The sequence below is a fragment of the uncultured Nostoc sp. genome (assembly GCF_964245575.1).
In the GTDB taxonomy this organism is placed as follows: Bacteria; Cyanobacteriota; Cyanobacteriia; order Cyanobacteriales; family Nostocaceae; genus Nostoc.
In genome coordinates this window covers 1-46,298 of sequence record NZ_CAXTNP010000004.1, presented here as the reverse complement: position 1 = coordinate 46,298, position 46,298 = coordinate 1, and the positions used below count along the sequence as shown (strand labels likewise).

The 46,298-nt window shown below is 42.2% G+C and carries 40 protein-coding genes and 1 pseudogene; 10 read left to right on the top strand and 31 right to left on the bottom strand.

All coding sequences use genetic code 11. The features are described from left to right. Nucleotides 1–127: 127 nt before the first annotated feature. The 3 genes from ACFFAP_RS01270 to ACFFAP_RS01260 are packed head-to-tail and all read right to left on the bottom strand — an operon-like array spanning nucleotide 128 to nucleotide 2,417. Nucleotides 128–1,030 (bottom strand): glycine betaine ABC transporter substrate-binding protein, encoded by a 903-nt coding sequence (locus ACFFAP_RS01270; protein WP_375509515.1) that lies wholly within the window; start codon nucleotides 1,028–1,030, stop codon nucleotides 128–130. After that, nucleotides 1,030–1,662: an ABC transporter permease gene (locus ACFFAP_RS01265; protein WP_375509514.1), complete on the bottom strand. Its 633-nt coding sequence runs from the start codon at nucleotides 1,660–1,662 to the stop codon at nucleotides 1,030–1,032. The genes ACFFAP_RS01270 and ACFFAP_RS01265 overlap by 1 nt, the downstream gene beginning before the upstream one ends. Before the next feature lie 8 nt (nucleotides 1,663–1,670). Further along, nucleotides 1,671–2,417, bottom strand: a complete 747-nt coding sequence (locus ACFFAP_RS01260; RefSeq protein WP_375509535.1) for an ATP-binding cassette domain-containing protein — start codon at nucleotides 2,415–2,417, stop codon at nucleotides 1,671–1,673. 301 nt (nucleotides 2,418–2,718) lie between these two features. Here ACFFAP_RS01260 and ACFFAP_RS01255 point away from each other — a divergent pair, with 301 nt between their 5' ends. Then, nucleotides 2,719–2,937, top strand: coding sequence for a hypothetical protein (locus tag ACFFAP_RS01255; protein WP_375509513.1), 219 nt, complete (start codon nucleotides 2,719–2,721; stop codon nucleotides 2,935–2,937). A gap of 83 nt (nucleotides 2,938–3,020) precedes the next feature. Here ACFFAP_RS01255 and ACFFAP_RS01250 read toward each other — a convergent pair whose 3' ends face one another. The 10 genes and pseudogenes from ACFFAP_RS01250 to ACFFAP_RS01205 all read right to left on the bottom strand — a co-directional run bounded on the left by ACFFAP_RS01250 (nucleotide 3,021) and on the right by ACFFAP_RS01205 (nucleotide 13,280). Next, a complete protein-coding gene (locus ACFFAP_RS01250) occupies nucleotides 3,021–3,416 on the bottom strand; it encodes a hypothetical protein (RefSeq protein WP_375509512.1) in 396 nt (131 codons plus the stop codon). A 477-nt stretch (nucleotides 3,417–3,893) separates the two neighbouring features. Further along, nucleotides 3,894–5,996: a catalase gene (locus tag ACFFAP_RS01245; RefSeq protein ID WP_375509511.1), complete on the bottom strand. Its 2,103-nt coding sequence runs from the start codon at nucleotides 5,994–5,996 to the stop codon at nucleotides 3,894–3,896. Nucleotides 5,997–6,259: 263 nt separating this feature from the next. Continuing rightward, a complete protein-coding gene (locus ACFFAP_RS01240) occupies nucleotides 6,260–6,685 on the bottom strand; it encodes a hypothetical protein (RefSeq protein WP_375509510.1) in 426 nt (141 codons plus the stop codon). Between the two features lie 94 nt (nucleotides 6,686–6,779). Beyond that, nucleotides 6,780–7,985, bottom strand: a complete 1,206-nt coding sequence (locus tag ACFFAP_RS01235) for a zinc-dependent alcohol dehydrogenase (RefSeq protein ID WP_375509509.1) — start codon at nucleotides 7,983–7,985, stop codon at nucleotides 6,780–6,782. Nucleotides 7,986–8,136: 151 nt separating this feature from the next. Further along, a pseudogene (locus tag ACFFAP_RS01230) lies at nucleotides 8,137–8,331 on the bottom strand (cyclase); the annotation flags it as partial. Between the two features lie 27 nt (nucleotides 8,332–8,358). Next, nucleotides 8,359–9,156, bottom strand: a complete 798-nt coding sequence (locus tag ACFFAP_RS01225) for an SDR family NAD(P)-dependent oxidoreductase (RefSeq protein WP_375509508.1) — start codon at nucleotides 9,154–9,156, stop codon at nucleotides 8,359–8,361. A 143-nt stretch (nucleotides 9,157–9,299) separates the two neighbouring features. Next, nucleotides 9,300–9,431: a hypothetical protein gene (locus ACFFAP_RS01220; protein WP_375509507.1), complete on the bottom strand. Its 132-nt coding sequence runs from the start codon at nucleotides 9,429–9,431 to the stop codon at nucleotides 9,300–9,302. 367 nt (nucleotides 9,432–9,798) lie between these two features. Continuing rightward, nucleotides 9,799–11,727, bottom strand: a complete 1,929-nt coding sequence (locus tag ACFFAP_RS01215; RefSeq protein ID WP_375509506.1) for an ABC-F family ATP-binding cassette domain-containing protein — start codon at nucleotides 11,725–11,727, stop codon at nucleotides 9,799–9,801. A gap of 71 nt (nucleotides 11,728–11,798) precedes the next feature. Then, entirely contained in the window at nucleotides 11,799–12,215 is a 417-nt protein-coding gene (locus ACFFAP_RS01210) for a DUF1824 family protein (protein WP_375509505.1), read from the bottom strand. 216 nt (nucleotides 12,216–12,431) lie between these two features. Continuing rightward, a complete protein-coding gene (locus ACFFAP_RS01205) occupies nucleotides 12,432–13,280 on the bottom strand; it encodes a prohibitin family protein (protein ID WP_375509504.1) in 849 nt (282 codons plus the stop codon). A 324-nt stretch (nucleotides 13,281–13,604) separates the two neighbouring features. On the opposite strand from ACFFAP_RS01205, the gene ACFFAP_RS01200 reads away from it, so the two are divergent. After that, nucleotides 13,605–15,146, top strand: coding sequence for a phytoene desaturase family protein (locus ACFFAP_RS01200; RefSeq protein ID WP_375509503.1), 1,542 nt, complete (start codon nucleotides 13,605–13,607; stop codon nucleotides 15,144–15,146). On the opposite strand, the gene ACFFAP_RS01195 is transcribed toward ACFFAP_RS01200, so the two are convergent. The 6 genes from ACFFAP_RS01195 to ACFFAP_RS01170 all read right to left on the bottom strand — a co-directional run bounded on the left by ACFFAP_RS01195 (nucleotide 15,133) and on the right by ACFFAP_RS01170 (nucleotide 23,338). Then, nucleotides 15,133–15,807: a hypothetical protein gene (locus ACFFAP_RS01195; protein WP_375509502.1), complete on the bottom strand. Its 675-nt coding sequence runs from the start codon at nucleotides 15,805–15,807 to the stop codon at nucleotides 15,133–15,135. The genes ACFFAP_RS01200 and ACFFAP_RS01195 overlap by 14 nt on opposite strands. 626 nt (nucleotides 15,808–16,433) lie before the next feature. Then, nucleotides 16,434–16,895 carry a hypothetical protein gene (locus tag ACFFAP_RS01190; protein WP_375509501.1) on the bottom strand — a complete coding sequence of 154 codons (462 nt, stop codon included), beginning with the start codon at nucleotides 16,893–16,895 and terminating at the stop codon, nucleotides 16,434–16,436. A gap of 27 nt (nucleotides 16,896–16,922) precedes the next feature. Continuing rightward, nucleotides 16,923–18,761 (bottom strand): SUMF1/EgtB/PvdO family nonheme iron enzyme, encoded by a 1,839-nt coding sequence (locus tag ACFFAP_RS01185; protein ID WP_375509500.1) that lies wholly within the window; start codon nucleotides 18,759–18,761, stop codon nucleotides 16,923–16,925. 390 nt (nucleotides 18,762–19,151) lie between these two features. Then, entirely contained in the window at nucleotides 19,152–19,286 is a 135-nt protein-coding gene (locus ACFFAP_RS01180) for a hypothetical protein (RefSeq protein ID WP_375509499.1), read from the bottom strand. A 122-nt stretch (nucleotides 19,287–19,408) separates the two neighbouring features. Next, nucleotides 19,409–21,808, bottom strand: coding sequence for a beta strand repeat-containing protein (locus ACFFAP_RS01175; RefSeq protein ID WP_375509498.1), 2,400 nt, complete (start codon nucleotides 21,806–21,808; stop codon nucleotides 19,409–19,411). Between the two features lie 720 nt (nucleotides 21,809–22,528). Beyond that, nucleotides 22,529–23,338, bottom strand: coding sequence for an ABC transporter permease (locus ACFFAP_RS01170; RefSeq protein WP_375509497.1), 810 nt, complete (start codon nucleotides 23,336–23,338; stop codon nucleotides 22,529–22,531). Nucleotides 23,339–24,097: 759 nt separating this feature from the next. Here ACFFAP_RS01170 and ACFFAP_RS01165 point away from each other — a divergent pair. Next, nucleotides 24,098–25,183 (top strand): glycosyltransferase family 4 protein, encoded by a 1,086-nt coding sequence (locus ACFFAP_RS01165; RefSeq protein WP_375509496.1) that lies wholly within the window; start codon nucleotides 24,098–24,100, stop codon nucleotides 25,181–25,183. Nucleotides 25,184–25,236: 53 nt separating this feature from the next. Here ACFFAP_RS01165 and ACFFAP_RS01160 read toward each other — a convergent pair whose 3' ends face one another. Further along, nucleotides 25,237–26,868: a phospholipase D-like domain-containing protein gene (locus ACFFAP_RS01160; protein WP_375509495.1), complete on the bottom strand. Its 1,632-nt coding sequence runs from the start codon at nucleotides 26,866–26,868 to the stop codon at nucleotides 25,237–25,239. Nucleotides 26,869–27,085: 217 nt separating this feature from the next. On the opposite strand from ACFFAP_RS01160, the gene ACFFAP_RS01155 reads away from it, so the two are divergent. After that, complete coding sequence (locus ACFFAP_RS01155; RefSeq protein ID WP_375509534.1) at nucleotides 27,086–28,270, top strand: cysteine desulfurase family protein; 1,185 nt, start codon at nucleotides 27,086–27,088, stop codon at nucleotides 28,268–28,270. 29 nt (nucleotides 28,271–28,299) lie between these two features. Here ACFFAP_RS01155 and ACFFAP_RS01150 read toward each other — a convergent pair whose 3' ends face one another. Beyond that, nucleotides 28,300–29,046, bottom strand: a complete 747-nt coding sequence (locus ACFFAP_RS01150) for a hypothetical protein (RefSeq protein WP_375509494.1) — start codon at nucleotides 29,044–29,046, stop codon at nucleotides 28,300–28,302. Nucleotides 29,047–29,916: 870 nt separating this feature from the next. Further along, nucleotides 29,917–30,591, bottom strand: coding sequence for a DUF1294 domain-containing protein (locus ACFFAP_RS01145; RefSeq protein ID WP_375509493.1), 675 nt, complete (start codon nucleotides 30,589–30,591; stop codon nucleotides 29,917–29,919). A 512-nt stretch (nucleotides 30,592–31,103) separates the two neighbouring features. Between ACFFAP_RS01145 and ACFFAP_RS01140 the strand changes: the two genes are divergently transcribed. Beyond that, on the top strand, nucleotides 31,104–31,838 hold the full coding sequence (locus ACFFAP_RS01140; protein ID WP_375509492.1) for a DUF1995 family protein: 735 nt from the start codon (nucleotides 31,104–31,106) through the stop codon (nucleotides 31,836–31,838). Nucleotides 31,839–31,991: 153 nt separating this feature from the next. On the opposite strand, the gene ACFFAP_RS01135 is transcribed toward ACFFAP_RS01140, so the two are convergent. From ACFFAP_RS01135 to ACFFAP_RS01115, 5 genes are all read right to left on the bottom strand, one after another. Next, entirely contained in the window at nucleotides 31,992–32,408 is a 417-nt protein-coding gene (locus tag ACFFAP_RS01135) for a type II toxin-antitoxin system VapC family toxin (RefSeq protein ID WP_375509491.1), read from the bottom strand. After that, a complete protein-coding gene (locus ACFFAP_RS01130; RefSeq protein WP_375509490.1) occupies nucleotides 32,408–32,629 on the bottom strand; it encodes a hypothetical protein in 222 nt (73 codons plus the stop codon). Before ACFFAP_RS01130 ends, ACFFAP_RS01135 begins: the two co-directional genes overlap by 1 nt. Before the next feature lie 67 nt (nucleotides 32,630–32,696). Then, nucleotides 32,697–32,825, bottom strand: a complete 129-nt coding sequence (locus ACFFAP_RS01125) for an element excision factor XisI family protein (protein WP_375509533.1) — start codon at nucleotides 32,823–32,825, stop codon at nucleotides 32,697–32,699. A gap of 72 nt (nucleotides 32,826–32,897) precedes the next feature. After that, nucleotides 32,898–33,482 carry a hypothetical protein gene (locus ACFFAP_RS01120; protein ID WP_375509489.1) on the bottom strand — a complete coding sequence of 195 codons (585 nt, stop codon included), beginning with the start codon at nucleotides 33,480–33,482 and terminating at the stop codon, nucleotides 32,898–32,900. Nucleotides 33,483–33,706: 224 nt separating this feature from the next. Continuing rightward, nucleotides 33,707–36,703, bottom strand: a complete 2,997-nt coding sequence (locus ACFFAP_RS01115) for a zinc-dependent metalloprotease (RefSeq protein ID WP_375509488.1) — start codon at nucleotides 36,701–36,703, stop codon at nucleotides 33,707–33,709. Nucleotides 36,704–37,236: 533 nt separating this feature from the next. On the opposite strand from ACFFAP_RS01115, the gene ACFFAP_RS01110 reads away from it, so the two are divergent. From ACFFAP_RS01110 to ACFFAP_RS01090, 5 genes are all read left to right on the top strand, one after another. Next, nucleotides 37,237–39,006 carry a pentapeptide repeat-containing protein gene (locus ACFFAP_RS01110; RefSeq protein ID WP_375509487.1) on the top strand — a complete coding sequence of 590 codons (1,770 nt, stop codon included), beginning with the start codon at nucleotides 37,237–37,239 and terminating at the stop codon, nucleotides 39,004–39,006. 45 nt (nucleotides 39,007–39,051) lie between these two features. Further along, nucleotides 39,052–39,381 (top strand): hypothetical protein, encoded by a 330-nt coding sequence (locus ACFFAP_RS01105; RefSeq protein ID WP_375509486.1) that lies wholly within the window; start codon nucleotides 39,052–39,054, stop codon nucleotides 39,379–39,381. Between the two features lie 99 nt (nucleotides 39,382–39,480). After that, the gene (locus tag ACFFAP_RS01100; protein WP_375509485.1) at nucleotides 39,481–40,551 is read left to right on the top strand and encodes an LOG family protein; all 1,071 of its coding nucleotides are present in this window, start codon (nucleotides 39,481–39,483) and stop codon (nucleotides 40,549–40,551) included. A 170-nt stretch (nucleotides 40,552–40,721) separates the two neighbouring features. Next, complete coding sequence (locus tag ACFFAP_RS01095; protein WP_375509484.1) at nucleotides 40,722–42,044, top strand: D-alanyl-D-alanine carboxypeptidase; 1,323 nt, start codon at nucleotides 40,722–40,724, stop codon at nucleotides 42,042–42,044. A 267-nt stretch (nucleotides 42,045–42,311) separates the two neighbouring features. Beyond that, a complete protein-coding gene (locus tag ACFFAP_RS01090) occupies nucleotides 42,312–43,529 on the top strand; it encodes an HhoA/HhoB/HtrA family serine endopeptidase (RefSeq protein WP_375509483.1) in 1,218 nt (405 codons plus the stop codon). Between the two features lie 119 nt (nucleotides 43,530–43,648). Here the strand turns inward: ACFFAP_RS01090 and ACFFAP_RS01085 are convergent, their stop codons facing one another. The 4 genes from ACFFAP_RS01085 to ACFFAP_RS01070 form a co-directional block, all read right to left on the bottom strand. Then, nucleotides 43,649–43,909: a hypothetical protein gene (locus tag ACFFAP_RS01085; protein ID WP_375509482.1), complete on the bottom strand. Its 261-nt coding sequence runs from the start codon at nucleotides 43,907–43,909 to the stop codon at nucleotides 43,649–43,651. A gap of 178 nt (nucleotides 43,910–44,087) precedes the next feature. Beyond that, nucleotides 44,088–44,990, bottom strand: coding sequence for an MBL fold metallo-hydrolase (locus ACFFAP_RS01080; RefSeq protein WP_375509481.1), 903 nt, complete (start codon nucleotides 44,988–44,990; stop codon nucleotides 44,088–44,090). 11 nt (nucleotides 44,991–45,001) lie between these two features. Next, complete coding sequence (gene panD, locus ACFFAP_RS01075; protein ID WP_375509480.1) at nucleotides 45,002–45,385, bottom strand: aspartate 1-decarboxylase; 384 nt, start codon at nucleotides 45,383–45,385, stop codon at nucleotides 45,002–45,004. A 155-nt stretch (nucleotides 45,386–45,540) separates the two neighbouring features. Further along, the gene (locus tag ACFFAP_RS01070) at nucleotides 45,541–46,053 is read right to left on the bottom strand and encodes an inorganic diphosphatase (RefSeq protein WP_100901064.1); all 513 of its coding nucleotides are present in this window, start codon (nucleotides 46,051–46,053) and stop codon (nucleotides 45,541–45,543) included. Nucleotides 46,054–46,298: the final 245 nt, after the last annotated feature.

Genomic DNA, 46,298 nt, shown 5'->3' with positions numbered 1-46,298 from the left:
GTGAAGGACATGCAGCAGGGCTTAACAATTCTTATGCAGAACGCTTCCGCATAAGATCCCGCAGCAGGTAGATAGGCCGAATGATTCTGTATAACACCATAACACCTTAATGTGGCTATCCTTGAAATTAACCTAATCCCTTCGATTTGCGAAACTCCTGGACAACATCTTTAATATCACGTAATTCCCCCTCAACTAAATAATTTAACTGTCGCATTTCATCTGCCGAAATCTTTCCAGCAAGTGAAGCGATCGCTGTTCTTAATTCGGGATATTTTTTTAATGTTTCTTGGCGGACAATTGGTACAGTTTCGTAAGGAGGAAAATAATGTTTATCATCTTTTAAGACAACTAAACCTAAGCGAGAAATCTGTCCGTCAGTGGAATTACCCGCCACCATATCTACTTGTTTTTGAATCAAAGCACGATATATCAAACCCAAGTCCATGATTTGAGGAGATTTAGCAAAACGCAAATCGTAAGCTTTCGCTAATCCTGGAAAACCATCTTCCCGTTCTAAAAACTCATAGCCGAAACCGCCGCGCCACTGCGGTGTATATTGAGTAGCTTGGGAGAGAGTTTGAATATTGTAGCGCTTGGCATCATCACCCCGGACAATCATCGCAAAAGTGTTTTCAAAACCTAAGCTTGGCATCACTTCCAGATTGAATTGCTGGGAGTATGCTTGTTTTAATTTTTCATAAACTTCTTTGGGATCATTAACTGCTTTTTGCTTTAAGATTCCAGTAAAAGCTGTGCCTGTATACTCAATATATGCATCAATTTTGCCAGCAGTAATCGCATTATGACAAACAAAAGAACCACCCAGGCGGGGACGACGATCTACTTTTAAATTAGTTGTCGCCTCAATTTGCTGTGCTAACAGTTCACCTAAAATATCTTGTTCGGTAAAATCTTTGGAAGCAACGATAATATTACCACCGCTACTATTATTTGAATTCGGCGTGCAGCCAGCGATTAAGAGTAAGACAGCAAAAGTTAAAAAGCAAAATGTCAAAAATCTTTTCATTAACTTTTAATTTTTAATTTATTTTCCATCCAGCCAATTGCAAAATCAGCCAGTAATGCAATTGCCGCAGCCGGAACTGCACCAGCTAAAATTAACTGATCGTTCACTACTGATATGCCGCGAAAAATAAACACTCCTAAACCACCAGCCCCAATTGCTGCTGCAATAGTTGCAATACCAATGGCAATTACCGTTGCGACTCGCACTCCTGCTAAAATTACTCCCATTGCTAAGGGAATCTCAACTTGTAATAATAATTGTCTATCTGTCATCCCCATACCTCTCCCAGCTTCTCGAATCGCTGGATCTACGCTAGTAATACCTGTGTAAGTGTTACGAATTATCGGCAGCAAAGAATATACAATCAGGGCAAAAATTGCTGGTACTGCGCCAATTCCACCAATTATCGGAACAGGAATGAGTAAGCCAAACAGCGCCAAACTAGGAATAGTTTGCAAAATATTCGCTATGCCGAGAATTGGTTGGCGGAGATAGGTTTTACGTGTAATTAAAATACCTAATGGAATGCCTATAAGTATGGCAATTGCGATCGCAATGCCTACCAAAAATAAGTGTTCTAAAGTATGCTGAAGAATTTCTGGAGCATACTTAACCAGGAAGAAATTTTTCATAAAGTATTTTACAAAGAACGCAGACATTGGAGAAAGGCAAGGCTTTCTGGGTGTTGCGATCGCATAAATTCATCTGTCGTCCCCAATACTACCAATTCTCCGCCATACATTAAACCAATTCTCGATGCTAAGACAAAGGCTTCTTGAATATCGTGGGTGACGAAAACAACTGTTTTGCCTAACTCTTGCTGCAAATGCCGAAACTCTTGTTGTAGTTCTAAGCGCGTAATTGGATCGAGTGCGCCAAAGGGTTCATCCATCAACAACACAGGCGGATCTGCCGCTAACGCCCTGGCTACACCGACTCTTTGCCTTTGTCCTCCCGAAAGTTCATGCGGGTAACGCCCAGCGAATTGTGCTGGTTCTAAGCCTACTAATTGCAACAACTCATGAACCCGCGTTTTTATTTGTTTAGGTTGCCAACCTTCTAAAGACGGGACTAAACCCACATTGCGTTCAACAGTGAAATGGGGAAATAAACCAATTTCTTGAATGACGTAACCAATTTTTCGCCGCAGTTTAATTTCATCCCATTGAGTTGTGGGAATACCATCAAATAAAACTTCGCCTTGTGTAGGTGTAAATAGGCGATTAATTAACTTCATTGTTGTAGTTTTGCCGCTACCACTGCGCCCAAGTAATACCAGTGCTTCTCCTTGGTGAATGGTGAAATTGAGATTTGACACCAATGGGCGATGATTGCGGCTAAAAGTGACATCGCGGAATTCGACGGCGGTTTGGTTATTTTGCGGCATGAATAGCTTTTGATGGATGCTAGCTATTGTATTATGTGCTGATTTTGCTAGCGTGCTAACGCCCAATTTGCCTTTCCTAATTGCCTTACCAGTCGTGATGCTTGACATATTTATCTAATGCTTGTTCTCTAGATTGTGAACACTCTTGAGCGTTCATTCCAACACAACAGGCGAGGGCATCAAGGGCTAATATCAAGCTTTTTGATGTTTGTCAACCAACTATGGTTAGTTGTCACTGATTTTTTCAAAGCTATAAACTTTACTAAGTGAACACTAATTTTAATTACTTGATAAGGTATTTATGATTACAAAAATTGCTGATTTGCAAGACGATTTGTTTGAAGAACTGAGTGATGCTGATTCAATGGCAGTGGTCGGCGGAACTGGTAGTGTAAATGAGTTCCTGGAGTCAACATATGGCAATGTTGCGACTACAGTAGCAAAGGTGGGTGACACACAAGGTGATGCGCGAGACCAACTGCTGAAAGACACAGGCAAATTATTATTTGGTGGTAAATAATATTACAACGCAGTAATAGATCATAAAAACGGTGTGTTAGCCTAACAGCATAACACACCCTACTATCCCACTTTTAAGACCTTCTATGCAGTTTTAACATTCTCATCTAATGCTTGTTCTGCAACATTTTTCAAACGGCTAGACCTAATTTTGCGGATGCGATCGCTATTGCGAACACCACCCGCCATCTCATACTCACTGCTATCTTTGCCGTACTTGATTGCAACTACCATCAGCATCTTCTCAGAAAGCTGACTCAAGTTTTTTTCCATTTCTTCAATTTCAGTTTTAGAAGAGTCAACTACAGACAGAGCAGTATTATAAACATCAAGTTTGTTACGTAACTGCTCAATTAACTCAATCAGTTTTTCCAGACTATAATTTTCATCAAATTTGATGCTTGGAACAATCGATTTCAGTCCGGCTGATCTTAACTGAGCTTTTTCTAAAATGCGAGATGTACGTTTTTGACGAGACATAAAATTACTCCTTTGAGATGCTGCTATAGCTAGCTTGCCTCAATTAAACTGCGTTTCGGTTCAGCATAACTAGCAATTTTGTCTCCTAAATTTTTCAGGTTATATCGGTAATTTTTCGGTATCTAATTAATAATGCAACATGAGTTCAACGACTCATATCATGTTCGCCTAGTTAGTCGAATCAAAAAACCTCTCCCTGGTTTTACTACGCAAAACCTGTCCCTCTCCGACTCAAAGAGGGACAGACTTGAACTTTAGTTCAAGACAGGGAGAGATTTGTGTTAATGCAAGAAGGCAGGAGTTAGACCGCTCCCATCACCAGAGAAACCGCTTCAGTTAATTGGGGAGTGTGTAGACGCATAAAGCACTCAAAGCATTAACGCGATACTCCTGAGACTGAATTTCTCTAGCAATCTTCTAAACTCTATGGAGGAGCTAATCTCCTCCACAGATTGACCGATCGAGTTTAGCGGCTAATTATGCTGGAACTTGATCTTTTTGTTCCCGCATCCAGAAACGATGTTGGGCGATCGCTTCAATAAATGATTTGGCGAACTCGTTGAGGTCAGATGCAGTTTTCGCTGTTACAACTCCTTTGTCGTTTTGCATGGAGCTATCAGAGATTGTTACTCCTTTAATATTTGAGTTTTTCAACAACTCTACGCCTTCAGCGATCGCAGCAATTGGCTTGCAGTGCTTAAACGCTTCGTTAATAAAGTGAATGGCATCTCCTTGCATCTGCAAAGCTTCGCTACTCCCGGCACCGCCGGCAATGTAGATCGCATCAAACAGCACAGAGGCACTTGTCAAGAAGGTTTTATCAACCATGATTTCTTGACCGTCCGCGCTCTTAATCGTACCCTTGAATTTCGATACAATCTCCGCTTGCGATCCAGCCTCTTTCAATGCAGTTTTAATTGCCATTACCTGCTCGGCATTCACCCCATCAGCCGCTAGAATTGCCACTTTGCGACCTTTAGCTGTTTTGGTAGTGTTTTCCTGACTCAGAGCAGCAGAACTTTTGCCGTGGTTCTCGCTCACCGATTGGGTAGGTGCGGGGATGCCGATACCCATTGCAACTTTTTTGGCTAACTCGTGATCTACATGATTAAACAAATTCACCATGCGCTCGCGCACGCCTTTATCTTCCACTTTGCCAAGCTCAAAATGAGTCGCTTGCACCACGTGTTCTTTCTCTGGCATAGAGAGACTATTCCAGAACAAAGTTGCTTGAGTAAAATGGTCTTTAAAGCTAGGGCTGCGTTCGCGGATTTTGTGTCCTTCTACACGATCTGGATAATGCACGAAACCTTCGCTTTCCGAAGGTGCAGGCTGTCCGCCACCCAGAGAATTGGGATAGTAGTTAACGCGGCTGGTGGGAATCTGCATCTGCATTCTACCGTCACGTTGATTGTTGTGGAACGGACACAGAGATTTATTAATTGGTAACTCTGTAAAATTAGGACTACCCAAGCGATGAAGTTGCGTGTCGTGATAAGACATCAATCGACCTTGCAACAAGGGATCGTTGCTGAAGTCAATACCGGGGACTAGATTGTTCGGTTGGAAAGCTACTTGTTCAGTTTCGGCAAAGAAATTATCGGGGTTGCGGTTGAGAACCATTTTCCCAACTGGACGCACGGGTACGAGTTCTTCAGGGATAACCTTAGTCGGGTCAAGAATATCGAAGTCGAATTTGAACTCGTCTTCTTCGGAAATAATTTGTACGCCCAGCTCGTATTCCGGGTAATCGCCCATCTCGATTGCTGACCACAAATCGCGGCGATTGAAATCTGGGTCTTTACCCCCAATCTTTTGGGTTTCGTCAAATACCATTGAATGCACGCCCAGCAATGGTTTCCAGTGGAATTTTACAAAATGAGATTTTCCTTGCTCGTTGACAAATCGAAAAGTGTGAATGCCAAAACCTTGCATCATCCGAAAGCTGCGAGGCAAAGTGCGATCGCTCAATACCCACATAATCATGTGCATAGCTTCGGAAGTCAGAGATATAAAATCCCAAAAATTATCGTGGGCTGCCGCTGCTTGGGGCATTTCATTGTGCGGTTCTGGTTTAATCGCGTGAACTAGATCGGGAAACTTAATCGCGTCTTGAATAAAGAAAACGGGAATATTGTTGCCGACTAGATCGTAGTTGCCATCTTCTGTGTAGAACTTAACGGCAAAACCTCGCACGTCGCGGACAGTATCAGCCGAACCGCGAAAGCCAACAACTGTAGAAAAGCGCACAAATACAGGCGTTTTTACTGACGGGTCTTGTAAGAATTTTGCTTTTGTATACTCCGCCAATGATTCGTAAGGCTGGAAATAGCCATGCGCTCCAGAGCCTCTTGCATGAACCACCCGCTCTGGTATTCTTTCCCGATCAAAATGGGTAAGCTTTTCTTGGAAATGGAAATCATCACGCAGTGAGGGCCCGCGCGATCCCACTTTTAGGGAATTATCGGTATCGCTAACTTTTACACCTTGGTTTGTCGTAAGAGAGTCACCCGCGCCTTCTCGATATGACGCGAGATCCTCATTTTTGGTATTTTCGTTGACTTGGTTCTGTTCAGGCACGAGATGTTATCTCCTCTGTTTGTAGTGACGATTATTCCAAAAGTATCAAGTATGATTTTTAGCTAGACTGGTTATCACTTCCCAGTACATTTGCTAACTGTTAATAAGGAAAGTTTTGGATGTTTGATTTATCTTTTGTCTGCAAGTTCTCACATTTAAGTGAATACCTACTCATTGTAACCTTCTGCTTTCTTCACTGTCCGTAGAAACTTGCAACTTCATAAACTTCTCTTTGAGAACTTTTCATTGTTCAGACTCCTCCATCAACGATGATCATCGCAGCAGAACAGGTTGAGCATCAATGCTAACACGGAAGAGCGCGTAGGGTTTTTGGCGCAAATCTCTACTTTGTAGGTATTTCGCCTGACGGTGCAACTGGTTCGCTGTGACGTACAAGTATCCGGCCACAGCAAGCGGGGGTCATGCACCACTGTTTCCCACTCTCCTCCAAAGCGGCGACGCAAGATCGCATTGTGTTCGTAATTTGTCGCGTAAATGTATCCTGCTGCGTCTGATTCGAGTCCGTCTGCACCGCCGCCTTTGTCTCCTTCATCAGTTACAGTTGCAGCAACAGCATTATCGTCAAGCGATCGCTCCACGAGGGGATCAATTTTTTTACTAACCGCAGAGGCGCAGAAAAGCCAATGCGCCCTTGCGGTTAAGAGACTTGTACCCCTACGGGGAAGCAAGCTACGCTCTTAGCGTTAAGGCAGGGTAGCAACTGGCGCGACACAGAGAGAAGAAAGAGAAGCAAAAAATTGCTTAACTGAACTGTATTGGATTTTAAGCAGCTTGACCCGGCTTGAGTACGACCTTGATGCAGTTGTCTTTCTTGTGTTTGAAGATTTCGTAGGCGTGTGGGGCTTGCTCTAGCGGCAGACTATGGGTGATTACGAACGAGGGGTCAATATCGCCGTTTTGAACGTGATCAAGTAGCGTCTGCAAATAGCGATGGACGTGCGTCTGTCCTGTTTTCATGGTTAAGCCTTTGTTCATGAAAGCACCCATTGGTATCTTGTCTACAAAGCCCGTGTAAACACCGGGAACCGACACCGTGCCGCCTTTACGACAAGCAACGATCGCTTGACGTAATACATTAGGTCGATCAGTTTCCATTCGTACCGCTTGCTTCGCCTTGTCATAAAAGCCTTCTAAACCCATGCCGTGAGCTTCCATTCCCACCGCATCCATTACCGAATCGGGGCCTAGACCCCCGGTCATTTCTTTAAGAGCTTCACCCACCTCGATTTCTTCATAGTTCAAAACTTCTGCTCCACCGTCTTTTGCCATCTGGAGCCGTTCGGGAACACGATCAATCGCAATAACGCGCCCAGCACCGAGCATGAAGGCACTTCTGATCGCAAACTGCCCAACTGGGCCGCAACCCCAAATCGCAACCGTATCTCCTGGTTGAATGTCACAATTTTCTGCTGCCATATAACCAGTAGGGAAAATATCAGTGAAAAACAGGACTTGTTCATCTGCCAGTCCATCGGGAATCTTGAATAACCCGACATCGGCAAAGGGAACGCGGGCATATTCCGCTTGACCTCCAGCATAGCCGCCAGTCAAATGGGAGTAGCCGTAAAGACCCGATGGGGAATGACCCATCATTTGCTCCGCCATCCAAGCGTTGGGGTTGGAATTATCGCACAGCGACCATAAATCCCGGTTGCAAAAGAAACATGATCCGCAGGAAATCGTAAAGGGGACAACGACGCGATCGCCAATGGCAAGGGCTTTACCTTTGTTATGGATATTTCCATTTTTAAAAGCACTGCCTAGTTCAACGATCTCTCCCATGAATTCATGCCCCAAGATGTCGCCCGGTTTCATGGTGGGGTTGAAGCCGTCGTACAGGTGCAAATCAGAGCCGCAAATCGCTGTTGAGGTGATTTTGATGATCGCATCACGCGGATTAATGATTTTGGGATCGGGTACGGTTTCAACTTCCACCTTGTTTGTACCTTCCCAACAAACTGCTTTCATCGCTTGAGTCTCCAAAGTTAAGTTGTTTGTAAAATCCGAAATCTATCTACTAAGACTGTGTTGATTTTTTGCGTCCTGCTATTTCAGCGAGAATCGGGATATAGCTGTAATCGTTGAAACCATGTAGACAACATGAAATCGGTTTGAATATTTATCCTTTTCCCCTTGGTTGACCTTCTGTTGTCGCAATCTCGCCCGTTTCCATCAGCATCTTGAAGCAGCGTAAGTCCTGATCTCCTAGCTGCTGTTCGGGTGCTTCGCCAAAGAGTTTGGCAATCGCATCTGTGATCAGTCCACCCGGTGGGTTGTATTCCATAACAACTTTCACCTTAGTGCCGCGATCGTTAAGTGTTGGTTGGAAGCGGAACACAGCTTACTTAGCTGATCCGGGTTCATTGAGCTTGCGGTTCATTTCAGCAGTGACTGTATCAGGCAATAATTGGCTGATAGTGCCCTCAATCTTCGTCTTAAGTGATTCTGCAAGTACACTATCCTTACCTGCCATCAAAGCCTCAAAGCCTTGCTTGGCAACTTCGGCGGGATCATCCTTTTTGTCCGAACCCACTTTCGTGTCGTCCAGCCCTGCTCGGTGGAAAAAGTTGGTTTCTGTAGCTCCGGGCATGAGCGCGGTGACAGTAACGCCCGTGTCCTTCAATTCGTTGCGGATTGCCTCTGAGAAGGAGTGTACGAATGCCTTGGATGCCGCATAAACTGCCTGGAATGGACTGGGCATCTGGGAAACGATCGATGAGGTAAAGAGAATTCTGCCCTTCTTGCGATCAACCATGTCTTTCACGACTCGTTTGGCAAGATGAACCGTTGACGCGACGTTTAGCTCAATCAAATTGAGTTCTTCGTGTAAATCGGTCTTGGTAAACTCGCCGCCAACACCAACACCTGCGTTGATGGCGATCGCATCTACGGGTTGCCCGATCGCCTTAATCCTGTCGTAAAGCATCTCAACTCCGTCATAAGTAGCGAGATCGGCTTGCACCGTCTCGACCTGAGCACCCAATTCTTTAAAGGCAACAGCCGCCTCATTGATGCTCGAGCCAGTAGACGTAATTAACAGATCAAAGCCGTTTTGGGCAAATTGTTTGGCAAGTTCGTAACCGATGCCACTGGAGGCACCCGTCACGACAGCTAAGGGACGGATCGATGAACTGTTCATGATTTTTACTCCTTTGCCTTTACTTTTTTTACTCCAAACTACTGATGTAGTTGCCTATGCTGAATAATTGCATCAATCTTTTAAACACATTTGAAATGACCGAAATTCTGCATTTGCTACTGCACAACGGTTACACACTTCATTTACTGTTTGTTCTTATCCATCAAATCTAGGGTGCAGTCCGGCTTGGCTTCTCTACGAGAGGTTGCACTAACGCTAACTGCTTGCTTTGCCTTGTCAACCACGGCTCCCATGCTAAAAAATTTATGTGTCACATTCGGGTAGTTGGTTGTCCAGAAAGCAATAAATAATGGTACTCAAATAAGTAATTTCCAAATTTATATGCAATTTTTAACACACTGGTATTGCTATAGTTATGGATTTACTTAGTTCAGTTTAGCTTTAGGTCATGACATTTATTTCCTAACGATGCTATTTAATTTTAGGAAGATACTTGGTTAATCATATCTAGCGAAAGGATGTTTGTAGCGATCGCCTATCTCTATTAAAGGGCTGATTACTTAAAAGAATGTTAGAGGATGTTTGAAAAGTATTGCTATTAACATCTCTCCCTGTGGGGATAGGTTTGGAGAGGAGTTTTTTGGTAAGATTTGCAACTTTTCAAACAACTTATAAGAATAATTAAGACTCCATCTCTGCCAATTCTAACCAGCGTTCAGTCGCCACATCGATCGCTTGCTTGAGCGATTCGACATGATCATAGAGTTTCTGCACTTGGCTATAATTCCCCGGTGAGACATTTGCTAGTGTTTTCTCGGTTTCTGCTTTCTGGGCCTCTAACTGGGCAATTTTACCTTCTAACTGCTCAAATTCCTTTTTTTCCCAGTTGGATAACCTACGTCGCTTTGTATTCTCTCCATCCTTGGGTGAAGCCGCACCATTTTGGACTTCGGCATTTTTGGGCTTCTCCTTAGTGTTAGCAGCCTGTTGCTGTGCTTCTTCAGCCTTCTTATAATCCAGATAAATCGAGTAATTACCTGGATATTGCCGGAGATTCCCGCCTGACTCAAAAGAAAATACTGTGTCGATGGTGCGATCGAGAAAGTAGCGATCGTGAGAAACTACAATTACACACCCGACAAAATCTTCTAAATAATCCTCTAGTACTGCCAATGTCTGAACATCTAAATCATTTGTCGGTTCATCTAAAATCAAGACATTAGGCGCACTCATCAAAACGCGCAACAGAAATAAACGGCGTTTTTCACCACCAGAAAGTTTATTAATTGGGGCATACTGTTGATTACCAGGAAACAAAAACCGCTCTAACATTTGAGAAGCAGTAATTTGAGTACCATCGGTAATTTTGATAAACTCTCCTTCTTCTTTGATGTAGTCAATCACGCGCTGATTTTCGTTTAAGGCTGTGAGCAATTCTTCCGAATGTTGGTCAAAATAACCGATGTGAATTGTTGTTCCAATTTCTGCAATGCCGGAATCTGGTTTAATCTGACCAGTAATAATATCCATTAAAGTGGATTTACCAGCACCGTTAGCGCCAATAATGCCGATGCGGTCTTCTGGACTAAATTCGTAGGTAAAATTATTGATGAGAGTGCGGCCATTGTATGCCTTAGAAATGTTATCTAATTCAATAACCTTTTTACCAATGCGACGACCAACTGTAGAAATATCAACTTTCCCCTGAACTTGTTTAAATTCAGTATCTCGCAGAGCATGAGCGCGGTCAATTCTAGCTTTTTGCTTGGTACTTCTGGCTTTTGGCCCTTTTTTGAGCCATTCCAACTCGCGGCGCAACAAGCCTTGGTGTTTACGTTGACTACTGACAGCAGATTCTTCAGCTAAGGCTTTCTTTTCCAGGTAATATGAATAGTTACCTGTATAGGTGTAAATGTCGCCTCTGTCAATTTCAACGATCCGATTGGTAACGCGATCCAAAAAGTAGCGATCGTGGGTGATCAGAAAAAGTGCGCCGCGATAGCGATTTAAATAACTTTGTAACCATTCTACAGAAAGAGCATCAAGATGGTTTGTCGGTTCATCCATGAGCAAAACATCTGGTTCTGCTAGCAACGCTGATGCTAAAGCAATACGCTTACGATAGCCTCCAGACAAAGTGCCTATTTTGGCGTCAAAGTCAGAAATTCCTAATTTAGTGAGGATGATTTTAGCATTAGTTTCTAATTCCCAAGCACCAGTCGTATCCATCCGTTGCATCACCACAGAAAGGCGAGACATCAGTTGGCTATCATCTGGATAGTGAGCCAATTTATCCGAGAGTTCTTCATACTCACGCACCAAAGCCATGTGTTCGCCACTGTCGGCGAAAACTTGCTCTAAAACTGTGTGATTCTCATCTAAATCTGGCTGTTGGGGTAAGTAGATAATTTTAGAACCAGAGTTAACTAAAATCTGACCGCTATCAATCGATTCTAACCCGGCAATCATTTTTAATAGGGTTGATTTGCCAGAACCATTAGTACCAATTAAGCCAACTTTATCGGTAGCATCAAGGCTAAAGCTGGCATCTTTTAAAATTTCTTTGATACCAAAGTCTTTTTTGATTGATTGTAGTGTAATAATACTCATAATTTTTAGTAATTTTTCATTGATCGTTAGTTAGTAGGTAAGGCAAATACCCTACCTACATTCGCTGAATTCTATAGAAATAAATCCAAGGGTAGATGTCCATACATTTCGTTGATTCCGTCTTCCTGGTAAGACTGACAAGACACTAATACGCCACGATGATGTCCAGCATAAGAATCAAGATAACATAAGCCATTTTTTCCATTTAATTTGATATAAACTGGGCCAACAGGAGTCAGTAAATTGTCTGGTGGTTCATAACCCAAAGCCAGAGAATAAGTCTTCATGGCAAGTATTCCTTCTTCTGCTGTATCAGCACAGATTCCTAAAATTTGATAATCAGCAAGTTTGGCGATCAAAATTAAGGCACTACGAATTACTGATTTTTCTGATGGCTTGAGGACAGGCGCAATATCTAGACAGTTGAATTTATGCAGTAATTTTTTCGCTTCTTCTGCGGTGAGATTCTGATGATTGGGGGTTGACATAAACTTCGATTATTGTGTTGTTGGTTTTTCTCTTGTATTGAAGTTGGGACTAGTGCCGCAAGGCGGAAGTTAAAAGTTCACACTGAGCGACTTGCCTTGAGCGCAGTCGAAAGGAGTCGAAGTGTTAAAAGTTAACAGACTTGCATTATTTGAAATGGTATGTTTATTTTCGCGCTCCTATACTAGCCCAACTTATCTAAATATTATTTACTCGAATTAAGGTTGATTTTGAACATTTCCAAGGTTAAATATGAAGGGAACACCGCTTTTTGAGTCACTACCCATCACGAGGACTTTAGGCATCTGAGCGCCGCCAGTCTTCCAAGCTTCAATTGCTTCTTTTTGCAGAACTAACTGTCCTCCTTGGGCTTTGAGTGTCTCTGCTAAGAGTCTTTGAGCTTCTGCCCTACCTTTGGCTCGATTCACATCTGCTTGTGCTTCTTGTTCTGCTTCCCGTGCTACATAAACGGCTCTTTGCGCCCGTTGTTCAGCAATTTGTTTTTCTTCCACTGCTCTGGCAAATTCTGGTGAGAATGCTAAATCAACTACGCTAGTATCTAACACAATTATCCCATATTTGTCTAAGCGATCGCCTAACGCTTGATCAAAGTCTTCTTTCAACTCACTTCTTTTGGTAATTGCTTCTTCTACTGTTCTTCTGGCGGCTGCAATTTTAAATGCTTCTTGGGTCTGGGGTGCAATGATTTTCGATACAATATTTTCTAAGGTTCCTTGTTTCCTTCTAACTTCAACTACCTTTATAGGATCGAGGCGAAAGTTGATCGCAAATCTCGCAGATAAATTTTGCAAATCCTTAGTAGAACTCTCTGCTGGCACTTCAAATTTTTGCACCGTCAAATCATACACATCTATCACTGAGATAAAAGGCGGTTTCACATGAATCCCTTCCAATAATGCCCCATCTCTCGCTTTACCCAAGATGCTGATCACTCCTGCTTGTCCTGGGTTAATAATGATAAAGGAATTTAGTCCAAAAATCACTAGTGTTGCTAACACAATTCCTAAAACTGTGCTTTGCCAATTTCCCAATTGCGGATTTTTCAAATTCTTCTCTCCAATATGAGTTAGTTATTAGTCATTAGTCGTTAGTCGTTAGTCATGAAGAGTTATTATTTTTCTCCCTGTCTTTCTTCTCTAGTCTCTAACGCTGAGTAAAAAATTTGACTTTGGCTTGAGTAAACTCAGGTACTAGTTTAAGTTTCTCATTAGTCTGTCTGAATTAAGCCTTTAATCTGAAGAAGGCAGCACTGGTGGTTTAATCTCCATCGTTTATGATGAGATTAACTAATTAGAGCGGTTTATGGATGGAGGAGCGAATGATATTATCCAAGTTTCCCTAACTGTTTTAATTTATTGTTGCAAACATATATGCAAGTTACAGATGTAGTTGTCATTGGTAGCGGTATTGGCGGTTTGAGTTGTGCTGCTGTTTTAGCACGGTATGGCTTTGATGTGATAGTCTGCGAAAGTCACTCCATTGCTGGAGGGGCTGCCCATGCTTTTGAGCGCAATGGTTTCAAATTTGACTCGGGCCCGTCCCTCTACTCTGGACTGTCTTACAGCCCCTCTGCCAACCCTCTGCGGCAAGTATTAGATGCAATTGGTTCGGAATTACCATGTGTAACCTATGATACTTGGGGTTGTTGTCTACCAGAAGGCGATTTTGACACGTCGGTTGGTGCCGAGCAATTTTGTGAAGTGCTGATGAAATTCCGTGGACATGATGCTGTAGCCGAATGGCAGGAACTCCAGCGCGTTATGGAACCATTCGCGAGTGCAGCAACTTCTATACCACCAGCCGCATTACGCTTTGATTTTGGTGCAGCTAGAACTGTCGGCCCCTTTATCCCATCTCTGACAAAACATCTGGCGAATATAATTAAGCTGACGGGCCCCTTCAGCCGGATTATGGATGGGGTTATTAAAGATCCGTTTACCCGAAATTGGCTTAATTTGCTGTGTTTCTTGCTTTCTGGATTGCCAGCAGATGGCACTAGCGCCGCAGAGGTAGGATTTATGTTTGCGGATTGGTATCGACCAGACGCAATACTTGAATATCCCATTGGTGGTAGTGGTGCTTTAGTTGACACCCTTGTACAAGGATTAAAGCGTCACGGCGGGAAGTTGATTCTAGGCGCTCATGTGGAAGAAGTGCTTGTAGAAGGTAATCGCGCGGTGGGTGTGCGTCTGCGCGATCGCCAAGAAATTCGGGCACGCCGGACAGTCATTTCTAATGCATCGGTTTGGGACACACTGAAGCTACTACCAGAAAAGGCAATACCCAAACAGTACCGCGCTAAACGACAGGCAACACCTGAGTGTGATAGCTTTATGCATCTACATTTAGGCATTGATGCTCAAGGATTACAGTCAAATTTGCGGTGTCATTATATTGTGGTTAATAACTGGGAATTGGGCATAACAGCACCTCAGAATGTTGTGGTGATATCAATTCCTTCAATTCTCGATCCATCCTTAGCGCCACCAGGTAAGCACGTAATTCATGTGTATACACCTGGTAATGAGCCATACTCTATCTGGCAGGGAATGGATCGAAGGAACCAAGAATACGCCCAAAAAAAGCGATCGCGTGCAGAAGTAATGTGGCAAGCGCTACAGCGGATCATTCCAGATATTCGCTCTCGTTGCGAAGTCACACTTGTTGGTACACCTCTAACTCACGAACGTTATCTCCGCCGTCATCAAGGTTCCTACGGCCCAGCAATTCCGGCTGGAACTGCTATGTTTCCTGGCCCCAGCACACCATTAACAGGACTGATGTGCTGTGGCGACTCGACATTTCCCGGCATTGGTTTACCAGCAGTCGCCGCGAGTGGGCTAATTGCTGCGAATACCCTTGCACCTGTTAGTAAGCATTTAGCAATGCTTCAAGATATCAAGTGCATTTAATTTTTTGAGTATAAAATCTTGTTGCCAAGAGAGCTGCACCTGCTGCCAAAACTGCTAATACACTGTCAGGTTCGGGTACGGCAGCAACTTCAGCATCAATTCGTGCAGTTCCAGCAAACAAACCTGTCAATTCAGGTTTTTGCAATATATTAGCAAACTCTGGAGAAACCAGCAATTTAACATCAGGGATGGTTAAATTTTGACCATCAAATGCCACAGGTTCTGTAATACTCAAATCAAACAAAATTGTATTTAGAGAAAATGTGTCTCTTAAAACAAATCCGCTGCCACCTGTGACAGTACGTCCCGGAGCCAGACCAATTGATAAGTTACCAACAGTAAGTTGATCATTGAAGGTAACAGTACCAGTACCCTCGATTGTACCTGAGAGCGGAGTAAAACCGCCCTCGTCACTAAACGTGAAGTTAGTATCTGAGTCGATGTTGAAGCCAACTAAGTAATTGCTGGGAATTGGTGCAACTGTATTATTAGTGCCTGTTATGAGCAGCCCGATACTTTTAAGAATCTCCTCATGGTCACGATCAATGCTGGTGACTCCAGATATCACTTTAAAAGTTGCAGCTTCTACCTGTATGGGTGTAATTGACATAAAAGCTGCTGTAGTACAACTAAGAATCCCTGCAAACTGAAAAAAACGCATAGATGCTCCTTATGTTTGTAGTTTATTTTATCTGAAAAAACGCTCTTGATTAATCTAAAACTTTAAGACTTATAGCTACAATACTACCTTTTAAAGTTAAAATAACTCTTTTTTAAAGTTTCTATGAAGTAACGGTAAAGCTAATACCAAAATTTAAATCATACAGTTATAAATACAAAATTAAGTAAGTGGTTAAAAATAAATATCACTGGTCAAGATGGAGCATAAACTCTGAGAAATAAGGCATTAAGCATAGAAAACGATAAAAATATAGTTACGTTTAATCATGTCCACTTCCAATTTTTTAGCCTTCAACCTAACAATTAGGCTTTGGTAAAATATAAGTTTTACCTCTAATATTAATAAGTTATTAATAAGTTTAGGGTAAAAAGTGAAGTACTGTCTTAAAAGCTATTTATCAAGTCAACCTTAAGTAGGGTGGATTAGGCATCCATGTTATATTACTAGTTATAAGCTCTACCAAAATATGCGCCTAACACAATGTTAGTTGCTACAACTTTGGGAGAGTTTGCAACGCAATGCCTCTCCTACATATACTTAGATTTTTTCAAAAATCAAATATGAGTTCTATAGTTTGATTTATTCTCGCCGTTTGACTTCTTGGTTCACAGGCTTGTTCTAATCCACCAACTTATTTTCTCCAAATTAGAATCTATTTCCTGCCAAAAGATTGCTGATGAGTCTGCTTCTCTTGTTGCTGCGAGGATTTTATCTATACTGTCGAAGTTTTTTAGAATCAACTGCTTATCTAGTTTAGGAATATCTAATTTAAGATATTTTAGCCGATTGGGTAATTCTACTTTCTCTTTTGTCGGTAAGTGATAAATCTGAGCAACTAGTTCTATAATTTTGTCTACTGATACAATGACTTCTTCAATACTCGGTTTTTTCGTTTGTAATTGTAAATATTTTTCTTCAAAGGCTTCTTCTTGATTATCTAACTTTACTAGCACTATTTTGACGAAGAAAATATTGTAATCAATCTCACTTACTTCACCTAGTTTATTCTGATATTCTCCACTTTTATTAATAAGTACTATGTCACCTTTCTCAATTTTGTCTTTCATAATTACTACAGCCTTTGAATTAAATTGCTAAATAATCTCCTCTACAGAAAATACTACTCTAAAGCCACAAACCCTCAGTCCACCGTCTGACTCATTCCAGCTACGGCTAGCGCTGCGACACAGTTCTGCATTAAAACTCCAAGAACCACCGCGTAGCACTCGGCGATTAATATCACCGCCAACTTCCCAAGGTGTTCCATCTGAGGGTGCGTCGCTGTAATTGTTGTGCCATGAATCAGCGCACCATTCCCAAACTAGCCCGTGCATATCGTACAATCCAAAGGCGTTGGCGACTTCAAAACTACCGACGTTTGTTGTTTCTTTACGGAATTTGCTTTTTGGTTCGATAGTGCAACTGACTAACTCAGAAGTAATGCTTTCGCCAAAGTGGAAGGAGGTTGTAGTTCCAGCCCGACAAGCATATTCCCATTCAGCTTCACTCGGTAAACGATAGTCGCGTCCAGTTTTTTCTGATAGTCTGAGACAGAATTCTACAGCCTCATACCAAGATACATTTTCCACTGGTCTATCTAAACCTTTGAATTTCGACGGATGGGGATTTAAAGCTTGTTTGACTTTGGGTAAAGCTGCTACTATTCTCCACTGTGCTTGAGTTACGGGAAATTTCCCCATAAAAAATGGTTCAACGGTAACTTTATGTCGAGGACGTTCGTCAGCATCTCCTTCACACTCCGGTGAACCCATCATATAAGTACCGCCAGGAATCGATACCATTTCTAATGTGACAGATTTACCCAATTCTTCGGCAAAGAAGTTTGCATTACAACTTATGCGGTTTACTTCTCTACCACCTGTGTCTACTGTCACTACGTCAAATTCAAAGGATTCTAAGGGGGGTAATGGTACTATTACTTTTTGTGGTAGTGGCGGTAATATGAGTGGAGACATCGAAACAATTTTAAGGGCAACAGGTTCAATGTTCGATGTTGCAAATTTCAAATCGTTGATAACTTCTACTGCTGTTTGATATCTTTCACTAGGTAAATGTTTTAGTAATTTATCTAAAATTTTCCCCAAGTCGTCGCTGATGGTAATAGCTTTTTCTTGTAACCGTTCGCGCCACAACCACTTAGCGTTCATGGCATCATAAATAGGGTCATTAATCTGTCCAGAAGCATCCTGCAAAGGCAAACATCGAGTTAAAAGACGCACGCAAGTTACACCTAAAGCATACAAATCGCTGCCATGGCAAGCAAATCCAGCCATTTGTTCGGTTGGAGCATAACCAAGGGTATAAATTACTGTCGCTTGTCTTCCTAAACTGGTTTGTGTTACCTGTTTAGCACCGCCAAAGTCAATTAATACGGGTTTTTTATCACTTGCACGGCGGATAATATTTTCTGGTTTGATATCCCGATGAATAACATTATGATTATGAATGAATTCCAGTACTGGCAATAAATCAGCTAAAAGTTCCCAAATTTGTGCTTCACCATAGATTTGTTGCTGAACTTCTTGTAATAGAGTCTTTCCTTGAATAAATTCTTGTACGAGATACAAGCTAGCACCTTGTTCAAAGTAAGCTAGTAATCTGGGAATTTGGGTATGATTTTCTCCCAGTTCATACAACCGAAAAGCCTCTTCTTTAAAAAATTCTGCTGCTTTGGTGCGTTGTCCTGTTCCTTGAAATTGTGGGAAAAATTGCTTGATGACGCAAGGCGCGTTTAGTCTGTCTACATCTTCTGTAGCATAGGTTCTGCTAAATCCACCTTCACCTAAAAGTCTCAATACACGGTAACGGTTTCTTAGAAGTTTGCCAAAGTTGCTTTGTCCGCAACTCACGCAAAATCTATTGCTATCAGAGTTGAATGGATTTGAGCAATTGGGATTTTGGCAGATTTGCATAATGAGGGGGAAATAGCATCTTCTCCAAAGTTAGCCCCAATGTTATCTAATTGAAAACAGTTATGTAGAGAAGCGAACACGGAAGTTTAGTCATGTATTTAAAATTGCTCTAATTCCTTCTTTTTTAAGGAGACTTAAGGAGTATCAACTAACCCAAGGGTATTGTGCTTAAAACTATCTTTTACATGAGAATATAAAGATGATTAATAATTAAAAATTAAATAGAGTTAAATTAGGGCATTGAAACTATGAAAAAAACTAATCTCAGTGTTTTAGCTTGCCATAATGCACCCTACATTTTAATATAGCGGTTGTTCACTATCTAAAAAAGTTCGTAAAGAACCAATTAAAGAATTCAAAATTTAAGAGAGTTACATAAGATAATAGAACTTATGCATCAGGTACGAAATGTAGGGGCAATTCATGTAGACGCAAAGCGGTGAGTGGATCGCAGTCTTCTCTACGAGACGCTGCGCGATGGCGGTTCCCGTCGATTGCGATAGCGTAGCGTAAAGCCTGCGGCATGGCTTCGCTTAGAGCGAGTCTTCGAGCGTCACCCCTGAACCCAGAGGGCTTAAGGCAGGGTATTGCCCCTACGGGAAAATAAGGGTTTCTGCTATTGTTTACGTAAGTCCTGATCAAATAACTTAGTTGACCTTACGTTGGAAAGTAAATGTTCCAGACTGTCCAGGTTGAAGTGGCCCAGGAATTGTGTCTAGATAAGTGGTGATATCAACGCCTATCGCATCCGTTACTGCTACTCCCAAATTTAGATAAGTTACAATCCCGGCAGAATCAATTGCAGTACTAAACACGTGGCTGGTATCTACTTTTCCATTGTTATCATTGTCTTTCGCCCAGTTATTATTAGTGGAATTACCATTTTCAGTAATAATGATTCCAGTTGCATTCAGAGTAGCGTTATTTGAGCCGATGGGAACTGATGAAATATTAGTATAAGTAATGCGATACTCAATAATATTGCCTACACCAGGCTTTTTCACTGTTGTACTAAAAGTGCTATCATTCACAGCAACAGCAGAGCCACTTCCTTGTAAAATCCGAGATTCTTTTACAAGTTTCAAGAAACCTGTGTAAACTTGGTCAACTGTATTATTGTAAGATTCTCCAGAGTTAAAGGCTCCATCATTATTACTATCCACAAAAGCTCGAATTGTCACAGGAAAAGCTTTACCCGTATCTGTTGATAGAGGCGTTCCTGCTGGTAAATCTACAGTTACGGTGTAATCAACTGGCAAATTATTGAGGGTTGGTAGGACAATTCCTAAGCCAGAAGTCAAGGTGAACACAGTGCCATTGTATGTGTAAGTGGCAACACTGACTCCAGAGGTCAAGGTTACAGTTGTACCTGATGGTAGGTCACTTGTATTGGTTGGGGTAACTGGTATTAGTAAAACATTACTCAACAGAGTTGGATCGGGGTTTAGTATAGTATTCAAGAAGCCCACAGGAGCAGGATCAATGGTAGATCCTGGCGGCAGATAGAGGGGAACGATCGCTGATTGGTTTGAAAAATCATTATTATTATCAGTTGCTCCCACAGCGTTAGGAAACAGGTGCGGCCCATTCAAAATCGAGGTTTGGGCAGTCATCGTAAAGGTATTAACTTCACCTCCGGGCCCTTGACCTGTGTTGTTATTACTAGTATCTGCCCCTTGAGTAGCAACATTTGCTACCCCATTATTCGGAACATTTGAACCAACAGTACCATCATCATTAAAGTTGCTAGGGCTTTGGTCGCCTGACTCATCATAAACTAGCTGATTGAGTGCATCACCTTGAGTTTGACCAAAGCTTTGAGCAATATTAGAAATTGTAGCGGTAGAAGTTAGAACGCCATTTGTCACTACTTGGAAGGACAACCCATTCACTGTTGTACCTGCGGTGAGAGTGCCAGATTTCACAAATCCAATACGAGTTACCAACGTTAAATCAACGGGGACAATAGTAGTCCAAAGAGCATTATTCGCCGTCACTAGTGTAGGTGTGACAGTGTAAACAACACTCCAACCTGTAGGAGGAGTAACTACGCTTGCTAAGTGAGTATTTACAGGAATAGCATCAGATACCAAAATCTTCGGACCAATCAGCCCATCTACATTGATATTAGTACCTACCAAATTTGCGGGAGTTAATCCTGTACTACCTGTGGGACTTGTGGAATCAATTTTTAGACTCAAATCGTAGGTCAACTTATCATCACTTAGATTGTTGGGTGTACCGGAATCTGAATACCCAGAACGAACTTTTAAAACTTTAGCAAAAGCCTGTGGAGTCGCAGAGATAGTAGTTGTTTGTATAGCACTAGCTTCTCGTTCTCCATTCAACGGTATGCCTGCTGTTTCTCCTGCTGTTCCATCTAAATTATCAACGGTGCGGACTTCCGTAGCGTTTGAGCCATCAGGACTATCAGGTTGATTTTGGGTAGTATTACTGTTATCGTTAGGGCCTGTATCACCTAGTAAGACGGAGATAACAGAACCCGGTGTTGCTAAAAGATTAACTGTGACAGGAACACGTACTTTAACAAATCCACTGACAGGAATGGAACTAGTGGTAAAACCAGTGTTAGGAATAGTAGTTTCAAATGTGCCGTTACCATCTAAATCTGCGGTGATTGCGCCAGCTGTTGCTGACCCTGTAATAGTAGCTTTACCTGGAATAAAGAAACGGGTAGGATCATTGCCCACATTAGTAATCAAAAAATCGTAGTACAGCAAATCGTTAGATACAACACTACCACCTGTTGTATCTGTCATACCTTGAGAAGTCACTGTAATTCCTGCTGTCTCTGCCACAGTTATTGTTACAGTATTGGATGTAGTTTTATTAAGAACATTTACACCCAAATTATTTACGTAATTATATTCAGCAGTTGCAGTGTTGTCGATAGTAGTACCAGCCGTTGTACCATCTGCCAGAGAAGGCATTGCTAGTGTAAATGACCCTCCTAAAGAAATTACTGCTGCTAATAAAAAACGGTATTGATGCAATTTATGAGCGAAAAATTTACGTGATATTTTCATGATTTATGAGGCGATTTTCATTCATTTTATTTTTGTTATCTAACATTTTGCACCCCTTATTTTCTGACTTTTCCCGACGGCGGGAAAAGCTTACTTCTATTTCTCTCTCCTTTTAGGAGAGAGACTTTGAATTACCCCCTTCCCGCCGTCGGGAAGGGGGTTAGGTTTTTGATGACTTTTCACGTTATGTGGAAAAATCAGCTTGTTTTGAAATTATTTTTGGAGAGTAGACACTGCTTAATATTCGCTCAAATACTGATTTTTAAGTTGTAAGGACTGCTCACTCTACGAATATTAAGACTGGCTGATTTGGAACTGAACTTCATACATACCAGTTTGTTTGTAAAACTAATACTTAACAAGCGAGAATTTACTTAATTGAAAGTATTGCCAGATTTTAAATAATGGGTATAAATACAGCGAGAATTTACTTAATTTAAAGTATTGCCAGATTTTAAATAATGGGTATAAATACTAATTATGTACCCTTGAGCCTTAACTTAACTCAGCACTCTCTATGCTGAATGGCATTAAAAAAAGCTGAAAAATTTGTGGTTTAAGCGGTTTGTAATAGCTTATGTAATTCAGATTAAATACAACTTCAAGAATTCTTAGTGTTGTTATCTGTGATTGAATCAGGTACGATACTCAAAGGCTTAGAAACTGCGATTCCATCTGATGCTATTGAACAGGCGAAGATCGTAAAGATTGATTTGACTCTTATTTGAAACTTTTATTCTCTCCAGAAATGCGAATTAATTCAGCTACAAGAGCAGCGATCGCAGATACTGTAATCAACATGACACTCAATGCGTTAATATCAGGCTTGACTCCCGATCTAATGCGGCTAAAAATTTCCATTGGTAGGGTGTTATAACCACTACCAGCAGTAAAACTGGCAATGAGAAAGTCATCTAAGCTGAGGACAAAGGCTAAGAGACAACCAGCTACAATACCAGGCATTAATTGAGGTAACAATACTTTGATGAAAGCTTGCATTGGTGTAGCGCCTAAATCTAGTGCTGCTTCTTCTAAGTGAGGATCTAAATTGGTAAGTCGGGAAGCAACCACAAGTCCGACGTAGGCCAGACAAAACACGATATGGGCTGCAACTATCGTCCATAAACTCAAAGGGATTGCAAAGGCTGCTAGACATACTAGGGTAGCCACTGCGATCGCAATATCGGGAATAATCAATGGTAGGTAAGCAACACCCTGATACAATCTCTTACCAGGAAATTGGTAACGCGCCAACCCAACCGCCATCAAGGTTCCCAGTACTGCTGATATTGCCACGGCACAACCACCAACTATTAAACTATTTTGCAAAGCTGATAAAATGCGATCGTCACTGAATAACTTGCCATACCAATCGAGAGTGAATCCTTGCCAACTTGCACTGTAAGGTGACTGATTGAAGCTATAAAAGCTAAGTACCAGTATGGGCAGGTACATGAACACAAACATCAGCACTGAGAAAACCGCCTGCCATGAGACACGCGGTTTTTTGAGAGAAGGAGAGATATTCACGTTTATATTTGATTTTTATTGATAGAAGTACAAAATATCATATTTTGTGTAATAAGTCAATATTTTGACTAATCAAAAATCTATTTTTGTGCGCGACGAGCTAGGCTTTTGTTACCTGCATAAGATTCGAGATAAAATTCCTGATTTTCTGTTTCAGACAAACTAATGTTAAGAAGTAATTCAGCAAAGTGCCTTGCTCCCAATGGTGTCCCGAAGCCACGTATAACAGAACGAATCTTCTCGGATTGCTATAGAAGCTATCTTGCCAAAAAGTTTCTGTAGTTTGTCCATTCACCATACTTCCTATTTCACGAAAATCTACCCTTTGGGCGGCTACGGGTTATCCTTTAGAGTAGGGAAAGCCGCCCAAAGAGTATCTACGCACTTTATTCTTTAATTAACATTTTAAAATCAGATAAGTGACAAGCAGTAATAGAGCTTTTTCGCCCATTATCAGCATTTAAACGCAGGTTTTGACGATTTTAGCAAGTTACTATTTATCCAAAAATCTATATTTAAAATTGCACCAACTCACCAAATATTAAGAATTTAGAATGTATTTACCTCTTTAAGTAGAGGGTAATTTCCGTACAAAGATAGACAAAAAATATAGAAGTAAAAGCATAATATCTTGATAGAAGTGTTAATAAGCTTAGTATCTCAAGTTACTTTTGGATGCAAAGCCAATCAATTACAAGCACTACAGCAACAGAAAAGAAAAACTTTTAATTCAAGTTTATATTTGTTAGGAGGTTTGTCATGCGAATAGCTCAAATAGCCCCACTGTGGGAGAGAGTTCCACCTCCAGCTTATGGTGGTATAGAGTTAGTAGTCGGGTTATTGACCGATGAATTAGTTCGACGCGGACACGAAGTAACTTTATTTGCATCGGGAGATTCTATCAGTCTGGCAAAACTAGTCTCAGTTCATCCCCGTGCTCTTAGACTTGATCGCACTATTAAAGATTACGGCGTTTACGAAATGCTGAATCTAGCTTCGGTTTATGAACGGGCAGAAGAGTTTGATATTATTCACTCCCATGTGGGGTGTGGGGCGCTATCCTATGCGAATCTCGTCACAACCCCTACGGTTCACACGTTGCACGGGATTTTTACCCCTGATAACGAAAAGATGTTTACTTTTGGTAAAAAGCAACCCTACGTTAGTATTTCCGATGCACAACGAGAACCAAGGTTAGCGTTAAACTGTATAGCAACGGTCTACAACGGAATTGATGTCAGCAGTTATAATTTTCATGCGCAACCAGAAGTTCCGCCCTACCTAGCGTTTTTAGGTCGCATGTCTCCAGAGAAGGGAGCGCACTTAGCAATAAAAATTGCAAAACTTGCTGGTTGGCATTTAAAAATGGCAGGTAAGGTAGATGTCGTTGATGCAGAATACTTTGAGAAGGAAATCAAACCGCACATTGACGGCAAGCAAATTGAGTATCTGGGTGAAGCTAACCATACTCAAAAAAATGCCCTTATGGGAGGTGCAGTCGCAACTCTATTCCCTATCACTTGGCGAGAACCATTTGGATTGGTGATGGTGGAGTCAATGGCTTCGGGTACACCAGTGATTGCGATGAAATTGGGTTCTACTGAGGAGATAATTTCTCACGGCAAGACGGGTTTCCTCTGCAATGATATTCAAGAATGCATCAGTGCTATTGATCGGGTAATAGAATTAGATCGCTATGCCTGTCGCCAGTATGTCGAAGATTGTTTCAGCATGAAGCAGATGACTGATGGCTATGAGGCGGTTTATCAACAAATAATAGCAAAACGATTTTCTCAGAATGGGCGATCGCGCAGTTTGCTTAGTTTAGCTAGCGATCGCATTTAAATATCACATTGGTGTAATTTTACATGTTTTTAGGGACGCACATCTCTGCGTCCCTACCAAATCAAGCGCTCACCCCATTTTTCCAATGTCTTCGCCTTAATCCCTGGAACTCGTTTTAAGTCTTGTAAGGATAGAAATTTTTGCTGTTGACGGCTAATAATTATCCGTTGTGCTAACTTCTTACCCACACCAGGGAGAGTTACTAATTCTTCTTGACTTGCAGTGTTAATATTTATTTGTTTAACTGCTTGTAGTTCACTTGATGAAGAACTTTTTATCTGTGGACACTGTGTTTGTTCTACTTTAATCTTTTCTTGAATTTTTGGTGGTAAGCCGGGTTTAACTTTGGTATAAAGACGAGCAAATTCGCGCACATAATGGGCAGCAACTATGGGACTTTCAATCACTACAAGCGTCTCATCGTTACCATTATTGGCAGCATCTGACCAATTATGAGAACCTGTAATTACTGTTTGACTATCAATAACACCAAATTTATGATGTAATAAATCGCCTTTGGGTAATACAGGTACGCCTACGGTTGTAATTGGATTTTGCCAAGGATGGTTATCAAGTTCATATTTACATTTGTTACTAAGAGCAACCCCCATCATATCCAATGCTTCGCTATAAGGACGATAGGCAAATTGTGGTTCAATTAAAGCGCGAATTTGCACACTTTCTTGATGGCGTTTTTCTAAAATATTGGCAAGACGCTGATCGGAAAGGACAAATAACGCCATATCAACAGATTTTGTTGCTGAATCTAAAGTTTTGCCAATTAAACCATTGCTAGTGTTACTCCAGGGTTGAGTTGGGGAAGTAGGGGAAAATTGCACAGTAAGTTGGGTGTTCCCTAAAGTTATTTGTTGAGGCGATCGCATCGGTTTTTGCAAACCAAATTTACTATCTGGCTTACCTCCTGGGCCATCTCCCCACATAATGTTAAACTCTTCTGTAAATAAAGATGCTAATTCTGGGCTGTCAATTTGCAATAAGTTATTGGCATTGCCTAAACTGCTGGAATTTGTGAAATCACCATAAGTATCACTTAAAGTAAAATTGGCTGAAGTTATAATTACAATGCGATTATCCACAATCACAAATTTGTGGTGCATCAAACTGCTACCTGCTGAACCATCTGCTTGATCGTCTATCCAGGGAATTTTGGCATTTTGCAAAATTATCAAAGCATCTCTTTGATTTATTTCTGGTGGACTGAGTTGATTATCTTGGTTAATATCGATAAATTTGCGAAATTCGTTGTAACGTTCCTGTTCCCTTTTATCTAACTTACCTACTTCAGTAGATGTTAAGCTGCTCCAAGGTCGGCTGTAGGTATTTTCTAAAATTATCCTGACTTTTAGCCCAGCTTTTTGTCTATCAGCCAGTGCTTGGGCAATTTTGGGTAAACGTAATTCTTGTACCGCCACATCTACTGTAGATTTAGCTTGCGTAATAGCATTGACAATCTGTTTTTCTAAATCATCCCCAAGGCGAGTTTGCTGACGGTAAGGTTCTTTGTATTCTGAAGACTCAGAATGGTTAAAGTAAACTTGAATTAACGGATCTTGTGGTAAAGGTGCTGGACGCTGATTGAAAGACTGGACTCGTTGACAAGCAGCAAGGGGAAATATCAGTAAAAAGATATATAAAAAATATCTTCGTCTAGAGATAAGTTGCACTGTAATCTGTTAAAAGTGAATTGGAAGTGGACATATTTATCATTCCCAAAATTTTGTCTTCTGAATTAGGTAGAAAAATAACTTTCCAAGTAAAGGGAAAAATCCACTGCTAGAGGTAGCATTACAGAGATTTTTTTAGAATTTGTCCACTAAAACTGTATATGCTGACAACATCAGCAGCCTACTACCAACGTGTGTTCTCACCATTATCAGTTATATGCAAATTTATCTAGATTACAGTGCCACCACTCCCACTCGAAAAGAAGCGATCGCAGTTATGCAAACAGTCCTCACCCAAGAGTGGGGCAATCCTTCCAGCTTACATGAGTGGGGGCAAAGGGCGGCAACGGTTGTGGAACAAGCCAGAGTCCAAGTTGCTGGATTAATTAACGCTGTCGATCCAGCATCAATAATCTTTACATCTGGTGGTACCGAAGCAAATAATCTGGCGATTATGGGTGTGGCTCGGTTGTATGCTGTTCCTCAACATATAATTATCTCCAGCGTGGAGCATTCCGCAATTTCTGAAACAGTAAGGTTGCTAGAAATGTGGGGTTGGGAAGTTACGCGCTTGTCTGTAGATGTTAAAGGCAAAGTCAACCCCTTGGATTTAAAGGCAGCATTGCGACATAACACAGTTTTGGTTTCTATAATTTACGGTCAAAGTGAAGTTGGGACTGTGCAACCAATTGAGGAACTGGGTAAAATTGTGCGATGCCTGCGGCGGGCAAAGCCATCGCATGGTGCTTTGTTCCATACAGATGCGGTGCAAGCTGCGGGACGCTTACCCATAGATGTGCAACAACTACCCGTAGACTTACTTAGCCTTTCCAGCCATAAAATATATGGGCCGCAAGGTGTAGGAGGGCTGTATGTGCGTCCTGGTGTGGAATTGATGCCCTTACTGTGTGGTGGTGGACAAGAAATGGGACTGCGTTCTGGTACGCAAGCAGTACCGATAATAGCGGGATTTGGTGTAGCAGCAGAATTAGCAGCCGAAGAATTGGTTACAGAAACACCACGGTTAATTGAGTTACGCGATCGCGCTTTTGCCCAATTAGCTGAGATTCCGGGAATAATAGCTACAGGGGATGGCTGCGATCGTTTACCTCACCATATCAGTATGTGCTTAGAAAACGCCGATGGGGAAAAACTTAGCGGTAAAACCTTGGTACGACAGCTAAACCTTGCTGGCATCGGCATCAGTGCTGGTGCTGCCTGTCACAGTGGTAAACTTAGCCCTAGCCCGATATTGTTAGCGATGGGTTATTCAGAAAAAGCCGCCTTGGGGGGAATTCGCATCACATTGGGGCATGATACGACTGAAGCTGATATAGATTGGACGGTAATGGTGTTGAAGCAAGTTTTGCAAAGGCTGACACCGGATTTATCTTTAGTTTAGATACAGTTTTTATGTGCTTTCTATACTGATTAGGAGCCTTTTTGCTTCTTAAGCTTGAGCCACAATCCCATAAAACCAGCAATTAGTATTCCTCCCAGGTTGAAAGGTTCGGGAATAGTGGTAAAAGTGAAGTTGTCAACAGCGAACTGCCCACCATCGCTTCTGTCTCTATTCCCGTCAATAATTACAGATTGGATATCAAATGCGTCACTTTGAAAACCGAAAAATTGTAAACTTTCAGAGTTACTAACTAAAAAATTCTGGACAAAATTTTCTCCAGATGAAAATTTAATTGTTAAGTTAAAATCATTTCCCATAAAGTTGTTTGTATCAAATCCAAATGCCGAAACATTATTGTCAAAATTAATGGTTAGTGTTTTGTTGAAATTGCTGCTGAGAAAGCCATCAAGAAATCCGCCAGTATACCCACCACCAGCATCTATATTAAAGAAGAAGCCACTTCCTCGTGGTGTTGAATATGTAGCCCCAGGCTTAATATCTCCAGGTCGGATAGGAGAGCCATTATTGACGACAAGATTGGTTTGTGAATTGAGGATTCCAGTGGTGATTGGATAGTGAATACTATTAGTAAAATCTTCTATAATCAGAGGTGTAGCACCAATAGTAGTGTTAAAATCATTCCGATTAGTAAATGGTGTAATTGAGGCAGATTCAGCTATTGATGCTGAACCACACACTGATAAGATCGTTCCTAGAAATGCTATGCATTTTGGATACATATCAGTAATAGTCAAAGTTTTACTTATTAAATTCATGTTAATCTTATCCTTAGTGAAGTTAAATTAAAAAATCAATCAAAAGTATTCTAAATTAATACTCCTAGATAAATCAAGGAAATATTGATTTACATTTTGAATATCTCTAATTGCACTACCCTACTATAGGAGTCGTATTTGATTTTTTCAAAAATCATTACACTCCGAAAAGGCTTCTTCCCCACTCCCTACTCCCTGTCTACGCAAATAATTTCAAAAATCAAAGCGGACTGCTACTGCTATCTTGACAATGACCATCTTTACACTTTCACCAACGTCACATTCCTTAGCAGAACTAGGCGATCGCAGCACTCTATGTCACTGCCGCCGAAAGCATCATCCCAAATTTTGAGCGTGTCTCCGATATGATCGCCCATCTCGTGCAAGTTCCTCAGTAAGTGCGATGTATACGACGGGCTACGCCTACGCAGTTCTCTATGTCACGGCTGCCGAAAGGGTTAAATAAATCTTTTCCCAAAAAGTAATATTTTGAGTCATAAAGGAGTTCAAGCATGACTTATTTTGATTACATTTGAGGCTTTTTTTGAATGAATAAATTCATCATTGGAATTGGGATGTTCGTTGGCTCTACGATTGGTAGTTACATCCCTGCATTGTGGGGTGGAAGTGTACTATCATTCACCTCGATTGTCTTCAGCGTCATTGGTGGCCTTGTAGGGATTTGGCTTGGGTATCGTGTATCAAAATATCTAGGTTTTATCTGATCGGCGCGTCGCTCAAAGGCTTAAACAAGTCTTTTACCAACAGGTAAAATTTTGAGCGTGTCTTTTATGCGATCGCACTTCTTCAATAAATGGGCAAGCAGTCAGGGAATCTCGACTGATCAGTTTGTTTTGCAAGGGTTCTCTGCTATCCTCTAAAAACACTGCCCAGAAATAAACTTATTAGTCTTCTACCCAAGAAAAGCCAATCTAACCAAAATACAATGTGAATAGTTACTATTACCCAAAATACAACTTGGTATGAAACCTTGCTACTTTTGTGGCGTAATGTTCGTTGAGCGATGAATGCTCCCAACCATCCACCCATAAATTCACATAAATGTAATCTCTTTTCTGATATTCTCCAACGCCCCTGCTTTGCACGATATTTATCATCCGCATACTGTGCAAAGGTAATAAAACTCATTACAGGATAGAGAATCAGAGGGATTGGATTGAAAGTCGTTAATGCAAAATTTATTGCTCCTAAACCCGGTAATAATGATAAAAGCAACACCTCAAATATTAAAGAAGATTTTACTGTAGATTTGAATGTTGCTTTATCTGTTACAGAAGGTGAAGTTTTCAGTATAGGTTTGGATACAACTCCCTCAATAAAGGCGTTGCAAGCATGAACTCTTCCATCTTTATCAACCGTTAGCTGATAGCAAATCACATCACCAACTTGGGGACGATGATTTGTTTCTTTGAGTGCAGTAATATGAAGAAAAACGTCTTGATTGCCATCACTGGAGCGGATGAAGCCAAAGCCCTTGTCATCTTTCCATGTTGTTAATTGACCTTTACGCAAAACAGGTTTCATAAAAGACGCTGATCTTAATACTTTATTATTAAGGTTCCCATATCAATACCAACAGACAACATCAATCCTCAACCCGTCCATAGATAACCTTCAAATGAACCCCACCCCCAACCCCTAAGAACTTTTCGGGAAAGGAGACAAAGCATAGCTTTGGCTTAGGACTTACGCAAAAATCGCCCAAAAGCTTAATTTGTCGAACCGCCTTCGCGCAGCGTCTCCAAGAGTTGACGCCAACGCGTAGCATCTTGTTAGAGAAGAACGCCTTCGCGCAGCGTCTCCAAGAGTTGAATTCGTAGAGTGTGCGTAAGTCCTATGGCTGTTTGGGGTTCTCCGGGTTTAATAAGTAATCAAGCCGATATCATATCAGAGGCAATGTCTACGACGGGTTACGCCTACGCAAAACCCAACGCCCATTGAGCCTTTATATCCCGGAGTTGATTGTCATCGTCTGCCTACTCAATAAGAGCTAATACTGGAACAATGGGAGTAATGCTAAACCCACATAATAAACTATGAGTGAACTTCCCAATACTCTTGAAGATGCGATCGCTCAATCTCGTGTAGCCGTCCAAGCTGCCCTTGCAGATGGCTGTACTCGCATACAAGTTGAGTTCCTGTTCCCAGAACTCAAGTTTATGCCGGTGGCGGAACAATTTCTGCCGCTATTTACAGAATATGATTCCCGTTTGAAGATTTTCTTTGCTGACGCTGGGGCTGCGGCTTTAGCCCGTCGCAATTGGGCTGATGCACCATTTCAAATTTTGGATATTGGTACGGGAAGGGCTGCTTCTTTGCAGACAAAAATTCAGCCAGAGGATGAAATTTTCTTATTCATCGCCCCCACTTCCGTAGAAGTACCGCAGTTAGAAAAGCTATGTCTAGAAATAGGCGATCGCCCTTTAGTCTTGTTAAATCCCCGTCTTGAAGATTCTGGAACTGTGGGCATTGGTTATACAGCTAGAAAAATCCGCGATCGTTTTATCAGTACCATTGAATCTGCCTATTACCTCCGCCCTATAGACGATGAAAGTGCCCTATGTCGCTGCTACCCAGGACAGTGGGAAGTTTGGCTGGAAACCGACGGCGAATATCAAAGAATTGCCGAATTACCCACAAAACCATCGGGTGATGAGTTGGATCTCATCCTTTTAAAAGGACAACCGGAAACAACAACAGATGCGACACCTGCGAGAAAGCCCAGTGTGTTTAAGAGTTTGCAACGGTTCTTAAAGGCGTTGAGTAGTTAGGAGAAAGCAGAGGTAGCAGAGGTAGGTTTTATTATCTGCTGCCTTCTTTGCTCTACATCAGACAAAGACTTTGTAAATGGAAGCAAGTACTAACTGTTCTTAATTCTAAAGTTATCAAGGGATAGCGGTAACTTCAGCGATATTTCTGCGGATTTATTCACTAGCTAATATCTTATCTAATTCTTTAGGTGACATCACTGGAATCAGAGCATTTACAAAACCAGACACATCACGAGTTATAACTGCATCTACCCCATGCGCTATTCCACAGGCATACTGCACCGCATCCTCAAAATCTCGGAAATTTAATGCGATCGCCTGTTCTAAGATAGTGCGCTCAACGGGACAAATGTGTAAGTCTGTTAAAACTTGAATGATTGCGTCTTGAGCCACCTTCACGCCTGCGGTTCTGCGAAGAATATAATATATATTAGTGATTGTTGTTGCTGCAATAAATCCTTGAACCTCACCAGCATCAATCCTCTGAAACAGTCTTGCTGCATCCTCCACAAAAGGCTCCCGTTCTTGCAAAAAATCAAGAACGACATTCGTATCTATCAAAACTCGCATTACTGGTACTTCTCAGTCAGATAGGTAATATATTCTGCTCCAATATCTTCATTACCTAATGCACCTGAACCTTTTGCAATCCCTCGCAATCGGGACAAGTTCCCTTTATTTTGTAATGGGCGGGTTTCCTGCTGTAAAGATTCCAGCAAGGTTTGGACTAATTGCCAGCGTTCGCTAGTGGATAATTGTAGTACCTGTTTTTGTAAGTTTTGCAATGTCATTAGCTTTTTACTGCCTTTATCTATGCCACCTCAATTGTAAATTTAATAGCACTTAGGCAACAAGCCTTTATCCCACAGCATAATCTGTATACTGCCGGATGTAAGACGGGTGAAATCCAACTACAATATCTTTTTTTGGTACTCTCATCACCACCAATTGCTCATCTACATCCTCAAGAAATACAGCACAATTCAGAAGTAAAACACGCTTTATAGCTAGCTTTGAATTAGCTTATGTACTTACCAACTTGAAATCTGCTGTAATTTTTCACTCTATCCAATTATGAAAAGGTGTAACAAGGGCAAGAGCTATCGACTTTGGCAACTTGGGACACACTGCCAAAAGCTGACTGGCGGTAATTTGTGAAATCTTGATACCTCTTGAGCGAAGCTCCTTAATGGCTATCGGATTAATATATAGCAATTGTGCTGTTAATCTCGCCGCAGCTGCATACTTCGTATCAGAAGTGGTGTAATTAGGGTGAAATTGCTTTACGTACTGGAGCGAGAAATATGTTGCTAGCCCTTGTTCCAAAACAGTTGCAAAACTGGAAGCACCAGGATCAAGAAGGTGAACAGATAGATGGGCTAGCTGAAACTTGGCTTGAACTGGATCTTCTTTTGCCGAGAGTCCAAGCTGAATTATAATCTGCTCAGAGTCTCCTGGGAACCATGTTTGAGGCCCGTTATCACAAAATTCAATTCCTAGAATCGTCCAAGAGCGATCGCGCTTACCAAACTGTACCTCAATGTCGGAAATCATCTCACCCAGCCGAGAGGCAAGAGTCCATGTGTATCCATCACCCGATGGCAACGGATTAGCTATTACCAAAGAATCTTTAACAGTTGCCAAACAATAAACCTCTTGCTTGCAGTTATAACTATTTATTATGTTGCCCTCAGCATTTGACTATCTAACTGCTGGGATAAACTTTTTTTTTAGTCTGTATGGGCATTCTAAATATATTTTGCCAAAGTAATGATGGAAGAAGAGAAAGGAAAGGGAGAAACAATTAAAAATTATTCCCCCACTCCCTAGTACAGACGCGATTAATCGCGTCTCTCCCCACTTCCTTTTTAATTCCCTTGCAACGGCGCATTCAACACTTTCTCAATGCGATCGCGCGTTTCTAATAAGTGCGCTTTAGTATATTCATCATCTGAATTAACCCCCTTGAGTTTCTCATCTAGTTGCTTGAGTTTATACCACGCCAGAGTCCGGGCATCTTCTGGGACATATTCTTTTCGCAATACCATAGCAGTCAAAATGTCCAGGTATTGCCGTTGCAAGCCCCGCCGCAAACTGGCAATCTTCATTGGTTTACCTTTTGGTTTGATTACTTCTGTCCAGATATCTGATTGCAAAGTGTCAAATAGTTCAGGCAGAGACAGTGCATTTTCTGGTTTCGTTTTCAGTTCAATATCCTTGAGGCGAGAGAGGCGATCGCCTGAGAGTAAATCCCGTAACACAGAACCTTGCATGAATAGTACCAAGTCATGAATTGGAAAATCCAAACGACCAACTTGGGGAGAACTACCCCAATGTCGCCAACGGGAAGGTGCTAATTTATTCAGTAGTTCTGGTGAAAAGCTGAGGGCATCTTCTGCAAATACATACTTTTGCAGTGTTTCTAAAGCCTGTCGTTGTTTTTCAACTGGTACTGGTTCAAATGGTAATCGGTGTTGGCTAACTCCAGAGGGTATTTCACTGGGGTGGATGCGATAGAAAGACTGTCCGCCAATGTATTTTGTGGTGTAATATATTTGCTGAAAATAGTTACCTAATACTGTGCTAAAACGTTCGCTCACATCGGTGTAACTATCACCAGCTATTGGGTAACGCTTATCGAGACGTTCCCACATCACCCGCGAATTATTCAATTGCCACTGGGAATAAAGCAAGACATTGCCACTGTTATCCCAAGCATCAGCAGTTGGGTCAAGGTCATACATATCTTCATCTGTGGAATAACTCAACTCTGGCTTATAGGATTGTGCAGCAATTTCTGACAAAATTGGCTTTTCTGCGATCGGAGTTGATGTTTGAATTGGGATGTAGCCATACTTAATCGCCCATTCATCATAAGGCCCCACCATACTAGGAAAATAATCTCCCTGTTTTGTCCCTTGAGGAGCAATATTTGGCGGAATATAATCCATCACCGAAGTTGTCAAACCTTTAGTTTTGGTAATTTCCGTATTATTCATCTCATCTGGTGCTAACAGTGTACTACCACGGAAGTTATGGCGTAAACCAAGAGTATGTCCAACTTCGTGAGCGATAATTAAACGTAAATATTGATTGATATATTCTTTCACCTGGTCTGGAGTGCTCATGGTATCTGGCAGCAGTGACATTGCCAGTGAACCAAAGGCAAACTGATTAGCAGCTTCCATCCCATAGCATAAATCGTACTCGCCTGCCATTTTCGATAAACGATTTAACAACCCTTGTTGTATTTGCGTCTGCTGGGGCTTATCATTGTTTTTTGTATCTAAACCATTGGTGCAAAGTAGACGATTTTGCATCAAAGCTGATAGAGTAGTGCGATTTTCAGTTTGGCTAGGCTGGACGATTTTACGATACTCACTCTTAAGTGCCCGCACAAAGCTAGCATCTACGAGAATATCTGCATCCAAAATTTCCCCAGTCAATGGGTTAACACGAGATGGCCCCATTGCAAAATAACCATCGACTGTATTGATCCAGCGAATCGTGTTGTAACGAATATCTGCTGGATCCCATGTGGCATCATCTGGCATTTGGCGGACTTCAATTGCATCCTTGAATCCAGCTTTGAGAAAGGCTTTGTTCCACATTAAAACGCCATCTTTCATCGCATCGCGGTACTCTACAGGCACAGCGTTATCAATCCAAAAGATAATCGGTTTTTTAGGTGGAGAAATTGCTGCTTTCGGGTCTTGTTTTTCCAAATCCCAGCGATTAATGTAGCGGACAAAAGAATCGCCCTGATCGTCTTTGGATAAATCTTGGTAGGCGGTGATGAAATAGCCGATGCGATCGTCAGCAAGGCGCGGGCGATAATCTTTATCAGGTAGTTGAGAGAGACTGTAATGGACGCGCAAGGTATAACCACGGCTATCAGCTAGCGACGCAAAGCTTGCCGCTTCACTGTCACGATCGCCAGAAAAATTTAAAACTGACTCAATTTCTAAGTTTTGTGGAAAAGCTTTGGCAGTACCAAAATAAGATTGGTCTGTGGTTGCTGGGACTCCTAAACTTGCAGATAATCCACCTAAATCTGTCAGTAACAAATCTCCCAAGTCGATCAGAAGAGTTTTGCGTTCTGGATGAATGCTTTTAATGGAAATGCTGTAGAGAACAGAATCACTAAAAGACCGGGTTAGCGATCGCACCTGCGGATCTCCCTCACGAGTGCGAAAATTAACATTGCGGATGACAAAGTTTAATTTATTATCCACTCGCTGGAAATAAAACAAAAAATCTTGCAGAGGCATACCACTGTAAATACCCCGTTCACCAATGCCCGATTCCAGGGTTGCTGTAGCAAGGTAATTTTTATTAAGTTGCTCTGGCTTAATTTCTAAATAAATTTTATTCTTTTCTTTATTACGATATAGGGTGAACAATCCCCCTGACTTTTGGGTGTTTTTGATAACTTCATCAAATGGCTCTAACTCATCCTTTGTTGTTGGTGTTTTGCTAGGTTTAGGCTTTTCTACGGGTTTTGCAACTTGCAAGAATGGTTGCTGTCCTGCTTTTTTCAGGTCTTTTACTACCCAAATAAACGGTTGAGGCTGTACGTGTTTATTTTGATTAACCACCCAAACTTGCCCTGACGCTAGCCTCTTTTCTTGGGGAAAATTAATATTCTTTGGTGATAATGCTGAAGAAGAAGTTTCTGTCGTTATTAACTGACTATTGGATTTCTCTCCACTTCTGGCTGTAACTACGGCTTCTATAACCCGCACAGCCTTCTGGTTGGCTGACAATGTATCAATCTTAACAGACGGTGACTTGGCGCTAGCCGTTGCTATTCCTAAAAACAAACCATGTAACAAAATCATATAAAAAGTTGATCTGTTCTTCATCCCTTGTATCCCCGATAGTTATTCTGTAGTTAATTTTTAACTTTTGCAAAGCTATATAGCCTGCTTTTTGTCGATTCTCTCAGATGCTTTAGATCAAGCAGCAAACTTTAGACTTCAATTGAAGTTGCCATTTTTGGGCAATATTCACGCTGTTACACAGTAGGATTTTTCCTAACAATTACAACTATCACAAATCGTAAGTATTATTTTTACATCAAACTAGTAAATATCCTGCGAAAAAGGTATAACAGATTAGCCAAAGGCGGAAAATTACTTGATTGTTGAAAGAATTTTTCTGATGACACTTGATTTGCATCAGGAGAAGAAACTTGAGCTGACTACGGGTTAGCGAGAAGCCGCCCTCCAAGAATACCGTTGGTGTAACCCATCGAAGATATCGCCAACGGATGATATTTTTCGTGTAGTATTTATTGATACTATTAATTTTTGGCAATGACAAGCAAACTACCATAAAAAAATTTTTAATTCCGGATTATCAAAACAGTAATTTAAATGTAACAACGGACACAGAAATGTCAACATATTTATCTCAAGTCTGCCAACTGCTGAGAAATTATGTGAGGGATATAAGGTTAGAAGAGATGCCAAAGACCACATCTGTGAAAACCGAAGTAGTTTTACCTCTAGGAAAAAGTATTAAAGAACCATATAAAAGCGTTAAATTTGGTCAAGATAATTTACGGGAAGATTTATGGTCTCAAAGACTTCAAGAAAGCTTAAAAAAATGGGCAATACCAAAGGGCGGTTTGACTTCTAAGATAGGTAATCAGACATCAGGAACACTACCTTCTGGGTTTTACTTTAGAGTGTGCGATCGCCAGATGCATGAAGAGATTTATGATTTACTGGGCAATGGGGCGCTGAAATCAGAAATAGTCAACCAACTAATGGAATTGGTTGTGAATGGTCAAAAAATTCGCCCAGAACTGCTTTTTTGGCGGCTAGAAGATTTTTATCATCGCTGGTGTCAGGGAGAATTTATCGATGGGACACCAGATGATAACCTACCTCAGAGAACAATGTTAAAGCTAGCGGCGCAAAATATTGCGATCGGGCTGAGACAGGTTGACGTATATACAGGGCTAAACGTACTAATTTTACTGTTAGAGTTACACCGCTACGCCCAAAAGCGAGATGAACTCAAACAAAAAATCACCTTCTATCCATCTGCTCAACCAGATACAGACAATTTTTTCACATCCCAACTGCTGCGGATCATCAACTATAGCGATGCCCTGGAAATTGGCAATTTTACCAGTATAGTCGGGCAATTTCTCAGAGGCGGCAACTTTAAGGGTGCTTACCTGGGCGATGCCAACCTCACTGGGGCAGACTTTAGGGGTGCTGACCTGGGCCAAGCTTATCTCGGCGATGCCAACTTAACTGGCGTAAACTTCAGTGGTGCAAACCTTAGCGGTGCCAACCTCGGCGATGCCAACCTCACTGGTGCCAACCTCACTGGTGCCAACCTCACTGGTGCTGACCTCAGTGGTGCTGACCTCAGTGGTGCAAACCTTAGCTGTGCCAACCTTAGCCGCGCCGACCTCAATCGCGCCGACCTTAGCAGCACCAACCTTAGCCGCGCCGACCTCAACCGCGCCGACCTCAACCACGCCGACCTCAGCAGCACTAACTTTAGCCATGCCGACCTAAGTAACGCCATCCTTTTCGGTGCGAATCTGAGTGAAGCTAACCTCCGCAGCACCAACCTTAACCATGCCGACCTCTGTCGTGCCGACCTCAGTGGTGCTGATTTAAGTCACGCCATCCTCAACGGTACTAACCTCAGTGACACAATTCTTTTCAGTACCAACCTTAGTGATGCCATCCTGATCGCTGCTGACCTCAGCTATGCCAAACTTAACGGTGCCAAGCTTAACGACGCCAGACTCAACGGTGCAATGTTCTTAGGCGCAGACCTCACCGGTGTAGACCTGAGTCGGGTAATCCTCAACGAAGCCGACCTCAGTGGGGTGATTCTCAGCGAAGCCGACCTCAGTGATGCCGACCTCACCGACGCGATCCTTTTCGGTACAGACTTCAGCTATGCCAACCTTAACAGTGCTAACCTCAGTGGCAGTAACCTCAGTGGTGCTATTCTCAATGGTGCGGATCTCAGCCACAGTAACCTTAGCTATGCCATTCTCGGTGGTGCTGACCTCAGCGACGCCAATATGGAAAAAATGACCTGGGGTAAAAAGCAGCAGTGGGAAGGTGTGCGGGGATTAGAGACAGCAGTGAATGTCCCAGAGGCGTTGAAGCAAGAACTGGGATTGAATTGAGATGAGGGGGATGAGGGGGATGAGGGGAAAGGTAAAACCCAAGCTTTGAACACCACCTTCCGAGTTCGGAACACCAACTTCCGAGTTCTGAACACCAACTTTCGAGTTCTAAACACCAACTTCCGAGTTCTGAACACCAACTTCCGAGTTCTGAACACCAACTTCCGAGTTCTGAACACCACCTTCCGAGTTCTGAACACCAACTTCCGAGTTCTGAACACCATCGTTCGAGTTCTGAACACCATCTATGGATATCTCAGCTTGAATAATCAACTTAGAAACAGCAAATGTCTAATTATTAGCACGGTGCGATCGCCTTTTCTCTTCCTCCGTGTCCTCTGCGCCTTCTCTGCGAAACGCTGCGTGTTCATGTAGTGTCTCACAGAGAAAGCGGTTCGTCATTCTTCGGTATACCCGCTTGCTACAGTGTGAGTAGTTCACGTAAAATATAGTGCCATTGTTGCGGCAGTTCTCATGACCTCATCTGCGTCGTTTGACACATTAGAGTCTTTACAGGCGGATATCGCTGAATTGATCGCTCAGTTACCGACATTAAAAAATCGGCAATTTATTCAGCAAGCACTTGCTACTATTGTTCGTCTAGCTGATACCGAAATTGAGCGTCTCGATTGGAAAATATTGTCGGCTGCATTAGCAGATATGGAGCGCGGCTTCCAACTCTTTTATAATTACCGACACGTTCGCAAAATCACCGTCTTCGGTTCTGCTCGTCTAGCGCCAGATACACCAGAGTACCAAATGGCCCTTGAGTTTGCTCGCGCTGTTTCTGAATTAGGATTCATGGTGATGACCGGCGGTGGTGGCGGGATCATGCAGGCGGGTCATGAAGGGGCTGGGCGAGAAAATTCCTTTGGATTAAACATTCAGTTACCCTTTGAGCAAAAAGCGAACCCGTTTATAGAGGGTGATCCCAAGCTAATTAACTTCAAATATTTCTTTACCCGCAAGCTGTTTCTCCTCAAAGAAAGTGATGCTATAGCCTTATTTCCGGGAGGTTTTGGCACTCAAGATGAAGCTTTTGAATGCATGACATTAACCCAGAATGGGAAATTTGGGCCAGTACCTCTAGTTTTAATCGATCGCCCTGGTGGTGATTACTGGCGGTCTTGGAGCGAATACATTCATAAGCAACTAGTGCAAAATGGTCTTGTCAGTCCTGAAGACCCTAGCCTTTACACGGTGACAGACAACTTGGATGTGGCTTGTGATGCCATTACTCGTTTTTACCAGGTTTACCACTCCTGTCGCTATGTAAGTAATAAATTAGTCATCCGCCTGAAGACAGATATATCAGACGCTCAGGTAGAGCAACTTAATGTTAATTTTAGCGACATTATTATTCAAGGACGGATTGAAAAAAGTCAGGCATTACCTCAAGAAGCACAAGATGAAACTGTTGAACTACCCCGGCTCATTTTGTACTTCAATCAACGCGACTTGGGGCGCTTGTATCAGATGATTGCCACAATTAACCGGATGGGTACTCCTTCAGCAGAGGATGCAGCGCATCCAGAAAGAAAGTAGGTATTAATTAATTCGTAATTCGTGCGATGTGCGACTTAATATTCTGACCTCTCTCTTAAAAGGAGAGAGGCTTTGATTTTTAGTTATTTTGACTCAATACTGATTCTTGTAAAAAAGCTTGTATATTAGCACAGTAAACACTGTGTCACATCTTAACAGAGGAATAAAACATGCTGGAATTATTGGGTTCAGGTCTGGTATCGCTCTGGTTAGAGATGGCTGGGGTACAAATCAAGCCTCTAGATGCCTTAGATGCTTTGACTTGGCAAAGTAGCCCTGGCTTGGTTCTTGCCCCTGATCCTAATCCAACTGGAGCTACTACGGTGCAGGAATATCTGAAACAGCTAGTAACATCGAAACTGATAGCGCAAAATCTGTCCCAGAGTCAGGGAATTTGGATGCAGTCGGGGCCAATGCTGATGGCAAATCACCAAGGTACAACACCTCTGCCGGCTGCCTCTTTAACCAAAATTGCCACTTCACTAGTTGCTTTGAAAACTTGGGGGCCAGATTACCAATTTGATACTTTAGTAAGTGTCACTGGCCCAGTGGTAAATGGAGTTGTGCAGGGCGATTTGGTGATTACAGGCCGTGGCGATCCTTTGTTTGTTTGGGAAGAAGCGATCGCTCTTGGTAATACTCTCAATAAAATGGGCATCAAGCAGGTAAAGGGAAATTTGATCATTAGTGGCAGTTTTGCCATGAATTTCCAACGTCAGCCAATGCTGGCGGGTCTGATGCTCAAGCAAACACTAAATCGTGCGACTTGGGGCCGCCCCGCTATTTATACACACTCAATCATGCCCAAGGGAACGCCCAAGCCTCAAGTTGTGATTGTAGGTGCGGTGAAAGTTGAGGCGCAACCAAACCCTCGACAAACTTTGTTACTGCGTCATCGCTCATTGCCTTTGAAGCAACTGCTCAAGGAAATGAACGTTTACAGTAACAACGATATGGCACAGATGCTGGCAGACTCAGTGGGAGGAGCAACTGTAGTACAATCAACTGCTGCTAATCTTGCCAGAGTGCCACAAGTGGAAATTCAGTTAATCAATGGTTCGGGATTGGGGCCGGAAAATCGTATTTCTCCTAGAGCCGTCTGTGCTATGTTGATGGCTATTCAAGTTGAGGCATCTGCCCACCAACTGAATCTAGCTGACTTGTTCCCCATGTCTGGATTTGATCACCGGGGGACACTACACACCAGACATATTCCCCTTGCTACTGTGATTAAAACTGGCACTCTCCGCGATGTTAGCGCTTTAGCGGGAGTGATGCCCACACGCGATCGCGGTTTGGTTTGGTTTGCTATTATCAACCGGGGGACAAATGTCTGGGGTTTTCGGACTGGACAAGATCAGCTATTGCAAAAGGTTGTAAAACAATTACAACTACCTCTAACCGTTCCTGTTGCCCTCACTCCCCACTCAGCCATCAACTCTTTACCCCAGCTAGGCGCAGACAGTCGGAATGAAATCTTATACAAAAGTTAGTTCATCCATAGTCTATGGTTAGAACAGAGAGCAAGCTAGTTTTATTAGCAATCCAAAAGTTTTCTTGATGGGTAAAAACCGAACTTGTGAAGGGTAAATGTCCATGATAGCTTTTGGGTTAAATTTTCCATTAACTTGATTACAGGTAAGTCGCAAAATGCCTTAACCCCAGTCTGGGAAAGAGCAGGCGAAACCTGAAGTAAAAATAACTCTAAATAGATTTGTCACGACTAAACAACAATTAGGCTTATAGATTAGGTTGTGATTATGCGATTTTTCAAATTACCCAAGTCTTTACGTCAACTCAGTACTCATGTTTTAGCGATCGCGCTAGGAGTTTTGTTAACCGTTAGCACATTGCAAGTGTTGCCCTCCCAAGCCGAACCAGCACCGACAGGAACTTCTCTTGATACTTCAAACCTAATTTCCCAACGGCAATCACCGGCCACTGCTGTGATCGGTAGCACTAGCTTTGTTACAGCAGCAGTCAATCGTGTTGGTTCAGCAGTTGTCCGCATTGATACTGAGCGGACAATTACTCGTCGCGTTGATCCAACTTTTGACGACCCCTTTTTCCGTCGGTTTTTTGGTGACGGTTTCTCTCAACAGATGCCTCCTGAGCAGCAGTTACGCGGTTTAGGCTCAGGTTTCATTCTTGACAAGAGCGGGTTAGTTATGACTAATGCTCATGTGGTCGATAAAGCTGATAAAGTAACAGTCCGACTCAAAGATGGCCGCACCTTTGAAGGGAAAGTTCAAGGTATTGATGAAGTCACAGATTTGGCAGTAGTCAAGATTAATGCTGGTAGCGATTTACCAGTCGCGCCCTTGGGTTCTTCCAGTAATGTACAAGTAGGAGACTGGGCGATCGCAGTTGGTAATCCTTTGGGATTTGATAACACTGTTACTTTGGGAATTGTCAGTACCCTCAAACGTTCTAGCGCCCAAGTCGGCATTAGCGATAAACGCTTGGATTTCATTCAGACAGACGCTGCTATTAACCCTGGTAACTCTGGCGGGCCGCTATTGAATGGCCAAGGTGAAGTGATTGGCATTAACACAGCCATTCGCCCTGACGCGATGGGTATTGGGTTTGCCATTCCTATTGATAAAGCTAAAGCGATCGCAACGCAACTACAACGTGATGGCAAAGTTGCTCACCCCTATTTGGGCGTGCAAATGCTAACTTTGACACCCGATCTTGCCAAGCAAAATAACACCGATCCCAATTCTCCTATTCAGATACCAGAAATTAATGGTGTTTTTGTAATGCGAGTTGTCCCCAATTCTCCAGCTGCATCTGCGGGTATCCGGCGCGGGGATGTAATTCTTCAAGTTGATGGTAAAGCTATTACTAGTGCGGAACAATTGCAGAACGTTGTGGAAGACAGTCGTCTTGGTCAAGTTTTACAGGTGAAAGTGCAACGAGGTAATCAAACACAGCAGCTTTCAATCCGCACAGCCGAGTTGCAAAATGCTTCGTAGAGGAGCAATATAGCCGATTTTAATAGTGTGGAATAGTAAGGGCACAGCATTGCTGTGCCCTTACTGCGTGTTGTATCAAAATGTGATCTGCTTAGTTATATGACGTTTCTCTGGTTTGTTTAGAGACTGGTGTAATGCTGCAATAAAGATCCCCCGCCTGCGGCGACCCCCTTAAAAAGCATGGCTATTTCATTTCCTAAAAGGCGCTGATTTACAAGCGTTTCAAGCAAAAAAATCAGGTTACTAAAAAATCTGATTGGACAAGAAAATGGCGATGCCTTCGGCAAGGCATCTCTACGAGAGGCTACGCCAACGCCAACGTACTTAAATTTATCCGTTGAAGTAGTAGCTTTTCGATTACCAATTTCCCGAAATTTCACAGCGAGTACTGTTGACAAAATCACAACCTTATCGTGTCAAACAGTCCTGCCTTAAAAAGGGGGTAAAGAGGAGAAATAGCAAGTGGCGTGAGTTGGGGGGATCTTCGAGAGACAAACATGCTAACCGAACCGTATTGGCATCGCTCTACACCGATTTCAAAGTGCCAAAGAGTCTAAATCACTTACCAATAGTTAATACTAGACCTTCATGGGCTAGTATTGCTTGAGGAAAGGCAGATTTAATATCGACTTGAACCTGGTCAAGAAAATCATCATGGTCATCTGGGTGATGATGAGAAATGGCTAGCCGTTTAACGCCAGCATTCAGAGCCGCATTCACCGCAGCTTGCCAGAGTAAATCAGCAGAGTCATGGTTGTGAGATGTAGGAGGAGTGTAAGTGGCATTGGCAATCAGCAAGTCAACGCCTTTAATGAACTGTAAAATCCGCTCTCGTTCCATTTGATCGGCATTGTGGTGCAAATCCGTGATGTAAGCAACACTATACTCTTGCCAAGTGACTCGGTAGCCAACTGACCTCTGAGTTTGATTAATTAATGCAGTTGTAATGGTGACATCATCTAGCTTCACGTCACTATCTGGAGTCAAATTGTAAAACTGCAATTCTGACTGCATTACCTGTAAAGGGTAAGGAAAGTGTGGCTGGAGCATCTGATCGTACAGACATTGTTTGATTGAGGCTCCATTTGATGCAGCTGTGCCGTAAATATGGAAGCAATTTTCCCCAATAAATGTTGGAGCAAAAAAGGGAAACCCTTGAATTCTGTTTGATTGGCAGTTGGTAAAAAATAAATAGGCTTCTAATGGCTGTTGCAGTTCTTGCCAAGTTTTACCCAGTATACGTAAGCCAGTACCGCCATCAAAAATCAAGCGTTTCCCAGCTACATACATTTCTACACAAGCGGTATTACCACCATAACGATTGGTATTGCTACTTGGAGTGGGAATCAAACCTCTTACACCCCAGAATTGCACGAGGAATTCACCTGCTGGGCTACTTGGCAGGGTAGATGACTTTTCAGGTATGTAGCTCTGGGAATCCGACAGCTCAAAATTTGACATTTTCCTTGAGATTAGACCTTACTGAGCAGGTCATCGTAGTACCGCACTTCCAACAGCCTGTTTTTTTCGTCCACAATGACTACCGTAGGAGAGTAACTTTTTAACTCTTCTAGAGTGAACTGCCCGTAAGTCATTATAATCAGGCGATCGCCAATAATGCCTAGACGTGCCGCACCCCCATTTAGCTCTATTATTCCTGAATGGGCTGGAGCCGGGATCGCATAAGTAATAAAGCGCTGACCATTAGCATTATTAACTACTTGCACCTGTTCATAGGGTAAGATGCCAGCTTTTTCCAAAAGCATTTCATCAATGCTGATACTACCCACATAGTTGATATTCGCCCCCGTGAGGGTGCAGTTATGAATTTTTGCCAAAAGGAGAGTGCGCTGCATTTGAGTTTGGGTTGGTGGCAGATTTTACAATCCGTAACAAGCGAAAGTTATCAAAGTCAGCAGTTAAGAGTGAGGAGTTAGAAGTTAAGAGTTAGAAATAAAAATTCATAACTCTTAACTCATAATTCTTAACTCCTAACTTTCTAACTCTTTTATTATCCTCTATAAGCTTTGACGGATTTTTCTACTAAAGCTGCAACTTTGTCCACATCTTGCCAACCGAGAATTTCAGTCACCTTTTTTTCCAAATTTTTATAACTACGGAAAAATTCAGCAATTTCATCTAAGCGGTGTGGCGCTAAGTCATTCAGGGATTTGACCTGAGTGTAGCGCGGATCTTTGTCAGGAACACAAAGGATTTTTTCATCGCGATCGCCACCGTCAATCATCTCCAAGAAGCCAATCGGTCGTGCGGCAATCACACAGCCTGGAAAGGTTGGCTCGTCAATTATGACCATACCATCAAGAGGATCGCCATCATCAGCCAAAGTATTGGGTACAAAGCCGTAGTCATAAGGATATTGTACCGAGGAATAAAGTACTCGGTCTAGAGCAAAAGCTTCTAGTTCCTTGTCATATTCATATTTATTTTTACTTTTGCCAGTAATTTCAATCAGAACGTTGATTAGACCAGGTTTCGGTTGGGCAGGAATACGAGATAAATCCACAAAAAACTCCTCTGATAACGGTGAATCATGGGGGCACTCAGTCAGCTTCGCTCCCCGTGTAGAATTTTAGGGCAATATGGATCTCTTCCCAAGGTATTCATTTTACGGGATGGGGCATCCCTTCGGCTTACTTCGACTACGCTCAGTACAAGTCGCTCAGGGCAAGTGGGCATTGAAAAGAGGCTCCAGGGGCGGGGTGCTGCTCTTGCTGAGGGGAAAGAGCTAATTTTTTATCCCCCTTGCCC

Bases quoted from the DNA above. Each gene is read 5' to 3' on its own strand.
- ACFFAP_RS01090 (WP_375509483.1), top strand. From the start codon at position 42,312: ATGCGATTTTTCAAATTACCCAAGTCTTTACGTCAACTCAGTACTCAT.
- ACFFAP_RS01260 (WP_375509535.1), bottom strand. From the start codon at position 2,417: ATGCCGCAAAATAACCAAACCGCCGTCGAATTCCGCGATGTCACTTTT.
- ACFFAP_RS01110 (WP_375509487.1), top strand. From the start codon at position 37,237: ATGTCAACATATTTATCTCAAGTCTGCCAACTGCTGAGAAATTATGTG.
- ACFFAP_RS01255 (WP_375509513.1), top strand. From the start codon at position 2,719: ATGATTACAAAAATTGCTGATTTGCAAGACGATTTGTTTGAAGAACTG.
- ACFFAP_RS01270 (WP_375509515.1), bottom strand. From the start codon at position 1,030: ATGAAAAGATTTTTGACATTTTGCTTTTTAACTTTTGCTGTCTTACTC.
- ACFFAP_RS01190 (WP_375509501.1), bottom strand. From the start codon at position 16,895: ATGAAAGACAAAATTGAGAAAGGTGACATAGTACTTATTAATAAAAGT.
- ACFFAP_RS01210 (WP_375509505.1), bottom strand. From the start codon at position 12,215: ATGTCAACCCCCAATCATCAGAATCTCACCGCAGAAGAAGCGAAAAAA.
- ACFFAP_RS01180 (WP_375509499.1), bottom strand. From the start codon at position 19,286: ATGCCGCAGGCTTTACGCTACGCTATCGCAATCGACGGGAACCGCCAT.
- ACFFAP_RS01140 (WP_375509492.1), top strand. From the start codon at position 31,104: ATGAGTGAACTTCCCAATACTCTTGAAGATGCGATCGCTCAATCTCGT.
- ACFFAP_RS01215 (WP_375509506.1), bottom strand. From the start codon at position 11,727: ATGAGTATTATTACACTACAATCAATCAAAAAAGACTTTGGTATCAAA.
- ACFFAP_RS01150 (WP_375509494.1), bottom strand. From the start codon at position 29,046: ATGAATTTAATAAGTAAAACTTTGACTATTACTGATATGTATCCAAAA.
- ACFFAP_RS01175 (WP_375509498.1), bottom strand. From the start codon at position 21,808: ATGAAAATATCACGTAAATTTTTCGCTCATAAATTGCATCAATACCGT.
- ACFFAP_RS01225 (WP_375509508.1), bottom strand. From the start codon at position 9,156: ATGAACAGTTCATCGATCCGTCCCTTAGCTGTCGTGACGGGTGCCTCC.
- ACFFAP_RS01100 (WP_375509485.1), top strand. From the start codon at position 39,481: ATGACCTCATCTGCGTCGTTTGACACATTAGAGTCTTTACAGGCGGAT.
- ACFFAP_RS01235 (WP_375509509.1), bottom strand. From the start codon at position 7,985: ATGAAAGCAGTTTGTTGGGAAGGTACAAACAAGGTGGAAGTTGAAACC.
- ACFFAP_RS01115 (WP_375509488.1), bottom strand. From the start codon at position 36,703: ATGAAGAACAGATCAACTTTTTATATGATTTTGTTACATGGTTTGTTT.
- ACFFAP_RS01130 (WP_375509490.1), bottom strand. From the start codon at position 32,629: ATGACATTGCAAAACTTACAAAAACAGGTACTACAATTATCCACTAGC.
- ACFFAP_RS01145 (WP_375509493.1), bottom strand. From the start codon at position 30,591: ATGAAACCTGTTTTGCGTAAAGGTCAATTAACAACATGGAAAGATGAC.
- ACFFAP_RS01135 (WP_375509491.1), bottom strand. From the start codon at position 32,408: ATGCGAGTTTTGATAGATACGAATGTCGTTCTTGATTTTTTGCAAGAA.
- ACFFAP_RS01185 (WP_375509500.1), bottom strand. From the start codon at position 18,761: ATGCAAATCTGCCAAAATCCCAATTGCTCAAATCCATTCAACTCTGAT.
- ACFFAP_RS01200 (WP_375509503.1), top strand. From the start codon at position 13,605: ATGCAAGTTACAGATGTAGTTGTCATTGGTAGCGGTATTGGCGGTTTG.
- ACFFAP_RS01250 (WP_375509512.1), bottom strand. From the start codon at position 3,416: ATGTCTCGTCAAAAACGTACATCTCGCATTTTAGAAAAAGCTCAGTTA.
- ACFFAP_RS01265 (WP_375509514.1), bottom strand. From the start codon at position 1,662: ATGAAAAATTTCTTCCTGGTTAAGTATGCTCCAGAAATTCTTCAGCAT.
- ACFFAP_RS01195 (WP_375509502.1), bottom strand. From the start codon at position 15,807: ATGCGTTTTTTTCAGTTTGCAGGGATTCTTAGTTGTACTACAGCAGCT.
- ACFFAP_RS01095 (WP_375509484.1), top strand. From the start codon at position 40,722: ATGCTGGAATTATTGGGTTCAGGTCTGGTATCGCTCTGGTTAGAGATG.
- panD (WP_375509480.1), bottom strand. From the start codon at position 45,385: ATGCAGCGCACTCTCCTTTTGGCAAAAATTCATAACTGCACCCTCACG.
- ACFFAP_RS01165 (WP_375509496.1), top strand. From the start codon at position 24,098: ATGCGAATAGCTCAAATAGCCCCACTGTGGGAGAGAGTTCCACCTCCA.
- ACFFAP_RS01080 (WP_375509481.1), bottom strand. From the start codon at position 44,990: ATGTCAAATTTTGAGCTGTCGGATTCCCAGAGCTACATACCTGAAAAG.
- ACFFAP_RS01155 (WP_375509534.1), top strand. From the start codon at position 27,086: ATGCAAATTTATCTAGATTACAGTGCCACCACTCCCACTCGAAAAGAA.